At 71.8% G+C, this 55,314-nt stretch carries 57 protein-coding genes (1 of these 57 only partly in view); 12 read left to right on the plus strand and 45 right to left on the minus strand.

Features of this window, described 5'->3' with window-relative positions; translation table 11 throughout:
* Positions 1-142: 142 nt before the first annotated feature.
* Entirely contained in the window at positions 143-790 is a 648-nt protein-coding gene (rdgB, locus tag HNR25_RS06205; RefSeq protein ID WP_184633753.1) for an RdgB/HAM1 family non-canonical purine NTP pyrophosphatase, read from the minus strand.
* Positions 787-1,506 carry a ribonuclease PH gene (rph, locus tag HNR25_RS06210; RefSeq protein WP_184633754.1) on the minus strand — a complete coding sequence of 240 codons (720 nt, stop codon included), beginning with the start codon at positions 1,504-1,506 and terminating at the stop codon, positions 787-789. Before rph ends, rdgB begins: the two co-directional genes overlap by 4 nt.
* 202 nt (positions 1,507-1,708) lie before the next feature.
* Here rph and HNR25_RS06215 point away from each other — a divergent pair, with 202 nt between their 5' ends.
* The gene (locus HNR25_RS06215) at positions 1,709-2,470 is read left to right on the plus strand and encodes a hypothetical protein (RefSeq protein ID WP_184633755.1); all 762 of its coding nucleotides are present in this window, start codon (positions 1,709-1,711) and stop codon (positions 2,468-2,470) included.
* A 32-nt stretch (positions 2,471-2,502) separates the two neighbouring features.
* On the opposite strand, the gene HNR25_RS06220 is transcribed toward HNR25_RS06215, so the two are convergent.
* The 7 genes from HNR25_RS06220 to clpS form a co-directional block, all read right to left on the minus strand.
* Positions 2,503-3,273, minus strand: coding sequence for an MBL fold metallo-hydrolase (locus HNR25_RS06220; RefSeq protein ID WP_184633756.1), 771 nt, complete (start codon positions 3,271-3,273; stop codon positions 2,503-2,505).
* 225 nt (positions 3,274-3,498) lie between these two features.
* On the minus strand, positions 3,499-4,311 hold the full coding sequence (locus HNR25_RS06225) for a thioesterase family protein (protein WP_246463530.1): 813 nt from the start codon (positions 4,309-4,311) through the stop codon (positions 3,499-3,501).
* Positions 4,312-4,461: 150 nt separating this feature from the next.
* The gene (locus HNR25_RS06230) at positions 4,462-5,409 is read right to left on the minus strand and encodes a PLP-dependent cysteine synthase family protein (RefSeq protein WP_184633758.1); all 948 of its coding nucleotides are present in this window, start codon (positions 5,407-5,409) and stop codon (positions 4,462-4,464) included.
* An 8-nt stretch (positions 5,410-5,417) separates the two neighbouring features.
* A complete protein-coding gene (locus tag HNR25_RS06235) occupies positions 5,418-5,696 on the minus strand; it encodes a MoaD/ThiS family protein (protein WP_184633759.1) in 279 nt (92 codons plus the stop codon).
* A gap of 201 nt (positions 5,697-5,897) precedes the next feature.
* The gene (locus HNR25_RS06240; protein ID WP_184633760.1) at positions 5,898-6,320 is read right to left on the minus strand and encodes a M67 family metallopeptidase; all 423 of its coding nucleotides are present in this window, start codon (positions 6,318-6,320) and stop codon (positions 5,898-5,900) included.
* A 64-nt stretch (positions 6,321-6,384) separates the two neighbouring features.
* Positions 6,385-6,948, minus strand: coding sequence for a DUF2017 domain-containing protein (locus HNR25_RS06245; protein ID WP_184633761.1), 564 nt, complete (start codon positions 6,946-6,948; stop codon positions 6,385-6,387).
* Positions 6,949-6,974: 26 nt separating this feature from the next.
* Entirely contained in the window at positions 6,975-7,265 is a 291-nt protein-coding gene (clpS, locus tag HNR25_RS06250) for an ATP-dependent Clp protease adapter ClpS (RefSeq protein WP_184633762.1), read from the minus strand.
* Between the two features lie 193 nt (positions 7,266-7,458).
* On the opposite strand from clpS, the gene HNR25_RS06255 reads away from it, so the two are divergent.
* Both HNR25_RS06255 and HNR25_RS06260 read left to right on the plus strand, forming a co-directional pair.
* Positions 7,459-8,772, plus strand: coding sequence for a nicotinate phosphoribosyltransferase (locus HNR25_RS06255; RefSeq protein ID WP_184633763.1), 1,314 nt, complete (start codon positions 7,459-7,461; stop codon positions 8,770-8,772).
* Between the two features lie 120 nt (positions 8,773-8,892).
* Positions 8,893-9,468: an isochorismatase family protein gene (locus HNR25_RS06260; RefSeq protein ID WP_184633764.1), complete on the plus strand. Its 576-nt coding sequence runs from the start codon at positions 8,893-8,895 to the stop codon at positions 9,466-9,468.
* Between the two features lie 136 nt (positions 9,469-9,604).
* Here the strand turns inward: HNR25_RS06260 and HNR25_RS06265 are convergent, their stop codons facing one another.
* The 12 genes from HNR25_RS06265 to icmA all read right to left on the minus strand — a co-directional run bounded on the left by HNR25_RS06265 (position 9,605) and on the right by icmA (position 23,223).
* A complete protein-coding gene (locus HNR25_RS06265; RefSeq protein ID WP_184633765.1) occupies positions 9,605-10,393 on the minus strand; it encodes an FkbM family methyltransferase in 789 nt (262 codons plus the stop codon).
* Positions 10,394-10,538: 145 nt separating this feature from the next.
* Positions 10,539-11,549 (minus strand): tryptophan--tRNA ligase, encoded by a 1,011-nt coding sequence (locus HNR25_RS06270; RefSeq protein ID WP_184633766.1) that lies wholly within the window; start codon positions 11,547-11,549, stop codon positions 10,539-10,541.
* 71 nt (positions 11,550-11,620) lie between these two features.
* Positions 11,621-12,634 (minus strand): zinc metalloprotease, encoded by a 1,014-nt coding sequence (locus HNR25_RS06275; RefSeq protein WP_184633767.1) that lies wholly within the window; start codon positions 12,632-12,634, stop codon positions 11,621-11,623.
* A gap of 228 nt (positions 12,635-12,862) precedes the next feature.
* Positions 12,863-14,578: a DEAD/DEAH box helicase gene (locus HNR25_RS06280; RefSeq protein ID WP_184633768.1), complete on the minus strand. Its 1,716-nt coding sequence runs from the start codon at positions 14,576-14,578 to the stop codon at positions 12,863-12,865.
* Positions 14,579-14,715: 137 nt separating this feature from the next.
* Positions 14,716-14,877: a hypothetical protein gene (locus HNR25_RS06285; RefSeq protein ID WP_184633769.1), complete on the minus strand. Its 162-nt coding sequence runs from the start codon at positions 14,875-14,877 to the stop codon at positions 14,716-14,718.
* 7 nt (positions 14,878-14,884) lie between these two features.
* Positions 14,885-15,688 (minus strand): class E sortase, encoded by an 804-nt coding sequence (locus tag HNR25_RS06290; protein WP_184633770.1) that lies wholly within the window; start codon positions 15,686-15,688, stop codon positions 14,885-14,887.
* Between the two features lie 439 nt (positions 15,689-16,127).
* Positions 16,128-16,367, minus strand: a complete 240-nt coding sequence (locus HNR25_RS06295) for a DUF3039 domain-containing protein (RefSeq protein ID WP_184633771.1) — start codon at positions 16,365-16,367, stop codon at positions 16,128-16,130.
* A gap of 728 nt (positions 16,368-17,095) precedes the next feature.
* Entirely contained in the window at positions 17,096-17,683 is a 588-nt protein-coding gene (locus HNR25_RS06300) for a YqgE/AlgH family protein (RefSeq protein ID WP_184633772.1), read from the minus strand.
* Positions 17,684-17,738: 55 nt separating this feature from the next.
* Complete coding sequence (locus tag HNR25_RS06305; protein ID WP_184633773.1) at positions 17,739-19,181, minus strand: NAD-dependent malic enzyme; 1,443 nt, start codon at positions 19,179-19,181, stop codon at positions 17,739-17,741.
* Positions 19,182-19,463: 282 nt separating this feature from the next.
* On the minus strand, positions 19,464-20,189 hold the full coding sequence (locus HNR25_RS06310; RefSeq protein ID WP_184638905.1) for a cytidylate kinase-like family protein: 726 nt from the start codon (positions 20,187-20,189) through the stop codon (positions 19,464-19,466).
* Positions 20,190-20,414: 225 nt separating this feature from the next.
* A complete protein-coding gene (locus HNR25_RS06315) occupies positions 20,415-21,359 on the minus strand; it encodes a tetratricopeptide repeat protein (RefSeq protein ID WP_184633774.1) in 945 nt (314 codons plus the stop codon).
* Between the two features lie 133 nt (positions 21,360-21,492).
* A complete protein-coding gene (icmA, locus tag HNR25_RS06320; RefSeq protein WP_184633775.1) occupies positions 21,493-23,223 on the minus strand; it encodes a coenzyme B12-dependent isobutyryl-CoA mutase large subunit in 1,731 nt (576 codons plus the stop codon).
* Between the two features lie 299 nt (positions 23,224-23,522).
* Between icmA and HNR25_RS06325 the strand changes: the two genes are divergently transcribed.
* Together HNR25_RS06325 and HNR25_RS06330 are read left to right on the plus strand one after the other, a co-directional pair.
* Positions 23,523-24,749 (plus strand): hypothetical protein, encoded by a 1,227-nt coding sequence (locus HNR25_RS06325; RefSeq protein WP_184633776.1) that lies wholly within the window; start codon positions 23,523-23,525, stop codon positions 24,747-24,749.
* A 42-nt stretch (positions 24,750-24,791) separates the two neighbouring features.
* Positions 24,792-25,991, plus strand: coding sequence for a hypothetical protein (locus HNR25_RS06330; RefSeq protein WP_184633777.1), 1,200 nt, complete (start codon positions 24,792-24,794; stop codon positions 25,989-25,991).
* 88 nt (positions 25,992-26,079) lie between these two features.
* Here the strand turns inward: HNR25_RS06330 and HNR25_RS06335 are convergent, their stop codons facing one another.
* The gene (locus HNR25_RS06335; protein WP_312862388.1) at positions 26,080-26,655 is read right to left on the minus strand and encodes a MarR family winged helix-turn-helix transcriptional regulator; all 576 of its coding nucleotides are present in this window, start codon (positions 26,653-26,655) and stop codon (positions 26,080-26,082) included.
* A 221-nt stretch (positions 26,656-26,876) separates the two neighbouring features.
* On the opposite strand from HNR25_RS06335, the gene HNR25_RS06340 reads away from it, so the two are divergent.
* A complete protein-coding gene (locus tag HNR25_RS06340; protein ID WP_184633779.1) occupies positions 26,877-28,550 on the plus strand; it encodes a glycosyl hydrolase family 18 protein in 1,674 nt (557 codons plus the stop codon).
* A 74-nt stretch (positions 28,551-28,624) separates the two neighbouring features.
* Here HNR25_RS06340 and meaB read toward each other — a convergent pair whose 3' ends face one another.
* Complete coding sequence (gene meaB, locus HNR25_RS06345; protein ID WP_184633780.1) at positions 28,625-29,569, minus strand: methylmalonyl Co-A mutase-associated GTPase MeaB; 945 nt, start codon at positions 29,567-29,569, stop codon at positions 28,625-28,627.
* A 260-nt stretch (positions 29,570-29,829) separates the two neighbouring features.
* Between meaB and HNR25_RS06350 the strand changes: the two genes are divergently transcribed.
* On the plus strand, positions 29,830-30,378 hold the full coding sequence (locus HNR25_RS06350) for a PPOX class F420-dependent oxidoreductase (RefSeq protein WP_184633781.1): 549 nt from the start codon (positions 29,830-29,832) through the stop codon (positions 30,376-30,378).
* Here the strand turns inward: HNR25_RS06350 and HNR25_RS06355 are convergent.
* On the minus strand, positions 30,273-30,977 hold the full coding sequence (locus tag HNR25_RS06355) for a carbon-nitrogen hydrolase family protein (protein WP_184633782.1): 705 nt from the start codon (positions 30,975-30,977) through the stop codon (positions 30,273-30,275). The two genes, HNR25_RS06350 and HNR25_RS06355, sit on opposite strands and share 106 nt — an antisense overlap.
* Before the next feature lie 111 nt (positions 30,978-31,088).
* A complete protein-coding gene (locus tag HNR25_RS06360) occupies positions 31,089-32,282 on the minus strand; it encodes an acetyl-CoA C-acetyltransferase (RefSeq protein WP_184633783.1) in 1,194 nt (397 codons plus the stop codon).
* Between the two features lie 86 nt (positions 32,283-32,368).
* On the opposite strand from HNR25_RS06360, the gene mce reads away from it, so the two are divergent.
* Positions 32,369-32,812, plus strand: a complete 444-nt coding sequence (mce, locus tag HNR25_RS06365; protein ID WP_184633784.1) for a methylmalonyl-CoA epimerase — start codon at positions 32,369-32,371, stop codon at positions 32,810-32,812.
* Between the two features lie 579 nt (positions 32,813-33,391).
* Complete coding sequence (locus HNR25_RS06370) at positions 33,392-34,720, plus strand: DivIVA domain-containing protein (protein ID WP_184633785.1); 1,329 nt, start codon at positions 33,392-33,394, stop codon at positions 34,718-34,720.
* 120 nt (positions 34,721-34,840) lie between these two features.
* Here the strand turns inward: HNR25_RS06370 and HNR25_RS06375 are convergent, their stop codons facing one another.
* From HNR25_RS06375 to HNR25_RS06390, 4 genes are all read right to left on the minus strand, one after another.
* Positions 34,841-35,578 carry an alpha/beta hydrolase gene (locus HNR25_RS06375; protein ID WP_184633786.1) on the minus strand — a complete coding sequence of 246 codons (738 nt, stop codon included), beginning with the start codon at positions 35,576-35,578 and terminating at the stop codon, positions 34,841-34,843.
* Positions 35,579-35,640: 62 nt separating this feature from the next.
* Positions 35,641-35,958: an Rv1322 family protein gene (locus HNR25_RS06380; protein ID WP_184633787.1), complete on the minus strand. Its 318-nt coding sequence runs from the start codon at positions 35,956-35,958 to the stop codon at positions 35,641-35,643.
* 93 nt (positions 35,959-36,051) lie between these two features.
* The gene (locus HNR25_RS06385; RefSeq protein WP_184633788.1) at positions 36,052-37,242 is read right to left on the minus strand and encodes a 3-hydroxyacyl-CoA dehydrogenase; all 1,191 of its coding nucleotides are present in this window, start codon (positions 37,240-37,242) and stop codon (positions 36,052-36,054) included.
* 127 nt (positions 37,243-37,369) lie between these two features.
* On the minus strand, positions 37,370-37,756 hold the full coding sequence (locus HNR25_RS06390; protein WP_184633789.1) for an SCO5389 family protein: 387 nt from the start codon (positions 37,754-37,756) through the stop codon (positions 37,370-37,372).
* Positions 37,757-38,065: 309 nt separating this feature from the next.
* On the opposite strand from HNR25_RS06390, the gene nucS reads away from it, so the two are divergent.
* From nucS to HNR25_RS06405, 3 genes are all read left to right on the plus strand, one after another.
* On the plus strand, positions 38,066-38,743 hold the full coding sequence (gene nucS / locus HNR25_RS06395) for an endonuclease NucS (RefSeq protein WP_184633790.1): 678 nt from the start codon (positions 38,066-38,068) through the stop codon (positions 38,741-38,743).
* Between the two features lie 321 nt (positions 38,744-39,064).
* Complete coding sequence (locus tag HNR25_RS06400) at positions 39,065-40,588, plus strand: M20/M25/M40 family metallo-hydrolase (RefSeq protein WP_376767473.1); 1,524 nt, start codon at positions 39,065-39,067, stop codon at positions 40,586-40,588.
* Positions 40,589-40,783: 195 nt separating this feature from the next.
* The gene (locus HNR25_RS06405) at positions 40,784-41,401 is read left to right on the plus strand and encodes a cob(I)yrinic acid a,c-diamide adenosyltransferase (protein ID WP_184633791.1); all 618 of its coding nucleotides are present in this window, start codon (positions 40,784-40,786) and stop codon (positions 41,399-41,401) included.
* 108 nt (positions 41,402-41,509) lie between these two features.
* Here HNR25_RS06405 and HNR25_RS06410 read toward each other — a convergent pair whose 3' ends face one another.
* The 16 genes from HNR25_RS06410 to prfA form a co-directional block, all read right to left on the minus strand.
* Complete coding sequence (locus tag HNR25_RS06410; RefSeq protein WP_184633792.1) at positions 41,510-41,809, minus strand: MTH1187 family thiamine-binding protein; 300 nt, start codon at positions 41,807-41,809, stop codon at positions 41,510-41,512.
* Between the two features lie 67 nt (positions 41,810-41,876).
* On the minus strand, positions 41,877-42,362 hold the full coding sequence (locus tag HNR25_RS06415) for a DUF2550 domain-containing protein (protein WP_184633793.1): 486 nt from the start codon (positions 42,360-42,362) through the stop codon (positions 41,877-41,879).
* Between the two features lie 37 nt (positions 42,363-42,399).
* Positions 42,400-42,807, minus strand: a complete 408-nt coding sequence (locus tag HNR25_RS25710; protein WP_184633794.1) for a F0F1 ATP synthase subunit epsilon — start codon at positions 42,805-42,807, stop codon at positions 42,400-42,402.
* Positions 42,808-42,884: 77 nt separating this feature from the next.
* Entirely contained in the window at positions 42,885-44,327 is a 1,443-nt protein-coding gene (atpD, locus tag HNR25_RS06425) for a F0F1 ATP synthase subunit beta (protein WP_184633795.1), read from the minus strand.
* Between the two features lie 3 nt (positions 44,328-44,330).
* Positions 44,331-45,248: a F0F1 ATP synthase subunit gamma gene (locus HNR25_RS06430; protein ID WP_184633796.1), complete on the minus strand. Its 918-nt coding sequence runs from the start codon at positions 45,246-45,248 to the stop codon at positions 44,331-44,333.
* Between the two features lie 4 nt (positions 45,249-45,252).
* Positions 45,253-46,896 carry a F0F1 ATP synthase subunit alpha gene (gene atpA / locus HNR25_RS06435; protein ID WP_184633797.1) on the minus strand — a complete coding sequence of 548 codons (1,644 nt, stop codon included), beginning with the start codon at positions 46,894-46,896 and terminating at the stop codon, positions 45,253-45,255.
* 77 nt (positions 46,897-46,973) lie between these two features.
* Positions 46,974-47,783 carry a F0F1 ATP synthase subunit delta gene (locus tag HNR25_RS06440; protein WP_184633798.1) on the minus strand — a complete coding sequence of 270 codons (810 nt, stop codon included), beginning with the start codon at positions 47,781-47,783 and terminating at the stop codon, positions 46,974-46,976.
* Positions 47,783-48,322: a F0F1 ATP synthase subunit B gene (gene atpF, locus HNR25_RS06445; RefSeq protein ID WP_184633799.1), complete on the minus strand. Its 540-nt coding sequence runs from the start codon at positions 48,320-48,322 to the stop codon at positions 47,783-47,785. Before atpF ends, HNR25_RS06440 begins: the two co-directional genes overlap by 1 nt.
* A 32-nt stretch (positions 48,323-48,354) precedes the next feature.
* Entirely contained in the window at positions 48,355-48,567 is a 213-nt protein-coding gene (gene atpE / locus HNR25_RS06450) for an ATP synthase F0 subunit C (protein ID WP_184633800.1), read from the minus strand.
* 124 nt (positions 48,568-48,691) lie between these two features.
* Positions 48,692-49,540 carry a F0F1 ATP synthase subunit A gene (gene atpB, locus HNR25_RS06455; RefSeq protein WP_184638909.1) on the minus strand — a complete coding sequence of 283 codons (849 nt, stop codon included), beginning with the start codon at positions 49,538-49,540 and terminating at the stop codon, positions 48,692-48,694.
* 469 nt (positions 49,541-50,009) lie between these two features.
* A complete protein-coding gene (locus HNR25_RS06460) occupies positions 50,010-50,471 on the minus strand; it encodes a Cg1360 family ATP-synthase-associated protein (RefSeq protein WP_184633801.1) in 462 nt (153 codons plus the stop codon).
* A gap of 247 nt (positions 50,472-50,718) precedes the next feature.
* Positions 50,719-51,873, minus strand: a complete 1,155-nt coding sequence (locus HNR25_RS06465; protein WP_184633802.1) for an MraY family glycosyltransferase — start codon at positions 51,871-51,873, stop codon at positions 50,719-50,721.
* Positions 51,874-52,523: 650 nt separating this feature from the next.
* Positions 52,524-53,372, minus strand: coding sequence for an L-threonylcarbamoyladenylate synthase (locus tag HNR25_RS06470; protein ID WP_184633803.1), 849 nt, complete (start codon positions 53,370-53,372; stop codon positions 52,524-52,526).
* Positions 53,373-53,460: 88 nt separating this feature from the next.
* Complete coding sequence (gene prmC / locus HNR25_RS06475) at positions 53,461-54,318, minus strand: peptide chain release factor N(5)-glutamine methyltransferase (protein ID WP_184633804.1); 858 nt, start codon at positions 54,316-54,318, stop codon at positions 53,461-53,463.
* A 29-nt stretch (positions 54,319-54,347) separates the two neighbouring features.
* Positions 54,348-54,986 (minus strand): RRXRR domain-containing protein, encoded by a 639-nt coding sequence (locus HNR25_RS06480; protein WP_246463531.1) that lies wholly within the window; start codon positions 54,984-54,986, stop codon positions 54,348-54,350.
* Between the two features lie 316 nt (positions 54,987-55,302).
* A protein-coding gene (gene prfA / locus HNR25_RS06485) for a peptide chain release factor 1 (RefSeq protein WP_184633806.1) crosses the window boundary here: on the minus strand, positions 55,303-55,314 show its 3' end. The gene runs 1,056 nt beyond the window's last position; 12 of the gene's 1,068 nt are visible here — the last part of the coding sequence; its start codon lies beyond the right edge, outside the window — the gene reads right to left on this strand; it ends in the stop codon at positions 55,303-55,305.

The raw sequence follows: 55,314 nt of genomic DNA on the forward strand, positions 1-55,314 counted from the left end.
CGACGCCGGTTCCGCCTGCTCGCAGGACTGTGTCCCCGTCGGCCTCATATGTTAACCACAGATCGATCCCCGATGCAATACGGGGAGACGTTCCCCCGGGACCGGCCCCGCCGGCGGACCGGCGAAGCCGCCCGGTCCCGGGTCACAGCAGCTCGCCCAGCCTCCGGGCGAGCTTGCGGAAGGCGATCCCGCGGTGGCTGATGGCGTTCTTGTCTTCGGCGCTCATCTCGGCCGTGGTCCGCGCCTGTCCGTCGGGGACGAAGATCGGGTCATAGCCGAAACCGCCGGTCCCGCGGCGTCGGCGCAGCAGACTGCCGCGCAGCACGCCTTCGGCGGCCTCCTCGGTCTCCTCCCCGGGCCGGGGCGCGGTGCCGCGCGGCACGGCGAGCACGGCTGCGGCCACGAACTCGGCTCCGCGACGCTCGTCCGGGGTGTCGGCGAGCTGGTCCAGCACGAGGTCGAGGTTGGCCGCGTCCATGTCGCCGGACGCCGAGCCGAAGCGCCCGGACCAGCGCGCCGACAGCACCCCCGGCATCCCGTTGAGTGCGTCGACGCGCAACCCGGAGTCGTCGGCGATCGCCGGCAGCCCGGTATGGCGCGCGATCGCGCGCGCCTTGAGCCCCGCGTTGCCCGCGAACGTCGCTTCGGTCTCCGCGACCTCGGGGGCGTCGGGGTAGTCCGCCAGCCCGGCCACGTCGGCGTCCAGCCCCGCCCCGGCCAGGATCTCCCGCATCTCCGGCAGCTTCTTGGCGTTCCGGGTGGCCAGCACCACCGTGATGCGGTCGCTCATCCGGACAGCGCCTTCTTCTGGTGCTCGGTCAGCTCCGTGCAGCCGGAGACGGCCAGATCCAGCAGGCTGTCGAGCCGGGCGCGGTCGAACGGTGCGCCCTCGGCCGTGCCCTGCACCTCGACGAAGTCGCCCGACCCGGTGACCACGACGTTCATGTCGGTCTGGGCGACGGAGTCCTCCAGGTAGTTCAGGTCCAGGCGCGCCTGGTCCTGCACGATGCCCACGCTGATCGCCGACACCGAGTCCCTGAGCGGGTTGTTCTTCAGGTTGCGCTTCTTGCGCAGGTGCTTGAACGCATCGGACAGCGCCGTGTAGGCGCCGGTGATCGCCGCGGTGCGGGTGCCGCCGTCGGCCTGGAGCACGTCGCAGTCCAGTGTCACGGTGTGCTCGCCCATCGCCTTGAAATCGACGACGGCGCGCAGGGACCGCCCTACCAGGCGGGAGATCTCGTGGGTGCGGCCGCCGATCTTGCCCTTGACCGACTCCCGGGGGCCGCGGGTGTCGGTGGATCGGGGCAGCATCGCGTACTCGGCGGTGACCCAGCCCTCTCCGGTGCCGCGCCGCCAGCGCGGAACGCCGTCCTCGACGGTGGCCGCGCACAGCACGCGGGTGTCGCCGAACTCGATGAGGGCGGAGCCTTCCGCATGCCGCAGCCAGTTGCGGGTGATCGTTACGGGTCGCAGTTGGTTCGGAGCGCGTCCGTCGGGTCGTGCCATGCGCGAAAGCCTATCTGCGCGACAGCTTGAGGCGCGCCGCCGGACAGGCACGCGCGCCGCCGGCGCCACGAGGTATCCCTTGGCTTACGGTCACGCCGCACGCCCCCGGTTCGTGTCCGGAAGGTGACACCATGGGTGGTGCCGACGCGGTCGCGGATCGCGGGCGGCCTGAGCACCGCCGGATGTAGAGGGTCAGCACGCGATGAGATTCGTTCCGATAGAGGGATCGCGGACGCGGCTGGCCGTCGTCGCGGCCGTCGCCGCACTCACCGCCGGCGGGTGCGCGTCCGGTCCCGACGGCTCCTCCGATGCGGGATCGCCCTCGCCACACACGTCGGCGACGCCCTCCCCCGGATGGTCCGCCGTCGGCGGCGAGCCCGTTACCGGCCCCGCCCCCTCGCCCGACGCCGCCGAAGACGGCGAGGCCCGGGACCGCGGCGTCGATCCGCTGCCGCTGCCCGCCTCGTGCGACGCGACGGGCATCGAGGCGCACATGTCCGAGGCCGTCGACCGGCTGGAGCGCCCGGAGTTCACCGAGGTGCGCACCGAGAACCGGCTGGAGTGCTCCTGGGCCGGCTTCGACGCCAGCAACGGCAGCGAGGTCGTGATGGTGACCTTCACACCCGGCACGAGCGTTGTGGACTATCCCGGCCATGTGCCGGTGCGCGCCCGGCGCGACGACTCCTTCTTCACTACGGAGGCGCTGTCGGCGATGGGCGGGCTCGCGAAGTGGGACGCCGGCGAGATGTTCACCGGGGTGAATCTGCACCTGCCGGGCATGCTGGTGTCCACGACGAGCAATACCGAGCGGATCGAGACCCGCGCTCTGCTGGACGGAGCCACCGCGACCGCCCGGGAGATCCTCGCGGAGGCGCCGTTCCAGGAGGGCACCTCGGCGGCGCCGGCGAGTCCGGCCGCCGGTTCCGCACTTCCGGAGGGCGACGGCGGCGCCCCCTCCCGGTAGGACCCGGCGGGGGCGCCATAGGGACCGCCGGATCAGACCGGGTTCAGGGCGGTGTCGCCGATCTCGTAGACACCGCCGGAGCGGGCGAGGTCGATGGGCCCGTCGTAGGTGCTGCGCGCCTCGGCGACGGTGCACTCGTCGTCGTTCCAGGGCACCAGATGGGTCAGGAGCAGCCGCTGGGCCGCCGCGCGCGCCGCGTGCTCGCCCGCTTCACTGCCGGTGAGGTGCATGTCCTTGGGGTGCTCCCGGTGATCGTGGAAGGACGCCTCGCACAGGAACAGGTCGGTGCGGTCGGCGAGGGAGACCAGCTCGTCGCACGCGCCGGTGTCGCCGCTGTAGGCGAGGCTGCCGCCCCGGTGCTCCAGGCGGATCCCGAAGGCGTCGACCGGGTGGTTCACGCGGTCCAGGCGTGCGGTCATCGGACCGACGGAGATCTCACCGGGGGCGAGCTCGCGGAAGTCGAAGGTCTCGCGCATGCCGGGGTCGGAATCCAGGCCGTAGACCTCGGCCATCCGGTCGGCCACCCCCGGCGGACCGTACACCGGCAGGGGCGGTTTCGGACCGTCCGGCGCGAAGGTCCGGGCGACCCAGTAGGAGCAGAGGTCGAAGCAGTGGTCGGCGTGCAGATGGCTGAGATAGACGGCGTCGATCCCGTAGATGTCGGCGTAGCGCTGCAGCACGCCGAGCGCCCCGTTCCCCATGTCCAGCAAGAGCCGGAACCCCTCGGCCTCCACCAGATAGCAGGAAGCGGGGCTGGCCGGACCGGGGAAGCTTCCCGAAGAGCCGATGATGGTGAGTCGCACGGTGCATAGCCTTTTCACTGGGGTGCCTCCGCGGAGACGCACACGTGAAGCCGGTGTATCGCGTGGTGGGCCCCTGCGTGTTCTCCGTGTTACGGGTCTACCCCAACGACCGCACCAGCGGTACCGAATGTGGCTCGCGTCTCACGCGTGTTGAATCACATGTGAGTTGTTCACACATACCAACACACCTGTTTTTCCAGGTCAGATCGGTACAAACCGGAAGGTCTACCAATCCGACCGCGCAAGTTGGCGGCTCTGCGCCACCAGGGTTCCCTTCACATCCCACAGGTCCACGGTCTCGTCGAACCAGCCGTCGTTGACGGCGTCGGCACGCGCGCGGAACATCAGCGGGCCCGGTTGGGGCACCGCGCGCATGTGCCAGGTGAGTTCGACCGTGGGGGCCCAGCGCCAGGAGCCGAAGACGGTGACCACGGGCGGCAGGGCGTCGACGGCCAGCGGAAGGAACAGGGCGGGGTCGTCGCAGGCGGGGCCGCCGTCCTCCTCGCTGACGTGCAGGTAGCCGGCCAGGTCGGGCGCGGGCTCGGCTGCGCGGCCCCGCAGCCGCTGCCAGGACTCCTCGGTGTAGTACTGGGCGACCCGGCGGATGAAGGAGGGGGCCTCCTCGGCCCCGGCGCGCGGGTCGTAGACGCGGCACCGGGCCATGGGCGGCAGCTGCGGCGCGGCGACGGCGTACTCGGGAACCGCACCGGAGTCGATCTCGGCGGTGGCGAGGGTACCGGTCACACACGGCTTTCCCGCTTGGCGCAGCGTGACGCGCACGGTGGCGACGGTGCGTCCGGCCTTGAGGACCTCGGTCTCGACCGCGGCCGGACCGGCCCCGGCGGGGCGCAGGAAATTGAACGACGAGGAGACCGCGTGCGGGTGCGGGGAGGCCTCCAGCGCGGCGCGCTGCATGACGGCCATCATGTAGCCGCCGTTCATGGCCTGGCCGATGAGGTATCCGGCGTCGAGATCGGCGGTGTAGCCGCCTTCGGCGGAGGACGCGGTGACGGCGGTGGCGGTGTCGAATCGGGTCATGGGACCCATTGAACCGAACGCCGTTCTATTCGTGCCACCCGCCCCCGGTCTGCGCTCGCGACGACGGCGGCGGGGGATGCGGATACGGCTGCGGGCGGGCACCGGTCGCGCTCCGGATGCCCGCCCGCTCACCTGCCCGGCGCTCCGGGCCTAGGCCCAGAGTTGGCCGTCGATACGCTGCTCCGCCTCTTCGAGCGTCCCCTCGTAGGCGCCGGTGGAGAGGTACTTCCAGCCGGCGTCGGCGATGACGAATGCGATGTCGGCCTCCTCTCCGGCCTTGGCCGCCTTGGCGGCCATACCCATCGCGGCGTGCAGCGCACCGCCGGTGGAGATGCCCGCGAAGATGCCCTCGTTCTCCAGCAGCTCGCGAGTGCGCTTCAGCGCGGCGTCGGAGGGCACCGAGAAGCGGGTGGTGAGCACCGACTCGTCGTAGAGCTCGGGAACGAACCCCTCGTCGAGGTTGCGCAGCCCGTAGACCAGTTCGCCGTAGCGGGGCTCGGCGGCCACGATCTTGGTCCCGGGCCGCTGTTCGCGCAGGTACCGGCCGACCCCCATGAGGGTGCCGGTGGTGCCCAGACCGGCTACGAAGTGCGTGATCCCGGGAAGGTCGGCCAGCAGCTCGGGCCCGGTCGCCTCGTAGTGGGCACGGGCGTTGGCCGGGTTGCCGTACTGGTAGAGCATCGCCCAGTCGGGGTGCTCGGCGGCCATGGCTTTGGCGACCCGCACCGCCTCGTTGGAGCCGCCCTGGGCCGGGGAGTAGTGGATCTCGGCTCCCCACATCTCCAGCAGCTGGCGGCGTTCGGCCGAGGTGTTCTCCGGCATCACGCAGACCATCCGGTAGCCGCGCAGCTTGGCGACCATGGCGAGGGAGATGCCGGTGTTTCCGGAGGTCGGCTCCAGGATGGTGCAGCCCGGCGTGAGCACCCCGTCCTTTTCGCCCTGCTGGACCATGGCGAACGCGACGCGGTCCTTGATCGAGCCGGTGGGGTTGCGGTCCTCCAGCTTGGCCCACAGCCGCACGTCCGGCGACGGAGAGAGCCGGGGCAGCCCCACCAGCGGGGTGCCGCCCAGCGAGTCCAGGAGGGAGTCGAATCGCATGGCGGCGGTCAGCGCATACCGCCCGCGACCGCGGGCAGGATCGTGACGGTGTCGCCGTCGGCCACCGGGGCGTCCATCCCTCCGAGGAAGCGGACGTCCTCGTCGTTGAGGTAGACGTTGATGAAGCGGCGCAACTTGCCGTCGGCGACGATTCGCTCCTGCAGCCCGGGGTGGCGCTTGTCGAGGTCGGTGATGAGCTCGCCGAGGGAGGATCCCTCGCCCTCGACGGCCTTGGCGTCGCCGGTCAGGTTGCGCAGGATCGTGGGGATGCGGACCTCGATGGCCATGAGCGTTTCTCCGTAGCGTGTGGACGTCTGCGTCTGTGTGCTGTCGCGGGCGTGCGGACGCCGGCCGCGCCGCCCGTGGGCGCGCACTCTGTTGCTCTGGTTTCCAACAGGCCGGGCCTGGCGCTGATTCCGCACCGGAGCCGCGGGTTGCGCCCGGGGCGGGCGCGGGGACCGGTCCGACCGGCCGCGCCGCGGGCCGCCCTAGGCGGCGGGCTCGTCCTCGACGACCTCGACCGGCTCCTCGGTCACCTCGCCGTCCACGATGCGGTAGGAGCGGAACTCCTCGGTCTCGGGGTCGCGGGTGGAGACGAGTACGTAGTGGGCATGGGGCTCGGACGCGTAGGAGATGTCGGTGCGCGAAGGGTAGGCCTCGGTGGCGGTGTGGGAGTGGTACACGACCACGGGCTCCTCGTCGCGGTCGTCCATCTCGCGCCAGACCGTGAGCTGCTCCTTGGAGTCGAACCGGTAGAACGTCGGAGAGCGCTCGGCGTTGGCCATCTCGACGAACCGCTCGGGCCGGTCGGACCCCTCCGGGCCGGCGACGATGCCGCACGCCTCATCGGGGTGGTCGCGGCGCGAATGAGCGACGATCCGGTCGTAGATCGTGCGGTTGATCCTCAGCATGGGTCTCAGCGTAGCCGAGGAAATTTCCCTACCCACCCACTGGGTATGTCTTGTCGCCCCGGGTTCACTTCCCTCCTTCCGCGGCGTCGGACAGCGCCTCCACCAGGCTCTCCTGCAGCATGCCGAGCCAGTCGTACAGGTGCATGGCCGCGGCGTCGGTCTCGGGGACCGCGTCCTCACCGCGCAGGTAGGCGTCGTGGGTCTCCTCGTCGATCCCCAGCCGGGTCCCCAGGGCGAGCCGGACGTCGTTGAGGGACTTCATCCAGGCGTGGGCGCCGCCGGCGTCGAGGTCGACCCGCCCGCCGCCGTCGGCGGGCAGCGCGTCCAGGATCCGGCGGGCGTTCTCGCGCTTGTGCAGGCGCAGGCCGTCCTCGGTGTAGCGCCGGAAGTCGCCGGCGGCGCCGGCGTCGTCGCCGTAGGCGTCGGGGAAGAGCCGGGCGAGCACGGGATCGTCGGGCTTTTCGGCGTTGGCGCCGATGCCGACGATGCGCTCGAATTCGTCCTTCTCCGGCGGCGCTTCCACCAGGTCCAGGACGAGTCCGCCCATAGCGCGCAGAATATCGGCCTCGTCGGAGTCGAGGTCGATCACCACGCCGCCGCCGGCGGCGGCTCGGAATCCGAATGCCATCCAGGTCGCCTTTCCGCGGCCGCCCGTCACGTGTCCTGCTGCAGTGTGGCCCATAGGCCGTATTCGTGCAGGGTCGCGACGTCGCGCTCCATCTCTTCCCTGCTGCCGCTGGAGACCACGGCGCGGCCCTTGTGGTGGACGTCCAGCATGAGCTTGTGCGCCGTACCCCGGGGGTAGCCGAACACGGCCTGGAAGACGTAGGTGACATAGGACATCAGGTTGACCGGGTCGTTCCACACGATCGTCACCCACGGGAGGTCCGGCGCCGCACGCTCCTCGGTCTCGGGGCGCTCCAGACCGGCCGGGGCCGTACTCATGGGGTTCACCTGCCTCTGGTCACCGTCGTTCGGCTGTAGCTGCGCGGGGGCGGCCGCTGCGCGGCTGTCCGGGCCGCCGCGTTCCGCATCCGCTGCCCTCCATGGTGCCACTGTTGGAAGGCGGTTCTCGTGGGCAGAGTCATAGCAGGCGCCCTATTTTGATACTGATAGTCACAAACTAGGCTGATGCGCTATGACCCACGATGCGAGCAGCGCGCTCCTCACCGACAGGTACGAGTTGACGATGCTGCAAGGGGCACTGCAGAGCGGGGCCGCGGACCGGCGGTGCGTGTTCGAGATGTTCGCCCGCAGGCTCCCCGAGAATCGCGGCTACGGCGTCGTCGCCGGCACCGACCGGTTCCTGGAAGCGCTCCAGCGCTTCCGGTTCGACACCGCGGCGCTGGACTACCTCGCCGACACCGGCGGATTCGACGACGCCACGCTGCAGTGGCTGGCCGACTACCGCTTCACCGGCGACATCTGGGGCTACGGCGAGGGCGAGTGCTACTTCCCCGGATCGCCGATCCTCGCCGTCGAGGGCACCTTCGCCGAATCGGTGCTGCTGGAGACCGTCGCGCTGTCGGTCTACAACCACGACAGCGCCATCGCCTCGGCGGCCTCGCGCATGGCGCTGGCCGCCGGAGACCGTCCCATCATCGAAATGGGTTCGCGCCGCACCCACGAGATGTCGGCGGTGGCGGCGGCCCGCGCCTCCTACCTCACCGGGTTCGCCACGACGTCCAATCTGGAGGCGGGACGCCGGTACGGCATCCCCACGGCGGGCACCAGCGCACACTCGTTCGTACTGGTGCATGACACCGAGCAGGGGGCCTTCGAGGCGCAGCTGCGCGCCCTGGGCGAGGGCACCACGCTGCTGGTGGACACCTTCGACGTGGAGGAGGCGGTGCACACCGCCGTCGAACTGGGCGGCCCCGGGCTCGGCGGTGTGCGCGTCGACTCCGGCGACCTCGGCCGCACCGCTTACCGGGTGCGCCGCCAGCTGGACGCGCTCGGCGCACCCGACACCCGCGTCATCGTCACCGGCGACCTCGACGAGCACGCCATCCAAGCCCTGGCCGTCGCCCCCGTCGACGGCTACGGGGTCGGCACCGCGCTGGTGACCGGTTCCGGTTCGCCCACCGCGTCGCTGGTCTACAAGCTCGTCGCCCGATCCGCGCACGGCGGCGGCGAGGAACTGGTTCCGGTGGCCAAACGCTCGGTGGGCAAGCCCAGCAAGGGCGGGCGCAAGTGGGCCTCGCGCCGCACGGACGAGAACGGCGTCGCCACCGCCGAGTTCGTCCACGAGAAGCCGCCCCAGGACGAGCCGCGCCTGCGTCCGCTACAGCAGCGGCTGGTATCCGGCGGCGAGGTCGTGGGCCGCGAACCGATCGGGCAGGCGCGCGAGCGCCACGCCCGCTCCATCGCCGAGCTCCCCGAGACCGTCCGCCGCATGCACCGGGCCGAGCCCGTGATCCCGACCCTCTTCGAACAGCCCGCCCAGGTCTGAGTTCCGGGCCGGCGGGGCAGGCAAGGACACAGACGGATTCGGGCGGGCCGGCGCTACGGACCGGACACATCCGGCGCCGGGATCCGGCGGCGCCGCCCACCCGGCGGAAGGAGGACCGCTATGCGGGCATTGATCGTCGTCGACGTGCAGAACGACTTCTGCGAGGACGGAAGCCTGGCCGTGTCGGGCGGCGCCGCGGTGGCCGAGGCGGCGTCCGGACACATCGCCGACAACCGCGCCTCCTACGGAAGGATCGCCGCCACCCGCGACCACCACATCGATCCCGGCCCCCACTTCTCCGACGACCCCGACTTCGTGAACAGCTGGCCGCGGCACTGCGTCGCGGGCACGCACGGCGCCGAGTTCCATCCCGGCTTCGCGACCGGCGACGTCGGCGCCGTGTTCCGCAAGGGGCAGTACAGCTCGGGCTACAGCGGGTTCGAAGGCGAAACCGACGACGGCCGCACCCTGGAGGAGTGGCTGCGCGGCAACGGCGCCACCGCCGTCGACATCGTGGGCATCGCCACCGACCACTGCGTGCGGGCGACCGCGCAGGACGCCGCCGACCGCGGATTCGACACCCGCGTCCTGCTGGGGCTGACGGCCGGCGTCTCCCGCGCGAGCGTCGACGCCGCGCGGACCGGCATGGCCGCACACGGCGTACGGCTGGAGGGCGAACCCGTCGTAGCGGAATGAGGGGCTGTCGGGCGTCGGGGCGCGCGCGCCGCGCCGACGGACGCCCGCCGGTCTCTGAACGCCCGTCTCTGAACGCCCGTCTCTGAACACCCGGGCCGCGGGACCGCCGCCTGCGGTCCGGCGGCCCGGACGGCGGTCAGTCCCGCCGTACAGCGGTGAACAGGTAGTTGCGGTGCCCCTCGCGCACCCGGTCGGCGCTGCGCCATGCGCCGGCCACCCGTGCGCGCATGCTGTAGCCCAACTGCGCCAGCCGTTCGACCAGGTCGTCCGCGCGCGCACCGTACTTCGCCAGGTGGCGGTCCTCGATCTCCAGCAGCAGCGCCGGCCGGTGCCTGCGCAGTGTCGCCGCAGCACCGTCCAGCACCGCCAGCTCGGCGCCCTCGACGTCGGCCTTGACGAAGTCGACGCGCCGCTCGCCCGATTCGCCGACCAGCGTGTCGAGCGTGCTCACCCGCGTCTCGACGGTGCGCTCGGCGCCGAATTCGGCGTTGGGCCCCCGCCCGTGCGCCCCGGTCGTCAGGAAGGCGCGGCCGTGCACGGGCAGGCCGCGGCGCATCGGCAGGCTCAGCGTGCCGGCGCCCTCCTCGGCGCCGACGGCGCGGCGCAGGACGCGGACGTTGCGGGCCCCCAGCGTGCGCGCCGCCGAACGCAGGAACCGGGCCGGTCCGGGCAGCGGCTCCACGGCCCAGACCCGGCCACCGGGGCCGGCGAGACCGGCCAGGGCGAGGGTGTAGAGCCCGTATTCGGCGCCGATGTCCAGGCACACGTCGCCCGGCCGGACGATCTCGGCCAGACCGGCGACCTCGCGTTCGAGGAAGAACGCGTGCGGTGACAGACCGCGCAGCGCGGCGGCGACCGCCCGCACTCCGGGCGCACCGCCGGGTGCGGCACCGGACCGCAGCCGGGGGTGGGAATCAGAGGTCATGCGTCCTCACAGCAGCCGGGGGTCGGGGCGGTCTCCGCTCCGGAGACCGCCATGCTAGACCCGCTCGAACCCTCCAGTGCGCCGGACACCCCGGCCGCCCGCCGGGGCGGCCGGGAGTCGCCCGCGGCTCCGGTCCGGACTCCGCTCAGTCGATGCCGATCGCGCGGCGGACCTCGGCGAGGGTCGCTGCGGCGCGGCGGCGGGCGCGCCGGGCGCCGGTTTCCAGGATGTCGTCGAGTTCGCTTCCCGGCTCCATCAGCTCGCTGTAGCGCTCGCGCATCGGGCCGAACCGGGTGTCGATCTCGTCGAAGAGCTCGTTCTTGAGGTCGCCCCAGCCCATGCCGCCGGCCTCCAGGCGCTTGCGGACGTCGTCGGTGCGTTCGGGGGCGGCGAGGTAGGCCAGCAGCCGGAACGGAACGGAGCCGTCGGGGTCCTTGGGCTCCTCCACCGGGGTGGAGTCGGTGGGGATGCGCCGGACCAGCTTCTTGAGCTTGTTCTCCGGCATGAACAGCGGGATGTGGTTCTCGTAGGACTTGCTCATCTTCCGCCCGTCGACGCCGGGCAGGATGCTGCCGTCGCCCTCGGGGTAGGCGCCCTCGGGGACCGGGAAGCTGTAGTGCTCGCCGTAGAGGCGGTTGAACGCCTGGGCGATGTCGGCGGTGTACTCGATGTGCTGCGTCTGGTCGCGGCCGACGGGCACCACGTCGGTCTCCATGATGAGGATGTCGGCGGCCATGAGCACGGGGTAGTTGAACAGCCCCATGTTGATCCCGGAGTCGAGCTCGGAGCTGCCCGCCGCCTCGTTGCGGTCGCGCGCGGCCTTGTAGGCGTGCGCCCGGTTCATCAGCCCCTTGGGAGTGACCGTCGACAGGATGGTGGCCAGCTCGAAGACCTCGGGCACCGACGACTGGCGGTAGAGCACGGTGCGTTCGGGATCGAGCCCGCAGGCGAGCCAGGTGGCGGCGACCGACCGGATGTCCGCACGCAGTTTCTCCGGTTCCTTGACGGAATTCAGCGAATGGTAGTCCGCGAGGAAGTACAGGCTGTCGTTGGACTCGGCTGCGGTCAGCGCGGGCCGGATCGCGCCGTAGTAGTTGCCGAGGTGGGGCATGCCCGAGGTCTGGATGCCCGTGAGGTAGGTCTTGGTCGCTGCCATGCCGCCGAGTTTATCGGGGCGCAGGCGGGCACCGGCGTTCTCCCGCCGCCGGCGGCGGGACGGCGGCGCGGTCAGGGCCGGGGCTGTCGGCCCGCTTGCTGCTGCGGGTCGCGGAACGCCGTCCAGTGCTCGGACATGCGCTGGGCCTGTCCCGCGGTGAAACGGTCCAGGCAGGGGTCGTCGCTGTAGTTCATGAAGTTGTGCACGGGATCGGCGCCTTCGCGGTGGGGGCAGGTGTCGCGGCCTTCGGGGCAGCCGGAGGACTGCTCGGCCTCGTAGGGGGTGTCGTCGACGTAGTCGCCCGGATCGGTGCACCCGTTCTGGAACGTGTGGAAGAGGCCGAGCCAGTGCCCGGTCTCGTGCACGGCGGTGTAGCCCAGGTCGAAGCCCGCGTGGCCGCCGCCGGGGACGGTGCGCCGGTCGACCACCACGCCGTCGGCGGCGGGATCCTCCGGATACTCCTGGGGGAAGGCGGCCCGCCCCAGGACTCCGTCGCTCAGCGGGGCGATGTAGAGGTTGAGCGTCTCGGCGCCGCCCTGGCGCAGGCCGCTTTTGATCCGGTCCTCGTGGGCGCCGAAGTCCTCGAACCACGCGTCGTCGCCGGTACGGGTGAGGTCGGCGAGCCGGAATCCGAACCCGGTGTCGGCGCCGGAGTAGCCGCCGCCGTAGGCCGTGTCCAGCACGTCGATCTGCTCGCGCACGGTGCTGTCGGCGACGTCGCCCGTACCGTCTTCGGCGTGCACGATGTGCACTGCGACCGGCACGGTCGCATCCTGCCGGACCTGTCCGGGGCGCGTGCCCTGGCGTGCGCGCAGGGCGGCGCGCAGCTCGCGGTCGTACTCGGCGGCCTGTTCGGCGGTGAGGTGGCCGTCGTCGTCGCGGTGGTGCCCGCCGCCCGGCACGGGGCCGTCCTCGATCGGGCAGTCGGCGTGGCGAGCAGCGGGGGCGGCCGCCGCGGCGGGCGCAGCGGCAAGGGCACCGCCCGCCAGCGCTCCGGCACCGACGGCCAGGGCACCGCACAGGCACAGCACAGTGCCCGATTTGCCGCTGATGGCGTCACTCAGGGTCTTTCCACCGTAGTCCATACACACGGACGGTAGTGAATCGATAACGCACAATGTCGGGCGGCATGCCCAGCTTGCACAGTGTTTGCCGGTACTTGCGCGGCCGTCGCCCTGCACGGACCGGCCCCGCCGCGGCGGGCGGCACGGGTGCAGCAGACCGCCGCACCACACCCGGCTCCCGTCCGCCGTCCGCTCCGCTGCTCCGTGCTGCGGAGCCGCGGGCGCCCGCGCCCCGCCGGAGAAAACGACCTAGCGCTGCCCCGTGGCCCAGGCGCGGATCTTGGCGATGCGCTCACGGATCTGATCCTGGCTCGCCTGGGCGATGGGCGGGCCCCCGCAGACCCGGCGCAGCTCGCTGTGGATCACGCCGTGCGGCTGTCCGGTGCGGTGGTGCCAGGCCCCCACCAGCGAATTCAGCTCCTTGCGCAGGTCGGCGAGGACCTCGTGGGCGGGCGGACCGCTCTCCTGCTCCTCGGGGGCCTTGTGCTCGCCGGCCTTCTGCTCGGATTTGCGCTTGCGCAGCAGCTGGCTGACCTGCTCGGGCTCCAGGAGGCCGGGCAGGCCCAGGAAGTCCTCCTCCTCGGGCGAGTCCGGCGTGCCGCCGCCGAACTCCGAACCGTCGTAGAGCGCCCGGTCGAACTCGGCCGAGGCCTCCATGGTCTCGAAGGGCAGCTCGTCGCCGGCGTCGGGGGTGTCCCGCTTCTTCCGGGACTCCTCGACCAAGTCCTCTTCGAGGTCGCCGTCCTCGCGCAGAGGGCGGTCGAGCGCGTGGTCGCGCTCGCGCTCCAGCTCCCCGGCGTACTCCAGCAGGGTCGGCACCGAGGGCAGGAACACCGACGCCAGCTCGCCCCGCCGGCGGGTCCGCACGAAGCGCCCCACCACCTGGGCGAAGAACAGCGCCGTGCTGGTGGTGGTGGCGTAGACGCCCACCATCAGCCGCGGCACGTCGACTCCTTCGGAGACCATGCGCACCGCGACCATCCACCGGTCGTCGGAGTCGGCGAAGCGCTTGATCTTCTTGCTGGCGGTGGGGTCGTCGGAGAGCACCACGGTGGCGCCGCGCCCGGTGATCTGCCGCAGGATGCGGGCGTAGGCCCGCGCGTTCTCGTGGTCGGTGGCGATCACCAGGCCGCCGGCGTCCGGGTGGCTGTTGCGGACCTCGGTGAGCCTGCGGTCGGCGGCCGCCAGCACCTTCTTGATCCAGTCGCCCTTGGGATCCAGCGCCGCGCGCCACGCCTGGGCCAGCGCGTCCTGGGTGAGCGGTTCGCCCAGGTGCGCGGCCAGCTCGTCGCCGGCGGTGGTGCGCCAGCGCATCTCGCCGGAATAGGCCATGAACATCACCGGGCGCACGACGCCGTCGGCAAGCGCCGGCGCGTAACCGTAGCTGTAGTCCCAGGCGCAGCGCCGCACGCCGTTGGTGTCCTGCACGTACTCGACGAACGGGATCGGGTTGACGTCGGAGCGGAACGGCGTGCCCGTCAGCGCGAGCCGCCGCGCGGCGGGCTCGAACGCCTCGCGTACCGCCTCGCCCCAGGAGAGCGCGTCGCCGGCGTGGTGGATCTCGTCGAAGATCACCAGGGTGCGGCGGGATTCGGTGCGGTTGCGGTGGAGCATGGGGTGCGCCGCGATCTGCGCGTAGGTGACGGCCGCGCCGGTGTACTGCTTGCCCAGCGCACCCTGCCCGTTCTTGAACTCCGGATCGATCGCGATGCCGAACGCGGCCGCCGCCTCGGCCCATTGCTTCTTGAGGTGCTCGGTGGGACAGACGATGGTGACCGACCGCACGGCGTGGCGGGCCAGCAGCTCGGCGGCGAGGGTCAGCGCGAACGTGGTCTTGCCGGCGCCGGGAGTGGCCACCGCCAGGAAGTCGCGCGGCTCGCGGCGGAAGTACTCCCCGTAGGCCTCGCGCTGCCACTGCCGCAGTCCGCTCAGCCGGTCCTCGGTGTTGGTGTCGACAAGCGTCATGCTGAATTACCCCAGTTGCTCACGGGGACGAGGGTATCCCGCGCCGCCCCGGCGCATGCGGCGTGTCCACGGGTGCGTTCGTCACTCCGCGGCGCGCCGCGGGCGGAACCGCGGCGGTCGCCCCCGGCCACCCGGCCCTAGGGTGCCTCGACTGCGCCGTCGTTGAACGGCATATAGGGGTCGATCGCCGGGAAGACGTAGTACCACAGCCCTGCCGCGATCCCCGCGACCAGTACCGCCGCCAGCAGCAGGCGCACCGGCCAGGGGCCCGGCAGTACACGCCAGATCAGACCGTACATCGGCTGATCACTCCCCCTCTTGCCGGCGGTCCGGAGCCATGTCGGCGATGCTGTCGGGCATGCCGTCCTCCTTGGGGCGGGTGTCGGTCAGCTCGGCGTGGACGATCAGCCGGTGCGTGTTGTCGAGCTTGGGTGCGCAGGTCGTCAGTGTCAGCAGGCTGCGCTGCGGGTCGTCGTTGTTCTCGGAATCGAACGGGTCGGGGTCGACCACGTCGACCTCGTCGGGGGTGACCGTGCGCTCTTCGACGACTTCGTAGGTGTAGAAGTTGTCGCCGTCTTCGAGTACGAGCTCGTCGCCGTCCTCAAGCACGTCGAGGTCCCAGAAGATACCGGGGTTGCGGTGCCCGGCCACGGCGTAGTTGCCCTGCTCGCCGGCTGCGGTGGCGTCGCCGCCGGAGACGTCGCCGTCGCGGTAGTGGCCCGGGCTGTAGCGGATGTCCTCCTGGGATACGCCGTTGACGACGACCCACTTCAGATCCAGCTCGGGAACGTAGAGGCGGCTGTCGGCGGCGCCGGGCATGGCGCCGGCGTCGGGGCCCCCCTCCTCTTGCTGCTGCGACCAGCTCTCCTCCAGTCCTTGGGAGAGCTGCTGCTGCTCCTGGTCGGTCTCCAGCTGCTTGCCGTAGACCTCGTAGGCGGCGAAGAAGAGCATCAGCAGGCCGGCGGTGAACAGCAGCTCGCCGACGATGCGCACGACCCCGCGGGCGACGTCGCCGCCGCCGGTGCGCCGCTGCGGGGGCTTCCTGCGGCGTCCCCGGGCGCGGCCCCGGCGCTCGGTGCGGTGCGCATGCCGTTCTCTGGTGGAGACCATGTGACCTGCCGTCGGTTTCCGTCGCCGCCTGGGCACCCGCTCACGGTGAGCGGCGTCGCCGTGGCACGTGGGCGCGGGTGCGGCGGTCGGGGTGGTGGAGTCGGGTGGCCTCGGAGCGCATTCGGTACGCATTGGGCGTTCTTCGCCACGGGGCCCGAATGCGGCGATCGGCCCACAGTGGAGGGTACCGCTTCTGCGCGCCGGGGGCGGCGAACCCCGCCGAATCCGACGGAACCCGCATCACCGGGGATGCGCCGCCGCCGGCGCACGTTCGGCACGCGGGAAACACCGAGGGCGCGGGGCCTCGCGCCGCCGCGCCCGTCCGCTCCGAGCGGCCCCCGTGCCGGCCGCCGGCCGCAGCGCGCCTCCGGCCCCGGCGCAGCACAGCGCGCGGCCGCCGACCCGTGTACCCGGCCGGGACTCCTGCGGAACCGCGAGGTCAGCCCTTCATCATCTCCTCGTAGATCTCCTTGCACTCGGGGCAGACCGGGAACTTCTTCGGGTCGCGGTTGGGCACCCACACTTTGCCGCACAGGGCGATCACCGGATTGCCGGTTATGGCACTCTCGGTGATCTTGTCCTTCTGCACGTAATGCGCGAACCGCTCTCGGTCGCCGTCGTCGTGCGAAACATCCGGCTGAGTCTCGCTGTCCGGAAGCACCTTGTTGACAACGTCCATCAGGCTTTCTGCGGCGGGCCCCCCGGTCTTCAGACCGAGGAGAGCGCCGCTCCCTCCTCTCGGTTGGTATAGCCGCAACCGCCTCCCCGTCGGGGGAGGCGGACGTGGCGGTAGTGGATGTCTTTCACGATGCGGCGGGCCGTACGGACGGAGAAGCTGCCGTCGGGCCGCACTGCGGCCCGACCGGTGCGGGTCCCGGCGTTCCCGCCTGCGGGCGCGACGGCGCGGACGCGACCGCCCGGGGCGACGGCGAGGAACGTCCGCAGCGGCACCTCGGCCCGGGCCGGGATGTTCGCCGGTCGTGCGGACCCGGCCTGGAGGACGCCGGCAGTGCGGTCCTTCGGCCGGACGGTGCGGAGACCACGGCGGTGCACGACCGCGCGTACCTTCCGGGCCCCGGCGGGCGGGTACGGCTGGAGCGGAGGGCGGTGCCGGTCGAGCACGACCGCGTAGGGCTCGGACCGGGCGGGGGTCCCGCGGCCCTGCTCCCCGGCCCCGGAGGGGTCGGGGGCGGCGGCCCCGGGCCGCTGAGGAGGCACGGCCCGGCGGGTCTGCGGTCCTGTGTGGAACGTAGCCAACGGGGTCACCTCCCTAACCTGCCGGCCGGTGCCGGCAACGGCGGGCCACGGCCGATCGGGCCGAAAGCCCCCGCCTCCAAGCGGGGAACCCGTCACCGGACCCGCGCACCTCCTCCATGCTCGTTCCACGGTATCCGGCGGAGCCGACGCTCAGTTCAGAGTCGGGTCGTCGGGATAGGTCGATACCAAGGCGAGATCCCCGCCCTGGCGGCGCAGCACCCGCGGCCACAGCGACTCGGGGGCGGGGGAGAACACGTCCTCGGCCACCGCGGGCACGACATACCACGCGTCCTCGTCGATCTCACCGGCCAGCTGGCCCGCGTCCCACCCGGCGTAACCGGCGAACACGCGGAAGCGGCCGAGCGCACCGCCGAGGATCTCGGGCGGCGCGTCGAGGTCGACGACCCCCATCCCGTCGACCCGGGATTCCTCGTTCGGGGTGCCGTCGAGGGGGCGCCACCCCGGTGGGGCGTGGCCGCCGCCGGGCATGCCCAGCGCCAATCCGGACCCGGTCCCCACCGGGCCGCCGGAGAACATCACCGCGGGCTCGGTGGCCACTCCGCTCCAGTTCTCCAGGACCTCGTCCACCGCCACCTCCATGGGGCGGTTGACGATCACGCCGAGCGTGCCCTCGCCCGGATCGTCGTCGATGACGAACACCACCGCCCGGCGGAAATCGGGATCCTCCAGCACGGGGGTCGCCACCAGGAGGCTCCCGGTCAGAGTCGGCTCGTCCATGCTCCACGTCTACCCGCATCGCCCGGCGGAATCCAGTCCCGCGGCGCCCCCGGAGTCACCGCTGCGGCCGTGCGCGGCCGCCGCCGGCCGGACGCTCGGCGCGCCGGGCCTGCTCGCGCAGCGCCGCTTCGCGCACGGACGCGGCGACCTGCTGGGCCAGATCGGGCTGGAAGACGCTGGGGATGATGTAGTGCGGGCCCAACTCCTCGTCGGTGACGACGTCGGCGAGCGCCTTGGCCGCGGCCACCATCATGTCGGCGTCGACATGGTCGCTCTGGGCGTCGAGCAGGCCGCGGAAGACGCCGGGGAACACCAGCACGTTGTTGATCTGGTTGGGGTAGTCGCTGCGCCCGGTGGCCACCACGGAGGCGTGCAGGTGGGCGACCTCGGGGTCGACCTCGGGGTCGGGGTTGGCGAGCGCGAAGATGATGGAGTCGTCGTTCATCTCGGCGACGTCGGGGCCCTCCAGGACGTTGGGCGCCGAGACGCCGATGAACACGTCGGCTCCGCGCACCGCTCCGCGCAGGTCGCCGGTGTAGCCGTCGGGATTGGTGTTCTCGGCGATCCAGGCGAGGTTGGGGTCGAGGTCGCCGCGGCCGGAGTGCACCGCGCCGTGCACGTCGCAGACGACGATGTGCTCGGCGCCGGCGTGCATGAGCAGTTTGAGGATCGCGGTGCCCGCCGCTCCGGCTCCCGACATCGCGATGCGGACCCCGCCGAGGTCCTTTCCGAGCACCCGCAGCGCGTTGCGCAGCGCCGCCAGCACGACGATGGCGGTGCCGTGCTGGTCGTCGTGGAAGACGGGAATGTCCAGCAGGTCGCGCAGCCGCTCCTCGACCTCGAAGCAGCGGGGCGCGGAGATGTCCTCCAGGTTGATGCCGCCGAAGCCGGGGGCCATCAGCTGCACGGTGCGCACGATCTCGTCGACGTCCTGGGTGTCCAGGGCGATCGGCCAGGCGTCGATGTCGGCGAAGCGTTTGAACAGGGCCGATTTGCCCTCCATCACCGGCATGGCCGCCTGCGGGCCGATGTTGCCCAGTCCCAGCACCGCCGACCCGTCGGTGACCACGGCGACGCTGTTGCGCTTGACGGTGAGGCGGCGCGCGTCGTCGGGGTTGGCCGCGATGGCCTGGGAGACCCGGGCGACGCCGGGGGTGTAGGCCATGGACAGTTCGTCGCGGTTGCGCAGCGGCACCTTGGACTTCATCTCGATCTTGCCGCCGAGGTGCAGCAGGAAGGTGCGGTCGCTGACCTTGTGCACCGTGACGCCCTCGATCGCGCCCAGCGCGTCGACGATGGCCTGGGCGTGGTCGGTGTCGCGGGCGGCGCAGGTGACGTCGATCCGCAGCCGCTCGTGGCCCGCGGAGGCGACGTCCAGGGCGGTGATGACGCCACCCACGTGCTCGGCGGCGGTGGTGAGGCTGCCTACCGCGGCGCCGTGTCCGTCGAGCTCCAGGCGAACCGTGATGGAGTAGGAAACGCTGGGAAGGGTGGCCACGAAATGCTCCTTGGAATTCACGGATGTGCCGCGGGGCTGCCACAGGCCCGCAAAAGCCGGCGCGCGGGGTACGGCGGAGGCCGGGCGGCGCGATCATGCTGATTGGCGCCAGTGCCGCGGGCGGCCGCCGGGTGGCTGGCAGCGGAACGCGCTGACGGGCGGACGACGGCACCGGGGGTGCACTCCTCATAGTGCCATCGGCGCGCGTCCTGCGGCGCAGGTCCCGGGTGAGAATGCGGACACCCGCGCGGGCGCGGCGCGGGCCGCCCGGCCGCGGACGGGTCAGCGGTCGCGGGCGCGCTCGCGGGCCATCCGCTCGACGACGTCGACGCAGGCTTCCAGGGGCAGCGCGGTGGTGTCCAGCACCGCGTGGTACAGCGACGAGGAGGCCGGATCGGCCCTGTAGAACCGGCGGACGTAGGCCGCGCGGGCGCGGTCGTTGTCGCGCAGGTCGCGCATGGTGGGCGGGTTCCACGGCTCCGCGCCGCCGGCCCGGCCGCTCTCGCCGACCTCGCCGGCGCCCGGTGCGCTCTCGGGACCGGTCGCCTGTTCACGCAGTCGGGCGGACTGCGACAGGCGCCGCTCGGGCGGCCCGTCGAGGCGGACGTGCAGCACCCCGGGGGTGTCGGCCAGCACCAGCGCGCCGGCGCGCCCGAGGATCACGCCGCCGGACCGGGCCACCTCGCGGATGGTCTGCTCGGTGCGCTCGACGAACTCCCGGTCGAACAGGAGCCGCCCGCTGCCCTCGGCGGCGTGCACGTAACTCATGTCGACGCTGCCGGGCGTGACGGCGGGCATCCGCGCGACGCCGGCGAGCAGGCGCTGCAGGCCGGTGGGTGCGCGGTCGTCGTGTTCGAGCACGTCCTGCAGGGAGCACCCGATCTCGCGGGCGACCGCCGTGGGAACGGCGCGGTCGACGAAGGCGACGCCGAGCCGCTCGGCGACCGCCGGGCCGATCACGCTGCCGCCGGCCCCGAAGGCCGCCGATACCGTCACCACGTACGCCATAGCACTCACCGCCACGGTCGGACCCGGTGCCCGCCGTTTCGGGCACCCGTGCCCCCGTGGTACCCGGCGCGGGTCGCTCGGCCACCTCGCGGCGGCGGTCCCTCCCGCTGAGTGTCCCAGCGCGGGGCGCGGCCCGCGGCGGCGGACGGTGTGTCGGACCGGCCCGCCGCCGCGGAGGCGCCGGCGCAGCGCAGCGGTACCGCGCGGCCTCGGCGCCCGGTCGGCTCAGAACAGCGCGGAGGTGAGGGCGCGGCGGCCCTTGGCCACACGCGGGTCACCGCTCGGCAAGAGCTCGAACAGCGACAGCAGGTGCCCGCGCGCCTGGTCGCGGGAGTCGCCGCCGGTGCGCCGCACGGTGCCGACCAGACGCTCGAAGGCGTCCTCGACCTTGCCGCCGTACATGTCGATGTCGGCGACGTCGATCTGGGCCTGGACGTCGTCGGGGTCGTCGGCGGCGGCCTTGCGGCGCTCGTTCGCGTCACCGAGCTTGCTGACGCGCCCGTAGAGGCGGATGTGGGCGAGCTTGAGCTTGGCTTCCTCGTCGCTCGGGTCGGCCTCGACCGCCTTGGTGTAGACGGCCTCGGCGGCTTCGAAGTCGCCGCGCTGGAGGGCCTCCTGGGCCTCGGTGTCGGCGGCGCTCTGCTCGCCGGCCTCGCCCTCCTCTTCACCGGCCTCCTGGCGCTCGCCCAGGCCGCTGTACTCCTGGGGCAGCACGCCCTGCTCGCGCAGACCGTCGAAGATCTGGCCGAGCCACTCGCGCAACTGGTCGTAGTCGGCGGGACCGCTCGGTCCGGGCACGACCTGGCCGCCGATCACCATGGCGATCGTGGGTACCGCCTGTACCCGCATGGCCTGGGCGATCTGCGGGCTCGCCTGGACGTCGACCTTGGCTACGGCCCACTGGCCGCCGGCCTCGACGGCCAGCCGGTCCAGGGCGCGCTCGGTCTGGTCCGACTGCTCGGAACGCTGCTGGAGCACCGCCAGGACGATGGGTGCGTTCATCGAGCGTTCGAGGACTTCCTGTTGGAAGTTCTCCTCGGTGATATCGATGGCATACGGGTTGGCGTTGCCGGACGACTCGTCGGCCTGCCGCTTGGCCTCGCGATCCAAGGCCGCCTTGCGAGCTCCGAGGTCGACCGCGCTCTGCATGGAGTTGTCCGAAGGCTGCATGCTTCCATCCTGCCGCATACAGCGGCGCGACGGTGAATGTTGCGCGGCCCGGGCCGCCTGCGGCCACCGCCCGGGGCGCCGCGCCGGCCCGCGCAGGGTCCGGCGCGCCGTCCCGAGCGGGCGCCGGGCGCTGTCACAGGCGCGGTTCCTCGGTGTAGGTGCCGAACTCCTCGCCCATGGCCCTGCAGATCTCGCCGAGGGTGGCTTCGGCGCGCACGGCGTCGAGGATGACCGGGATCAGGTTGGGGCGGGCGGGGTCGCGCACCGCGGAGAGGAGTTCGGCCAGGGTCCGGTCGACGGCGGCCCGGTCGCGCCCCTCGCGGCGCCCGGCCAGGGTCTGCTTCTGCTCGCGCTCGATCTCGTGGCTGATGCGCAGGGTCTCGACCTCGCCGGTGACCGACTGAGTGTGGCGATTGACACCGACGATGCGCTTCTCGTCCTTCTCCAGGGCCTGCTGGTACTGGAACGCCGACTCGGCGATCTCGGAGGTGAACCACCCGTCGTCGATGCCGGCGAGGATCCCCGAGGTGATGGGCCCGATCCCGTGCTCGGCGTCGGCGCCGCCGCCCATGCGCTCGATGCGCTCGAAGATGCGCTCGGCTTCGGCTTCCATGCGGTCGGTCAGCGCCTCGATGTAGTAGGAGCCGCCCAGCGGGTCGGCGACGTTGACCACCCCGGTCTCCTCCCGCAGGACCTGCTGGGTGCGCAGCGCGATCTCGGCGGACTGCTCGGTGGGCAGCGCCAGGGTCTCGTCCAGGGCGTTGGTGTGCAGCGAGTTCGTGCCCCCGAGCACGGCCGACAGCGCCTCGACCGCGGTGCGCACCACGTTGTTGTAGGGCTGCTGGGCGGTCAGCGAGACACCCGCCGTCTGGGTGTGGAAACGCAGCCACTGGGCGCGCTCCTCGGTGGCGCCGAAGCGGTCGCGCATCCAGCGCGCCCAGATCCTTCGGGCGGCGCGGAATTTGGCGATTTCCTCGAAGAAGTCGACGTGGGCGTCGAAGAAGAACGACAGGCCGGGCGCGAAGCGGTTGACGTCCAGCCCGCGCGACAGCCCCAGTTCGACGTAGCCGAAACCGTCGGCCAGGGTGAACGCCAGCTCTTGGGCGGCCGTGGCACCGGCCTCGCGGATGTGGTAGCCCGACACCGACAGGGGTTTGAACGCGGGGATGCGTTCGCCGCAGTACTCCATCAGGTCGCCGATGAGGCGCAGGTGCGGCTCGGGCGGGTAGAGCCACTCCTTCTGGGCGATGTACTCCTTGAAGATGTCGGTCTGCAGAGTGCCGTCGAGTACGGAGGTGTCGGCGCCCTGGCGCTCGGCGGCGACCAGGTACATGCAGAAGACGGGGACGGCCGGGCCGCTGATGGTCATGGACGTGGTGACGTCGGTCAGCGGGATGCCGTCGAAGAGGACCTCCATATCGGCCGCGGAGTCCACGGCCACGCCGCAGTGGCCGACCTCGCCCAGAGCGATGGAGTCGTCGGAGTCGTAGCCCATGAGCGTGGGCATGTCGAAGGCCACCGACAGTCCGCCGCCGCCGTTCTCCAGGATCATCCGGTAGCGCTCGTTGGTCTGGCGCGCGTTGCCGAACCCGGCGAACTGGCGGATGGTCCAGGGGCGCCCGCGGTAGCCGGTGGCGTAGAGCCCGCGGGTGAAGGGGAACTCGCCCGGCCACCCGATCCGCTCGAAGCCGGGGGCCTCGGTGTCCTCCGGGGGCCCGTAGACGGGATCGACCGGTTCGCCCGAGAGCGTGGTCCGGGCCTCGGGGGCGCCGCCGCCCCGACCGCCGGAGCCGGGTGTGCGCGCCGCGTCGTAACGCGCCTGCCAGCGGGCGCGGCCCGCGGCGATGTCTTCAGGGTTGGCCATACTCCAATAGTAGGACGTCCAACTAAAAATGCATAGGTCGCCGCTGAGGCGTCCCGATTCATCCGGATCCGGCGCGCGGATAGTGCGGCGTGAGGCCCGCACAGCAGAAAAGGCCACGCGCCGGATGAAATCCCCGGCGTCGACCGCCGCCCCGGGCCATCCGCCGCCTCGCCGGACGGGCTACCGCCGAACACCGGAACCGATACCCGCCGGAAAAGCGGGGACGGCGGCCGCGCGGTTGACGCCGCCGATCCGGCGGTGAAGCATGTGCGGCCGATCCCCCACCCGGAAAGATCCCCATGACCGATGACCGAATCGCCGACGCCGATCCCGCCGAGGCGCGTGTCGACCTCGATTCCCTCCCCCGCCGCGCCCGCGCCATGCTGGAGCTGCTGGCGGTCCTGGGCCCATCGGACGTCCCCCGATCGATGCTGATCGAGGAACCCTCCGTGCACCTCTACATGGACGCGCCCCCGAGCAGCCCCCGCTCGATCCTCGGCAGGGTCGCGCAGTTCCGGTTCATCCGAAGCGACGGCAACGAGGCGGACCGGGCCCTGCGCCGACTCGCGAAGAAGGGGCCGGTGTCCCAGGCGAGCGCGGAGACCGTCGGCGCGACGGCGCCCGCCCGACGGGCGGCGCTGAAAGCGATGCCGGAGCGAGCGCGCGAACGCGCCGTACTCGCCCTCGCCCCTGCCCTCGACGACCAGTGGACCGCCTCCCTGGATGACGACTTCGAGGCACCGGAGGCGCCGGAGGTCGACGGGCCGATGCTGGCCCGCGCCGAGAACCTCATCGGCCTGGGGCGCGAGACGCTGCTGGCGGACTGGTCCGACGTCCTGGAAACCTACGGTTACCGGCCGGCCCACTCAAGCGACCGCACCTTCGACGAGGCCCTCGGCTTCTGGCGCGGCTTGGAATCCGACCTCGAACGCCTGCACGGCCCCGGTAGCGGCGTCCACGCCCGCGAGGAGCTGCAGCGCCCGCTGAGCAGCGGCGGAGGGCACCACGCCGAGGAGGCGATCGAGCTCTACACCGCGGACATCGCGACCTACCGCCGCGTCCACGGTCCCGAGCACGAGAACGTCTTCCTGGTCCGTGCCGGGCACGGCGCTGCCGTAGCCGCCGCAGGCCGGCACGACGAGGCCGCGGCCGAACTCGCATCGGCGCTCGCCGAGGCCGAAGCGGCCCACGGATCGGTGTCGCGCTCCGCCGGCCCTGTGCACATCGCGCTGGCAAAGGCCCACAGCGCCGCTGACCTCGGCGACGACGCGGTCGCGCAGCTCGAAGGCACGCTCGCCGCGTTCGCGCGTCCCGACGCCGAGAAGTCGGCAGACGTTCTCCGCATGCGCGCGGACATGGCCCGCGAACTCGAAGAGCTGGGCAGCGCCGACTCCGCAGCCGAAGCGTGCCGGAACCTGCGCACCGACGTGCGCGCGTCCCAGCGCCGCTTGAGCACCACCCGCGGCGCCCTTCTCGACCGGGTCGAGGCGATCCTCTCCCGTGTCGACGACACGACCGCCGCGTAACCGCAACGGCCGTCCCGACCGCATATCCCTGGAAAGGCACCTGTGACCCACGAGCGACCCGCCCCGGAACCCGCCGCGCCCTCCCGGCGCGCCCGCGCGCTGCTGGACATCGCGGCGCTGCTGGGCACGGGGGGATTCCCCGAGGACCTGCTGACCGCCTCCGGCGGCATCTTCGCTTACCTGGACGCCGCACCCGGTCAGCCGCGGATCCCCGGATTGGCCGGCCGGCTGCGCGACCGGCTGCGCAAGCGGACCGACGCCGGAGCGGTGCATGCGGCGCTGGCCGAGCTGCGCACGCTGGGATACGTGGCCGGCGACGGCTCCGGGACGGTCTTCGTCCACGAGTCGGCGCGGCGGAACATGCCCGCCGCGCCGGACGGCGAGGCCTTCGCCCGTGCCGTCGCCGCCGCCGCCGAGGCGCTGCACGACCACTGGCCGGACGCGCCCCCCGCCGACGAGCGCGCCGAGGCCGACCTGACGATGCTGGCCTGCACCGCGGCCCTGTCCGAGGCGGCGGGCGACACCCTGCTGGAGCAGAACACCGACCTGCTCTTCGCGGCCGGCCACCGGATGCGCGAGTCCCCGCAGTACTCGGCCGAGCAGGAGGCGGAGTTCTGGCAGCGGCTGCAGGACGATTGCGAGCGCGTGTCGGGCGCCGATTCCGAAGACGCGTTCGGGGTCCGGGAGCAGCTCGGCGGTGCGCTGCTGGCCCGCGGCGAGCAGTGGGCCGAGACCGCGGCACGGCATTACGACCTTCTCCTCGCCGACCGCAGCTCTGCCGTGGCGCCGGGGGACGAAGAGCTGCTGGCCACCCGGGCCAACCGCGGCGAGGCCCTGGCCCGGGCCGGGCGCGCCGAGGAGGCCGTGGCCGACCTGGAGGCGGCCCTCGCCGAGGCCGCGGACCACGGTGTGCCGCCGTGGCCGTGGACCGCCCACCTGCGCAGCCGCCTCGCCCTCGCCCACCGGCTGGCGGGCCGCCTCGACACCGCCCTGGCGCTGCGCATGGAGGAGGTCGAAACCGCGGAGCAACGCTGCGGCCGGACATCCGGCCAGGCGCTGTACGCCCGTCTGGACCTGGCCTGCGAGCTCCGCGACACCGATCTCACCGAGGACGCCGCCGAAGCTTTCCGGGAACTGCGCGAGGACTGCGGCCGGCTGCCCGCCCCCCTCGATCCCCTCCCGCGGCGCGTGTCCGAGGAGGCCCGGAGGGCGCTGGAGGGACTGGAGCACGCCGCGGGGTGAATCCGGCGATCAGCGGTTCAGGGCCCTGCCGGGTGCGGTGCCGCGCGCGGATCCGGGTGCGGCCGCCGCGCCCGGCGGGCGCCGGAGGCTACTCGTCCGCGCCGGTGCCGCCCGGGTCCCGGTCCGGGTGCTCGCCGCGGTGCAGGTCGCCGCGCTGTGCGGCGGGGAAGTCGCCGAACTCCACCCGGAGCTCGGCGAACAGGGAGTGGATCTGCCAAGCCTGTTCGTCGGAGTAGCAGTCCAGCCCGAAGTCCATGGCGACCAGGTCCTGTGTGGCCTGCTCGACGACCTCGCGGCCGCTGCCGGTGATCTCGGCCAGGGTGCCGCGGCCGTCGCTGGGGTTGGGCTTGCGGCGCACGAACCCCTGGCGCTCCAGCCGGTCGATGGTGTTGGTGACGCTGGTCGGGTGCACCATCAGCCGCTCGCCGATCTTGCCGAGCGGAAGCTCGCCGGTCGCGCTGAAGGTGAGCAGGACCAGCGCCTCGTAGCGCGCGAAGGTCAGCTCGTAGGGCTTCAGCGTGGTGTCGAGTTGGCCGATGAGGATCTGCTGGGCGCGCATGATCGAGGTGACGGCCGCCATCGAGGGGTTGGCTCCCCAATGGCGCGTCCAGTTGTCGTGCGCGCGCTCGATGGGATCGAAAGGAAGATTCAGCGGGTTGCCCACCCGGACACTGTATCGAGCCGCCGATGCCCCCATACCCGCAGAAACCGCTCGGCGGGCGACAGTTCGCAAGCCGAACCGCCCCGAAGCCGGTCGCACGGGCGCTTGTGCGCGCCGCGGCCGCTGCGGCGATCGGAGCACGATCGGGTCCCCCCCTTGAACTCGACAGTACTGATAGTAAAGTTTCCTAAAAATTATCCCCCGTCAGGACGGAGCGCGCCACCATGGCCACCCCCCGCCACCGACCTCCCGCACGGACCGCCGCCGCGGCCGCGATCCTCGTCGCCGTTCCCCTGGTGTCCGCGACCCAGGCGTCCACGGCCGCAGCCGACACCACCGCGCCGGGGACGCTCACCGTGACCCAGATCGAGAACGCCCGCTGGCCCGGCGGCTACCAGGCCGAGATCACCGTCGCCAACGGCACCGGCTCCCCGGTGAGCGACTGGACCGTCGACTTCTCCCTGCCCGACGGTGCACAGGTCGAGCACCTGTGGAACGCGTCCCTCGACGAGGACGGCGACGGCTACACCGCCACCCCGCCAGCATGGGGCGCCGCGATCCCCGCCGGCCAGAGCTACACCTTCGGCTACAACGGGGAACTCTCCGGACGCAGCACCGATTTCACCGCATGCACCGTCGACGGCGCGCCGTGCTCCGGCAACGAGTACCGCCAGGTCGGCTACTTCACCCAATGGGGCGCCGCCGACCGCGGCTATCTGGTCGAGGACCTGGTCGACAGCGGCCAAGCCGAGCGCCTCACCCACCTCAACTACGCCTTCGCCAACCTGGACGAGAACGGGCGCTGCTTCATGTCCGACGAGGACGGCGAAGGCGACGCCCACGCGGACTACGGCCGGACCTACCCCGCCGCCGAATCCGTCGACGGGGTCGCCGACTCCGCCGATCAGCGGCTGCGCGGCAGCTTCAACCAGCTCCGCGAGCTCAAAGAGCGCTTCCCCGACCTGCGCGTGAGCATCGCCATCGGCGGCTGGGCCTGGTCCGACCACTTCTCGGACGCGGCACTGCCCGAGAACCGCGAAGCCGCCGTGGAGTCCTGCGTGGACATGTTCCTGCGCGGCGACCTGCCCGAGCTCAACGGCGCCGGCGGCCGCGGCGCCGCGGCCGGCCTGTTCGACGGCATCGACCTCGACTGGGAGTGGCCCGCCACCCCGGGCGAGCCCGGCAACGTGGTCCGCCCGGAGGACAAGGAGAACTTCACCGCGCTGGTGCGGGAGTTCCGCGACCAGCTCGACGCGCTGGAGCGGGAGAAGGGCCGCGAGTTCGACCTGACCGCCTTCGTTCCCGCGAGCACCGGCGCCGTCGAGGCCGGCTACGAGGTCGGCAAGCTCGCCGACGAGTTCGACTTCATGAACGTGCAGGGCTACGACTTCGCCGGCGCGTGGAACCCCGCCTCCGGCCACCAGTCCAACGTCCGCGTCCCCGAAGGGGACCCCGCAGACGCCCCGCGCAGCTACGAGACCGTCGTCCAGACCTACCTGGACCGCGGCGCCGATCCCGAGGACCTGGTCATGGGCCTCCCGTTCTACGGCCGAGGCTGGACCGGCGTGCAGCCCGGACCGCGGGGCGACGGCCTCTGGGCCCAGGCCGACGGCGCCGCCTCCGGCGAGTGGGAGCCCGGGTTCAACGACTACAGCGTCCTCAAGGACTACGCCGGAACCGACGGTTTCGAGCTCTACCGCGACGACCGCGCGGGAACGGCCTGGCTCTACGACGGCACCGAATTCTGGAACTTCGACGACCCGACCGCCATCGCGCAGAAGGCCGCCTGGGCACGCGAAGCCGGACTCTCCGGCGTCATGAGCTGGTCGCTGGACGGCGACGACGCCCAGGGCAGTCTCACCCGAGCGTTCGACGGCGAACTGAACGGCCGCGGCTGACCCGCGCACCCGCTGCGCAGGGGCCGTCCGGGACGCACCGCGCCACCGGCCGGCCCCTGCCCGGGCCCGGACGGTCAGCTCTGCAGAGCGGCCAGGACCGTGTCGGCGGCCGCGTAGGGATCGGCGCCGGCGGCCACCTCGTCGGCGAGCGTGTCCAGCGCCGCGTGGCCGCGGACGTCGGCCAGCCGCCGGGTCAGCTCCTCCATGGCGATGCCCTCGATCTCGCGACGGGCGCGGTCGCGGCGGCGCGCGTGCAGCCCGCCTGAGGCCCGCAGGTGCTCGACGTGCTCGTCGAGTCGGGCGAGGAGGTCGGCGACCCCCTCGCCCGCGGCCGCGGTCATGCTCACCACTGGCGGCTTCCATTCGTCCGGCTCCCGGTCGACCTGGGCGACCATCTGGCGCAGGTCCCGCACGGCGGCCCGCGCTCCGTCGCGGTCGGCCTTGTTCACGGCGAGGACGTCAGCGACCTCCAGCACGCCGGCCTTGCCCGCCTGCACGCCGTCGCCCATTCCCGGCGCCGACAGCACGACGGTGGTGTCGGCGTGGGCGGCGATGTCGACCTCGGCCTGGCCCACCCCGACCGTCTCGACCAGCACCGCCCCGAATCCGGCGGCGTCGAGGACCCGCAGCGCGTGCGGCGCCGCCCACGACAACCCGCCGAGGTGGCCGCGGGTGGCCATCGATCTGATGTAGACGCCGGGGTCGGTGGCGTGCTCCTGCATCCGGACCCGGTCACCCAGCAGAGCGCCGCCGGTGAACGGCGAGGAGGGGTCGACGGCCAGCACGGCGACGCGGTCCCCGCGCTCTCGCAGAGCCGTGACCAGGGAACTGGTGGACGTGGACTTGCCGACGCCGGGCGCGCCGGTCAATCCGACGATCCGGGCGCGGCCGGTGTGGGCCGCCAGCCCCGAGACGATCTCCCGCAGCTCGGGCGCCGCATCCTCGACCAGAGAGATCGCCCGGGCGACCGCTCTCCGGTCCCCGTTCAGCACCCGCTGCACCAGGCCGCCGACGTCCATCGGGCTCCTTCCGCGCTCACCGAAGCCATTCGGGCATCCGAGTATCGCAATCCCGGGTTCCCGGGCGCACGCGCCCCTGCCCCCGGACGGCGAACGGCCGACCGCCGCGCCCGCCGAAATCCGCCGGGGCATACCGGCGGGCTCGGTACCCTCCGCCCGGAGCGGCGCAGGCGAGCGCGGGCGGGCCCGCGTCCGGACCGGCGCGCACCGACCGCGTCCGGGACCGGACGGCCCCGCCATGGCGGGGAGCGACGCCGAAGATGTCCTTCACCGACGAAGAGGCCGCGTATCTGCGCGAAAACCCGATGGGTCGCCTGGCGACCGTCGCACCGGACGGCTCGCCCGACGTCGTCCCGGTCGCCGTGGAGTTCGACGGCGCGTACCTGTGGGTGGGCGGTGGCTCCGCCGTCACCCGTACCCGCAAGTTCCGCAACGTCGCGGCCGGCGGTGAAAAAGTCGCCCTGGTCGTGGACGACACGGTGTCGTTCGCTCCCTTCACCGCCCGCGGTATCCGGATCTACGGCGCGGCTGAGCAGCCGTTCGAGCGCGTGGGGATGGTCGGACCCGGCGTCTACATGCGCATCGCGCCGACCGTGTCCTGGAGTTGGAACATGGCGGGCGAGCCCGTCGGCGAGACCTGGTACGCGACCCGGCGCGCCCATCACGGCCGGCACGGCCGGCCCCGCCGACGGGAGCGGACGGATCAGTCCAGCACCATGCCGACGACGGCGCCCGGCTCGCCTCCGGCTTGGGCGGCGAGGGCGCCGCCGGGGCGCCACACCCCCGAGCGGCCGAGAGTGCGGCTGTAGCCGCCGCCGGTCGGTCCGGCGAAGCTGGCGACCGCGACCCACATGCCGTGCTCCGCGGCGGCGCTCGCGGCCCGCTGCTGCTGGACCTGCGCGTCGTGGGCGTGCTCCAGGGTGGCGGCGATGTAGATGTCGGCACCCAGATCAGCGGTACCCGCGGCGTGCGCGGCGACGCCGAGGTCCTTGCAGACCGCCAAGCCGAGGCGGCGGCCGTCGACGTCGAGGACGGCGGGCCCGGCGCCGGGAGCGAACCGCTCCGGCTCGGCCCCGCCCAGCCACGTCTTGTCGTAGACGTGGGCGGCTCCGCCGCCGTCGACGGCGAGCACGGCGATGTGCACGGCACCGTCCCCGCCCCGGACGGGGGCGCCCGCAAGCGCGGTCGCGCCCGCCCGGGCACACGCCTGCACGATCGGCTCCAGCCGCGCGTCGTCGCAAGCGAGGGCGGGCGCGTCCAGTTCGTAGCCCGTCAGCGACAGCTCGGGGAAGACCACGACACGGGCTCCGGCGGTACGCACCGCCTCGGCGTGCGCGCGAGCGTTGGCCGCCGCGTCGCGCGCCCGGCACACGGGCTGGGCGAGTGCGATCGCCAGAGGTGCGCGCACGGGTACCGTCCGTTCTCCGCTCGCGAGGCCGGCTGCCGGGCTCCGGGTGCGGGCGCCGGGTGCGGGCGCCGGGCGGGGTCCGCCCCGCAACCGGCGCCCCTGCGGCGCGGCTCAGGCTCCGGGAACCTTCAGCAGCAGGGCGTCGCCCTGGCCGCCGCCCCCGCAGAGGGCGGCCGCTCCCAGCCCGCCGCCCCTGCGGCGGAGTTCGTAGACGGTGTGCAGGGCCAGCCTGGCGCCGGACATGCCGATCGGGTGGCCCAGGGCGATGGCGCCGCCGTCGGGGTTGACGGTTTCGGTGTCCTCGGGCAGGCCGAGGTCGCGCATCGACTGCAGGGCGACGCTGGCGAAGGCCTCGTTGATCTCGATCAGGTCGAGGTCGGAGGCTGCGGTGCCGGTCTTGCCCAGCGCGTGGCGGATGGCGTTGGAGGGCTGGGACTGCAGCGCGTTGTCGGGGCCGGCGACGTTGCCGTGCGCGCCGACCTCGGCGAGGATCCCGCAGCCCAGTTCCTCGGCCTTGGCCCGGCTCATCACGACCAGGGCGCAGGCGCCGTCGGAGATCTGCGAGGAGGTGCCGGCCGTGATGGTGCCGCCCTCGTCGAAGGCCGGGCGCAGGCGCCCCAGGCTCTCGGCGCTGGTTTCGGCCCGCACGCCTTCGTCTTCGGCGAACAGGCGGTCCTCGCCCTTGCGCTGGGGGATGCGCACCGGGGCGATCTCGTCTTCGAAGCGCCCGTCCTCGATGGCGGCGGCGGCCCGCTGGTGGGAGCGGGCGGCGAAGGCGTCCTGCTGTTCGCGGCCGATGCCCAGGCGTGCGTTGTGCCGCTCGGTCGAGGCGCCCATGGAGTCGCCGTCGAAGGCGTCGGTCAGCCCGTCGTGGGCGGTGGCGTCGAGGACCTCCACGGAGCCGTACTTGTAGCCCTGGCGCGCCTTGGGCAGCAGGTGGGGGGCATTGGTCATGGACTCCATGCCGCCGGCGACGACCACGTCGAACTCGCCCGCGCTGATGAGCTGGTCGGCCAGCGCGACGGCGTCCAGGCCCGACAGGCAGACCTTGTTGATCGTCAGCGAGGGCACGCTCATCGGGACGCCGGCCTGCACGGCGGCTTGGCGCGAGGGGATCTGGCCCTGGCCGGCCTGCAGGACCTGGCCCAGGACGACGTAGTCGACCCGGTCGCCGGGCACCCCGGCCCGCTGCAGGGCCGCCTCGATCGCGAAAGCCCCCAGCTGGACGGCTGAGAACCCGGACAGCGATCCGAGCAGGCGGCCGATCGGGGTCCGCGCCCCGCTGACGATGACGGATCCGGGCATTTGACGAGCCTCCGTTGCGTTCCTGTCCGACCTCGTCTGCCACGATACATACACGTCGTTCGGCGGATTCTGGAGAGGTGGAGCCCGTGCTGACCCGGATCGACCATATCGGCATCGCCTGTTTCGACCTGGATGCGACCGCGGACCTGTACCGCCGGGTGCACGGTTTCGAGGTCGCCCATGAGGAGGTCAACGAGGAGCAGGGCGTGCGCGAGGCAATGCTGCGCGTCAACGGCACCGACGACGGCCATGCGACCTACCTGCAGCTTCTGGAGCCGGTCCGCGAGGACTCCGCTGTAGCGAAGTTCCTGGCGCGGCACGGCGAAGGGGTGCACCACGTCGCCTTCGGCACCGGCGACGTCGCCGGTGCGTCCGCGGAGATCGGCGGCGCGGGGGTGCGGGTGCTGGACGCGGCCCCCCGCCCGGGGTCGATGGGCTCGTCCATCGCCTTCCTGCACCCCAAGGACTGCGGCGGGGTGCTGACCGAGCTGGTGCAGGCCGCCGGCCCCGAGGAGGACGAGCGGGGGTGAAGCGCCGGGACCGGCGGGTGCCCGGTCCGGCCCCTCTGCCGCTCCCGCTCCTGCCGCGAAGGGCGCGTGCGGGCGCCGCCGGTTATGCTGAAGGCGGCGCCGCGGGCCGCACGCGGCCGCCGGCGGCGCCGCCGGTACGCGGCACCGCGTGCGGCTGCCCGCTGCGGCGGATCCGTCACCGCGGAGTCCTCGCACGTCCGGTCCCCGTTCACGCGGCCGCCCCCGATCGAAATGCCGCGAACCCTCCTCCGCGGGGCGTTGAGCTTGATAAAGTCTGCTAGCTGCCGGAACTTCCGGTACGACCTGTCCCCCGCCCGTCACGGCCTACGGAGTCGGGCAAGCCGCGCACAGCGTCCACGTCCGTCGGCAAAGCCCATTCGCTCCCTTCCCTACCAAAGGAGCGAACTCGCCCACGGAGGGGCACTTCTCGGAGTACCCTCGCCGGGAACAACTCGCGAAACCGCTGGATCGTGGCGAGAGGAGCGGCCGCACGCGCCGACGCCGGGCCGCACACACCCCCGACTCGACACGAACACCCCCGTAAGTAGCCGTCTCGTCACTCGTTCAGGATTCCGCCACATGTCGTCGTCCGATATTGAAGCCCAGCTGACCAATTTCTTCGAGGAAGGCAACCAGGCCACCGAGTTCGACGTGGTCCTGCGCGGTTACGACCGGTCGCAGGTGCAAAGCTACGTCGACCAATTGAAAACCGAGCTCCAGCAGGCGCGGGAAGAATCCGAGCAGAGCCGCAACGACCTCTCCGAGGCCAAGGACCAGCTGCAAGAGCAGGAGCGCCCCACCTATTCCGGGCTGGGCGCCCGCATCGAGCAGCTGCTGCGCCTGGCCGAGGAGCAGGCGACCGAGCTGGTTCAGGGCGCCCGCGCCGAGGCCAACGACATCAAGTCCGAGGCCAAGATCGAGGCCGCCGAGATGCGCTCGGCCGCCGAGAACGAGGCCAACGACCTGCGCACGACGGCCCAGCGCGAGGCCGACGAGATGCGCTCCTCCGCCGAGAACGAGGCCGAGGAGATCCGCACGACCGCCCAGCGCGAGTCGGAGGAGCTGACCTCCACCACCGAGCGCGAGGTGCAGAAGAAGCGGTCGGCCGTCGACCACGAGATCGCCGAGAAGCGCGCCACGTTCGAGGGCGAGATCGCCAAGCTGCGCACCACCACCGAACGCGAGTGCGCCCAGGCGCGCGCTTCGGCCAAGCGCGAGCGGGACGAAACCCTGCAGACCGCCAAGCGCCAGTCCGACGAGATGCGGGCCCAGGCCCAGCGCACGCTGGAGGAAAGCGAAGCCAAGCGCGCGCAGGAAGAGGCCGAGTTCGAGATCCAGCTGGCCAGCCGCCGCGAGGAGGCTGAGCGCCAGGACGCCGAGCGCCTGGCCGCCGCGCAGGCCGCGACGCAGAAGCTGGTCTCCGAGGCCGAGGAGCGGGCCGCTAGCGCCGAACAGCGGGCCACCAAGGCCAGCAACCAGTCGGAGCAGACCCGGCGCGACGCCGAGCAGCACGCCAAGCAGCTCGTCAACAACGCCAAGAAGAACGCCGAACAGGTCAGTGCCGAGGCCAAGTCCAAGGCCGACCACCTGGTCAGCGACGCCAAGGCCGAGGCCGACCGCATCATGGGCGTCGCCCAGCAAGAGGTCGAGGAGATGAGCCGCCAGCGCGACAGCATCCAGTCGCACCTGGACCAGCTGCGCCAGCTCCTCGGCGGCGGCGGTGGGGACCCCTCGGCGGCCGCCGCACCCGCGGCGCCCGCGCCCGCGCAGGTGGCCTCCTCCGAGCCGGCCGCGGCGATCGAGTCGCAGAACGACGATCAGCAGTCCGCGGGCGAGAAGTCCGAGAAGCAACCGGTCACCGCCGCGTCCGGCAGCAAGGCCGACGACGAGGACTGGTGGCAGGAGTAGTCACCGCCCGCCGGACCGCTTCCGGGCGGAGGCGGCCCTGACACCGCGAATGGCCCCGGCCTCCCGGATCGCTCCGGGAGGCCGGGGCCTGCCTGTGTCGGGTGTCCGGTCCGCGGGGCGTCAGCCGGCGGAGGCCGCGCGCTCGTACGGGCCGTCCCACTCCACGGGCAGGGGCGCCGCGTCGGGCGCGACGTGCTCGACGACCGTGTTCAGCACGGTGCGCACGTAGGGCTCGCCCACCCACAGGTGCTTGGCGCCGTCCACTCCGATCACCTCGGCCTGGCGTACGCGCGCGAAGCGCTCGCGGGCCTCCTCCGGCCGCAGGTAGTCGTCGAACTCCGGCACCAGGGCCACCAGCGGTGTGCCGGCGTCGTTCCACACGTCCAGGTCGGAGTCGGCGGCCCGGTGCAGCGGCGGCGACAGCAGGATCGCGCCCTCGACCTCGGGATCGCAGCCCCACTTCAGCGCCAGCTCGGTGCCGAACGACCAGCCGAGCAGCCAGGGCCGGGGCAGTTCTTCGAATTCGGCGTACTCGATCGCGGCGGCCACGTCGTAGCGCTCGGTCTCGCCCTCGCCGAATTCGCCCTGGCTTTTGCCGTGGTGCGACTCGGTGCCGCGGGTGTTGAAGCGCAGCACCGCCACGTCGGCCAGCGCCGGCAGCCGGTAGGAGGCCTTGCGCAGCACGTGGCTGTCCATCATGCCTTCGGCCGTGGGCAGCGGGTGCAGGCACACGAGCGTGGCCGCGGGCCGGCGCCCCTCGGGCAGGGCCAGTTCGCCGACGAGCTCCAGGCCGTCGGCGGTGTGCAGGGTGACAGGGCGGCGCTCGGCGGGCAGCACCGTTGTGGCGCGGATCTGCATCGGTCCTCGGTTCGCAGAAGGGGCGGGCTCAGCTCCGGCGGGCGGGCCGGCGGGCCGCGGAGTCAGCGCCGCGGATAGCGCACGCCGCGATCGGCCCGGCGCTCCCAGCACGAGCTGTGCCAGTGGCGGCGGTCCCGACCGTCGCCGAACGGCCGCCATGCCACCACATGCGGCATGGACGGCGGGATCTCCTGGTAGCAGCCGGGGCAGCGGTAGGCCTTGGTCGCGGCGGATCCGGTGATCCGGCGGACGGCCCACTCGCCGTCGGGGCCGTTCTCCCGGCGCTCGGCTCCGGTGACGCGGTTGAACACGGCGTCCTCGCCGCCGGTCGGGCGGCGTCCTCCTTGGCGGCGGCGGGGCGTATTGCGGCGCGGACTCACCCTTCCAGGGTAGAGGCAGCCGCGAACCGCACCCGTCCCCGGCCCGGTCCACGCCGGGCCCGCAGGCGGCGCCGCCCGGCGGCGGGGCGGTCTTCAGCGCAGGCTGTCCTGCCCGGTGACTTCCATCGCCAGCAGCACCGGGGCTGCGGCGGCGGTGGTGAGGCGGGCCGGGGTCGGCGCTTCCAGCACCGCGCCGAACCACGGGATGCCGCGTTCCTCGAACAGCTCCACCGGGCCCTTGGGGTAGCCGCAGCCGAACCGCATGGCGGTGTCCACGTCGGCGGCCGAGGCGTAGCCGTCGCCGACCATCCGCAGCGCGTCGTTGACGTGCGGGACGAGCAGCATCGCCGCCAGGTCGAAGCCGAAGCTCTCCGAACGCACGGCCTGGGCGAGCGGCCCGGTCGGCGGCTCTTCGGCGGGGTCGGAGGGGCCGCTGTAGTCGTAGAAGCCGCGCCCGGCCTTGCGGCCCAGGCGCCCGGCGGCGACCATGCGCCGCAGCAGGGGAGTCGCCGCGTACCGCTGGATGCGGAACTCGTCCCACAGCACGTCCATGACCGCCAGGCACACGTCCACGCCGACGAGGTCGGCGAGTGTCAGCGGCCCCATCGGCAGGTCCGCGTCCTCGGTGACGGCGGCGTCGATCTCCTCGCGCGAGGCGATCTTGCGTTCGTAGGCCGAGATCGCGTCGTTGATGAACGGCACGAGCAGAGCGTTGGCGGCGAAACCCGCCCGGTCGGCGACGGTGACCGGGGTTTTGCCGATGCGCTTGGCCACCTCGGTGGCGATGTCGACGGTGGACTGGGAGGAGCTGATGGTGCTGACCACCTCGGTCAGTTTCATCACCGGAGCGGGGTTGAAGAAGTGCAGGCCCACGACCTTGTCGGGACGCCCGGTCAGCGCGGCGACCTCGGTGACCGACAGCGAGGAGGTGTTGGTCGCCAGGATCGTGCCCGGCGGACAGATGCGGTCGAGATCGGTGAAGACGTCGCGCTTGAAGTCCATGCGTTCGGGGACGGCCTCGACCACGAAGTCGGCGTCGCGCAGATCTTCGCGGTCGGTGGTGAAGGCGATGCGGTCGAGGATGCCGCTGCGCTCCTCGGATCCGAGCTTGCCCTTATCCACCGCTTTCGCCAGCGATCTGCGCACGTGATCGCGGCCGCGCTCCATGGCGGTGCCGTCGATCTCCACCCCCGACACCTGGAATCCGGCCCGGGCGAACACCTCGGCGATGCCGGCGCCCATGGTGCCCAGACCGACCACTCCGACCTTGTCAAATTCCTCCATGCGACCACCCTACGCGGTCGCCCGCGGGCGCTCGCGCACGGACGCCGCCGCAGAACCGGCACCGCGGCGCCGGTTCTGCGCGGAACCGGCGCCGCGGATTCCGCACTCCGCGGACCGCGGGCGCCGGTCAGCAGTCGACGAGCTCGGGCGACTGGTTGAGCAGTTGGGCGCGCGGCGAAGTGAACTCCTCGCGGGCGGCGTCGGCGCCGGGCTTGAACAGCGCGACGCGGTGGCAGTTCTGGAAGGCCAGCCGCATGCCGAAGTGGCGCTCCACGGCGTCGCGCATGGCGTCGCTGGCCAGCAGCCGCAGCAGCTGACCGCGCTCGGTCTCGCCGGGCGGGGGCACCTCGTTGGCTTCGTATTCGGCGTCGCCGGCCGCGGCCCGCTCGGCCAGCCCGCTGACCACGCTCCAGGCGTAGGGCAGCGATTCGCGGATGCAGGCGATGAAGTCGGTGTTGTCGACGGGGCCCTGCTCGGCCTTGCTCTGAAGTTCCGGCGAAACCGTCAGCGACATGGACGTCCCTCTCTCGTTGGCGACCGGGGCGAGACGCGAACGCCGCGGGCTGGGCCGTGCGGCGCCGGCGCTCTCGCACACCGGTGGCGACGTTAGTGATCCGTGCGCTCAGCGTCACGGGGCCGGGGAGCCACACCTGGCTACCCCCGGCGCTATACGAAAATAGTTTTCATTACCGTTAGCCGCCACCGGTTCGAGGGAATCGGCGGCACCGATGTCCGCGCGCCGGACGGCGCGCGCTCCACCGGCGCAGGGCGCCCGCGCCGTCCGGCCCGCACCGCCCCGCGCGCGTGGTTAGGATCGTGCAGCGTGAGACTCGTGATCGCCCGCTGCAGCGTCGACTACGTCGGACGCCTGACCGCCCACCTGCCCATGGCCCCGCGGCTGCTGCTGTTCAAGGCCGACGGCTCGGTCTCGGTGCACGCCGACGACCGCGCGTTCAAACCGCTGAACTGGATGAACCCGCCGTGCTCGGTCAGGGAGTCCACCGACGACGCGGGCACCGGGATCTGGACCGTCACCCACGACAAGTCCGGCGAGAAGCTGGTGCTGCGCATCGAGGAGATCCAGCACGACAGCAGCCACACGCTGGGCGCCGATCCCGGGCTGCAGAAGGACGGCGTCGAGGCCCACCTGCAGGAGTTGCTGGCCGAGCACATCACCACGCTGGGCGACGGCTACACCCTGATCCGCCGCGAGTACCCCACCGCGATCGGCCCCGTCGACATCCTCTGCCGCGACGGCGCGGGCGCCACCGTGGCCGTCGAGCTCAAACGGCGCGGCGACATCGACGGCGTCGAGCAGCTCACCCGGTACCTGGAACTGCTCAACCGCGACCCCTCCCTCAGCCCGGTCACGGGCGTCTTCGCCGCCCAGGAGATCAAGCCGCAGGCCCGCGTACTGGCTTCGGACCGCGGCATCGGGTGCGTGACCCTCGACTACGACGCACTGCGCGGCATCGAGCCCGACACCCCGCGCCTGTTCTGAGCCGCCTCCGGGATCCGGGAGTCCGCTGAACCGGCCCCCTCAGGGGCACGGCGACGGGTCCGGATGCGCGCAGCGCGTGCGCCCGCTTGCCGCCGAACACACCCCGCGCCGTCCAGCGGGGCCCCGCCCCCGGTGCTCGGCGAACCGTCTATGACACCACACAACTCCGGCACGGCGGAAGATCTCTGGCTGGATGCGGCAATCCCGGGCGTATCACCTTGCTCTCGGGTGTACGGCAGTGACAGAGTTCCCGATACTTCGCACGAATCGCGCCCGTCTCATCACCCCGAGTAGACGGGGGCACGCAGCAGGAGGACGCCAGTGCCCACACGCCAACGATCCCCCGAAACCCGGCGGCACCTTCCGCCGAGCGCCAAGCGCCTCGCCTCCGCGGGCGCCTCGGTCGCCCTGGTGCTGGGCCTGGGGCTCGCCCCCGGGACCGCGAACGCCGACGCAGCCGTACTGCCGACTCTGGTCACCACCGACGGCATCCGCGAGCACGTCGAGAACCTCAGCACCATCGCCGAGTACAACGGCGGCAACCGCGCCACCAACACCCCCGGGTACGACGTCGCCGCCGACTACGTCGCCGACCAGCTCAAGCGCGCGGGATACCGCCCCAAGCGCGAGAAATACGACTACGAGATGTGGGACGAGCACTCCGAGCCCGTCCTCACGCAGCTCTCCCCCGAGCACCGCGAATTCACGCCCGAAGACGACTTCGCCACCATGTCCTACTCGACCGCGGGCGACGTCACCGGGGCGGGGGTCGCCGTCGACTACGACAGCCAGGACAGCGGCTGCACCGCCGACGACTTCGCCGGCTTCCCCGACGGCGCCGTCGCCGTCGTCAAGCGGGGCAGCTGCACGTTCACGTCCAAGACCGCCAACGCCGCCGACGCCGGCGCCGCCGGGATCGTCATCGCCAACAACCAGGAGGGCGCGCTGCTCGGCACGGTCGGCGAGGAGTCGGCCATCCCGACGGTGGGTTCCACCGCCGAGACCGGCGACGCGCTCGCGGCGGCCGGCGACGGGCTGGAGCTGCGCGTGCGGGTCGACGCCTCGGTCACCGAGGAGACGTCCTACAACGTCGTCGCCGAGACCAAGGGCGGCGCGCGCGACAACGTCGTCATGGTGGGCGCCCACCTCGACAGCGTGCCCGAGGGCCCCGGAATGAACGACAACGCCAGCGGGACCGCGACCGTCCTGGAGACGGCTCAGCAGCTGGCCAAGCTGGGCGGACCGAACAACCGGGTGCGTTTCGCCTTCTGGGGCACCGAGGAGCAGGGGCTGATCGGCTCCACGAAATACGTCGAAGGGCTGAAGGAGAAGGAGCGCGAGCGCATCGCGCTCTACCTCAACTTCGACATGCTCGGTTCGCCCAACTACGGCCGCTTCGTCTACGACGGCCGCGGTGAGCTGGACGGATCGCTGCCGCCGCCCTCGGGGTCGGGCGCCATCCAGAAGACGTTCGAGGACTACTTCGAGCAGGAGGGGCTGGCCGCCGAGCCGACCGAGTTCAGCGGCCGCTCCGACTACAGCGCCTTCATGGAGGCCGGCATCGCCTCCGGCGGCCTGTTCAGCGGCGGCGACGGCACCAAGACCGAGGACCAGGCCGACGACTACGGCGGCACCGCCGGCGAGGACTTCGACCCGAACTACCACACCCCCGCCGACGACATCGACAACGTCAACTGGCGGGCGATCGACGAACTGTCCGGCGGCGTGGCCCACGCCGTGGAGACCTACTCCGAAAGCACCCTCCCGGTGAACGGCGTGGCTCCCCGGACCTTCCGGGACCGGGAGTTCCGGCCCGACCAGGTCGGAGACCTCTGGCTGCGGTAACCGACCGCCGCACGCATCGGGACGCGCCCGCGGGCGGGGAGCCGGATCCCCGCCCGCGGGCGCTCCTGCGGCCGATCGGCGCCCCGGTGAAGCCCCCGGACCCCACCGGGATCGGCCGCCCCGGAAGGGCCCCTCACCAGGGTGCGGGACCCGCGCGCCCCGGGGCCGCCGGGCGCCGCCGCCTAGAGTGGGCCCATGACCAAACCGGACTCGGACACCCCAGTCGTGCTGTCGAAGATCTACACGCGCGTCGGCGACGACGGAACCACCGCCCTGGGCGACATGAGCCGCACCGCCAAGACCGATACGCGCCTGATCGCCTACGCCGACGTCGAAGAGGCCAACGCCGCCATCGGGACCGCGCTCGCGATGGGCGGCGACGCCGTCTCCGACGACGTGCGCGCCGTACTCACCCGGATCCAGAACGAGCTGTTCGACCTGGGCGCCGACCTGTCCTGCCCGGTCGCACCGGCCGACGAGGAGGAGCAGGCCGAGTACCCGCCGCTGCGTGTCGAAAAGGCCTACGTCGACCGCCTTGAGCAGGAATGCGACCGCTACAACGCCGACCTGCCGACGCTGCGGAGCTTCCTGCTGCCGGGCGGATCACCCGCCGTCGCACTGATGCACCAGGCGCGCGTGGTCGCGCGCCGCGCGGAACGCGGCGCCTGGGCGGCGCTGGAGGAGTACGGCGACGGCGTGAACCCGCTGACGGCGCGCTACCTCAACCGGCTCTCCGATCTGCTGTTCATCCTGTGCCGAGTGCTGGGCCAGGACGGCTCGGAGGTGCTGTGGAAGCCGGGAGGCCACCGCTGAGGACGCCGGGCGGGCCCTAGTGCGGTGCGGCGGGGGACCGGTCCCCCGCCGCACCGCACGTCTCGAAAGGCCGGGCACGGTGCCCGGAGGCCCGGAGGCCCGGCGCCGTCAGGCCCCGCCGAGCTCGCGCTCGACCGCCTCGACCTTTCCGGTGAGGCCGTCGTCGACGCCTTCGCGGATGTCGGCTTTGAGAGTGAGGCTGACCCGTGACGCCCCCTCCCCCGCGGCGTCGACGGCGCGCTTGACGACGTCCATCACGTCGTCCCACTCGCCTTCGACGCTGGTGAACATCGCGTCTGTGCTGTTGGGCAGCCCGCTTTCGCGCACCACGCGTACCGCGCGGGCCACCGCCGGGGCGACGGAGTCGTCGCCGGATCCCATCGGACTCACGGAGAATGCAACGATCATGCCGCCACCCTAGGCGGGCGGCCGCGGATTCGTCCCGCGCCGTGCCCGGCACCGGCTCTGAGCGGATTCACGACTGCCAGTGCGTCCCCGGCGGCATCGACTCCAGCCACGAGAGGAACCCGGTCAGCGCGCCGTCGCTCATCGCCAGCTCGTAGACCGGCTCGGTGGGGTCGGAACCGTCGGCGCCGACCCACCCGACCTCGATGACCACCAGGTCCAGCGTCAATTCACGCAGATCTCCGGGCGTGGGCCGGCGCCGTCCCAGAACGACGAGGCCGCGGCGCGACAGCTCGGCTGCCGGCCGCGGCCACAGTGAGAAGACTCGGTACCAGCGCAGTTCCTCGCTCCCGTAGCGGGCGAGCCCCATACGCCAGGGAACATGCCGGGTTCCGCCCCCGGACCGCAGGTAGCACTCGACGGCGCCCCCGCTGCGCTCCAGGAAGTAGCGGCGGCCCGTGACGGCGAGCAGCGCTGCAACGGTCACGATGAGGAGCGCGATGAACAGCCATTCCGCCGCTCTGAACCACGGCTGGCCGAATATCAGCTCCTCCACCGGCGCACTCTCCCCGCTCAGCGCCTTCCGGCGCCGTTCATGCGCTCGCTCCGGCGGCCTGCAGGCGGCTGCGCGCCCGCGCCGCCCGGGCTTGGGCGTCCTCGTCCTCCACCAGGCTGCCTTCGGGCTCGGCGCCGCGCAGCGCGGCCTTCGCGCGCTCGACGTCCACGTCCTCGGCCAGTTCGGCGGTTTCGGCCATGATGGACACCCGGTCGCCCAGGGTCACCACCATGAACCCGCCGTGGACCGCCGCCCGCACCTCACCGGTCTCGCGGGCGCCCTGCACCCGGACCACGGACCCCGGCGCCAGCAGCGCCAGGATCGGCTGGTGCCCCGGCTGCACACCGACCTCACCGTCGACGGTCTTAGCGATGACCATATCGCCTTCGCCGGCCCACAGCTCCTGCTCCGGCGAGACGATCTCGACGAAAAGCTTCTTCGACACTGCCACAAACTCCTCTGCTAGTGGGCGGTCGCACGGGGCGCGGCCGGCCGGGTAGCCGGCCGCGCCCCGCTGAACGTCTAGCCCTGCAGCGTCTTGGCCTTCTCGACGGCCATCTCGATGTTGCCGACGTCGAGGAACGCCTGCTCGGGCAGGTGGTCGTACTCGCCGTCGCAGACCGCCTTGAACGAGGCGATGGTCTCCTCCAGCGGGACGAACACGCCCTCGTTGCCGGTGAACTTCTCCGCGACGAACATGTTCTGGGACAGGAACCGCTCCAGGCGGCGCGCCCGCTCGACGATGATCTTGTCCTCTTCGGACAGCTCGTCGATACCCAGAATCGCGATCTGGTCCTGCAGGTCGTTGTTGCGCTGCAGAATCCCGATGACCCGCTGCGCGACGTCGTAGTGCTCCTGGCCCACGTACTGCGGGTCGAGGATGCGCGAGGTCGACGCCAGCGGGTCCACCGCCGGGTAGATGCCCTTCTGCGAAATCGGCCGCGAGAGCTCGGTGGTGGCGTCCAGGTGGGCGAACGTGGTCGCCGGCGCCGGGTCGGTGTAGTCGTCCGCGGGGACGTAGATCGCCTGCATGGAGGTGATCGAATTGCCCCGCGTCGAGGTGATCCGCTCCTGGAGCTGGCCCATCTCGTCGGCCAGGTTGGGCTGGTAGCCCACTGCCGAGGGCATACGGCCCAGCAGGGTGGAGACCTCCTGGCCGGCCTGGGTGAAGCGGAAGATGTTGTCGATGAACAGCAGCACGTCCTGGTTCTGCACATCGCGGAAGTACTCCGCCATGGTCAGACCGGACAGCGCCACGCGCAGACGCGTGCCGGGCGGCTCGTCCATCTGGCCGAACACGAGGGCCGTGTCGGGCAGGACGCCCATCTCGCCCATCTCCAGGAAGAGGTCGGTGCCCTCACGGGTGCGCTCGCCGACGCCGGCGAACACCGACACACCGCCGAAGTTGCGGGCGATACGGGTGATCATCTCCTGGATGAGCACGGTCTTGCCGACACCGGCGCCGCCGAACAGGCCGATCTTGCCGCCCCGCACGTAGGGGGTCAGCAGGTCGAGGACCTTGACACCGGTCACCAGCATCTCGGTCTTGGACTCGAGCTGGTCGAACTGCGGAGCCTGGCGGTGGATCGGCCAGCGCTCCTTGCCTTCGAAGTCGGACTCGGGCACGTCCAGGGGCTGGCCCAGGACGTTGAACACGTGGCCCTTGACGTCGTCGCCCACCGGCACGCTGATGGGGCTGCCGGTGTCGCGGACCTCGGCCCCCCGGACCAGGCCGTCCTGGGGCTTCAGGCTGATCGTGCGCACCAGGTTGTCACCCAGGTGCTGGGCGACCTCCATGGTCACCGTCCTGGACTCGCCGCCCAGGACGACGTCGGTCTCCAGGGCGTGGTTCAGGGGAGGCAGGGCGCCGACCGGGAACTCCACGTCGACGACCGGGCCGGTGACCCGGGCGATCCGCCCGGTGGCCGTGCCAGGCGCGGCCGTCCCTTCAGCAGTCGCAGTCAATTCTTACTCACTTCCCGCGCTGGCACCAGCGAGCGCGTCGGCACCGCCGACGATCTCACTGATCTCGTTGGTGATCTCCGCCTGGCGGGCTTGGTTGGCCTGGCGGGTCAGGGTCTGGACAAGCTCCTCGGCGTTGTCGGTGGCCGCCTTCATCGCGTTGCGGCGCGAGGCCTGCTGCGAGGCGGCCGACTCCAGGAGCGCGAAATAGATCCGGTTCGCCACGTACTGGGGCAGCAGCTGGTTCAGCGCCTCCTCGGCGGAGGGCTCGAAGTCGTACAGCGGCTGGGCGCCCTGCTCGGCCTCCAGCACCTTCGGCTCGACCTCCTCCACCTCCAGCGGCAGGACACGATGGGAGGCCGCGTGCTGGGTGAGCATCGAGACGAACTTGGTGGTGACGATGTGGATCTCGTCCACTCCGCCCTCGGTTTCGGTGTCCCGGGTGAAGCGCTCCATGAGCACGTCGGCGATCTCCTTGGCGTCCTGATACGTCGGACGCTCGGTGATGTCCTCCCAGGTCCGCTCCATGGGACGCTTCCGGAACTCGTTGAAGGTGACGCCTTTGCGGCCCACCACGTACTGCAGGACCTCTTTGCCCTGGTTCTGCAGCAGGGTGTGCAGCCGCTCGGACTCCTTGATCGCGTTGGCGGTGAAGGCGCCGGCGAGCCCTTTGTCGCTGGTGATGACCAGGACGGCGGCCCGTGTCGGGTTCTCCGACTCCTCCAGCAGCGGGTGGTCCGAGACCCGCTGGGCCACGGCGGAGACCGAGCGGGTGATCTCCCGCGCGTAGGGCTCGGCCGCCTGCATCACCCGCTGTGCCTTGGTGATGCGGGTGGTGGCGATGAGCTCCATGGCGCGGGTGATCTTCGCCATCGACTTCGTCGATCGGATCCGCCGGCGGTAGACGCGAAGCTGTGCTCCCATTGGGCTACTTCCCGCTGCTCTTGGCGACCTTGATGGTCTCCTGGCCGACCTCGGACTCGTCGAGCGCCTCGGCCTCTTCCTCCGAGCCCAGCACGGTGCCGGCCGAGGTCTGGAAGGTCTTCTTGAACTCGGCGACGGCGTCCTTGACGGCGGCCTCGGTCTCGGGCTCGAACTTCCCGCTCTCGCGGATGTTGTCGAGGACCTTGGGGTGCTCGCGCGAGAGGTGGTCGAGGAAGTCGCTCTCGAAGCGGCTCACGTCCTCGACCGGGACGTCGTCCAGCTGGCCGTTGGTGCCCGCCCAGATGGAGACGACCTCCTTCTCCATCGGGAGCGGCGCGTACTGGCCCTGCTTGAGTACCTCCATGAGGCGCTCGCCGCGCTCCAGCTGCGCCTTGGACACCGCGTCCAAGTCCGAACCGAAGGCGGCGAAGGCCTCCAGCTCGCGGAACTGGGCCAGGCCCAGTCGCAGCGAACCGGTGGCGTTCTTCATCGCCTTGGTCTGGGCCGAACCGCCCACACGCGAGACCGATACGCCGACGTTGATCGCCGGGCGCTGGCCCTGGTTGAACAGGTCGGACTCCAGGAACACCTGGCCGTCGGTGATGGAGATCACGTTGGTGGGGATGTAGGCCGAGACGTCGTTGGCCTTGGTCTCGATGATCGGCAGGCCGGTCATCGACCCCGCGCCCATCTCGTCGGAGAGCTTGGCGCAGCGCTCCAGCAGGCGCGAGTGGAGGTAGAAGACGTCGCCGGGGTAGGCCTCGCGGCCCGGCGGACGGCGCAGCAGCAGGGATACGGACCGGTAGGCCTCGGCCTGCTTGGTGAGGTCGTCGAAGACGATCAGCACGTGCTTGCCGTCGTACATCCAGTGCTGGCCGATGGCCGAACCGGTGTAGGGGGCGAGGTACTTGAAGCCGGCCGGGTCGGAGGCGGGGGCCGCGACGATGGTGGTGTAGTCCATCGCACCGGCTTCCTCCAGTGCCCCCCGCACACCGGCGATGGTCGAGCCCTTCTGGCCGACGGCGACGTAGATGCAGCGCACCTGCTTGTCCGGGTCGCCCGACTCCCAGTTGCTCTTCTGGTTGATGATCGTGTCGACGCCGATCGCGGTCTTGCCGGTCTGGCGGTCGCCGATGATCAGCTGCCGCTGGCCGCGGCCGACCGGGGTCATCGAGTCGATGGCCTTGAGGCCGGTCTGCATCGGCTCCCCGACCGGCTGGCGCTCCATGACCGAGGGGGCCTGGACCTCCAGGTCGCGGCGCTCGGTCGTCTCGATCTCGCCCTGGCCGTCGATCGGGTTGCCCAGCGGGTCCACGACGCGGCCCAGGTAGTTGTCGCCCACCGGCACCGAGAGCACCCGGCCAGTGCGGCGCACCGACTGGCCTTCCTCGATCTGGGAGAACTCGCCGAGGACGATGGCACCGATCTCGCCGATCTCCAGGTTCTGGGCCAGGCCCAGAGTGCCGTCTTCGAATTGAAGCAGCTCGTTCGCCATCGCCGAGGGAAGGCCGCCGACGCGCGCGATCCCGTCACCGGTGTAGGTGACGGTGCCGATCTCCTCGCGCGCGGCGGCGTCGGGCTCGTACGACTGGACGAAGCGCTGCAGCGCGTTCCGGATCTCATCCGGCCGGATCGTCAGCTCCGCCATCTCACGTATGTCCTTGCTCTCGTATGGCGCCGCGTTCCCCGGCGCCGGTGCATTCTGCTTGGGGGTGGATCATCGCCTCAGCCGGCTAGGCGCCGCCGAACGTCGCTGATCCGCCCGGCGACCGTGCCGTCGATGACTTCGTCGCCGATGCGGACGGACACGCCGCCCACGATCGAGGGGTCGACGTCGATGTTCAGGTGGATCGGCCGCCCGTAGACCCGGGAAAGGCTGGCGCGCAGCCGCTCCTGCCGGTCCTCGCTCAGTGCGACCGCGGTGCGGACCAGCGCCACGTAGCGCTGCGCACGCTCGGCCACGAGCCGCCCGAAGTACTCCAAGCCGTCTTCCAGGGTACGACCCCGCGGATGCGTCACCGCCTGGGTGACCAACGCGGTCGTCGCCGGATCGGCCTTGTCCGCCAGCAGCTCCTCCACGACCGCGGTCTTGCGGACGTCGGGGACCGTCTCGTCGGTGAGCGCCGCACGCAGCTCGGTCTGGCCGGCGAGCACCCGGGTGAACCGGAAGAGCTCGTCCTCCAGGCCGGTGAGCCGCTGCTCGGTCTCGGCGCGGGCGATCGTCGCGAAGACGGCCGCCCGCTCGACCGCGTCGACCAGGTCGCGCGGACGCGACCACCGGGCCCCGACGACGTCGCCGACCACCATGACGGTCGACGGCGACGCTCGGGACTCCAGCAGCTCGCCGATCAGGCCGGACTTGGCTTCGGCCGTGTTGGCCGGGTCGGCCAGCCACCGCCGGAGCCCGTGCTCGCGTCCGAGCAGGGCCACGACCTCGAAGAGCTCGCGGCCCAGCGCCGCGGTGTCGGCGGACTCCAGCACGGTGCCGAGTCGCTGAGTCACCTCGTCCAGGGAGGCGCGGCTGATGCCCCGCATCAGCGCGCCTCGGCCTGCGAGGCGTTCTCGCTCTGCTCCAGCTCGTCCAGGAACCGGTCGATGACGCGGTTCTGGGCGGCGCTGTCGCCGAGCTGCTCGCCGACGATGCGCTCGGCCAGATCGGTCGACAGTGTGCCGATCTCGTTGCGCAGCTGAGCGAACGCGTGCTGGCGGTCGGCCTCGATCTGGGCGTGGGCGGCGTCGAGGACCCGCTGCGCCTCGGTCTGGGCCTCTTCGCGCGCCTCGGCGATGATCGAGGCGCGCTGCTCCTTGGCCTGTTCCAGCTCCCGGGCGTATTCGCGGTGCGCCTCGTCCAGCTTCTCGCGGTACTGCTGGCGGACTTCCTCCGCCTCCGCTTCAGCCTTGCGGGCGCGCTCGATGCCACCCTCGATCTGGTTCGCCCGCTCGTCGAGTGCGGACGTCAGTCGCGGCCACATCCGGTACACGACCAGGGCGAACAGGATGAAGGCGATCGCACCGAAAGTGAATTCGTCCCAGTGGATCTGCAGGATGCTCTCCTGCTCGGCTGCCAGATTCATGGCTGGCATCTCCTCCGCGTTGCTGGCCGTTTCTAACCCTGGATGAGCGCGAGGACGAAGCCGAGAATGGCCAGCGCCTCGACGACGGCGAAGCCGAAGATCATCTGGGTCTGCAGTACGCCGCGGGCCTCGGGCTGGCGGGCGATGGCCTGCACGCCCATGCCGAAGATGAGGCCGACGCCGATGCCGGGGCCGATGGCGGCGAGGCCGTAACCGATGGTCGCGAGGCTACCGGTGATTTCCATTGAATTCCCTTACTCGAAACACGCCGACGGATTCAGGTGCCGCCGGTCTGGCGTTGCCCTTTTGCGGACGTTGCCCTTTTGCGGACTGGGGTGACAGCTTGCGCGCACGTTGCCGGGGCTTCCCCTAGTGCGCGCCTTCGACCGCCTGACCGATGTAGACGGAGGAGAGCAGAACGAACACATAAGCCTGGACGGCCATGATGAACAGCTCGAAGACGGTGAAGACGAGGAACCCGATCAGGGCCAGCGCGGAGTAGCCCACCGAGACCGCGCCCAGAGCGCCGCCCATCTCGGTCAGCGGGTTGAACATGTAGAACCCGGCCGCGGCGAAGACCGCCAGCAGCAGGTGGCCGGCGAACATGACCGCGAAGAGCCGCAGTGCGTGGGTGAACGGGCGGATGACGAAGTTGGACAGCGCCTCGATGGGCGTGACCAGGATCAGCAGCGGTTTGGGGACGCCGCCGGGGACCAGGTGGGCCTTGAAGTGCCCGACCGTCCCGTTGCGGCGGATACCGGCGCCGTTCCACATCAGGTAGACGAACAGCGCGAGCATGACCGGGATCGCCAGGCTGGTGGTCACCGGCAGCTGCAGCCCGGGGATGGGGATGAGGCCCATGATGTTCATCGAGAAGATGAAGATGAACAGGGTCACCATGAGGGGCAGGTACTTGTCGCCCTCCTTGCCCATGGTGTTCCGGGTGATCTGGTTCCGGATGAACTCCACCAGCATCTCCGCCAGGCTCTGCCCGCGACCGGGCACGACCTTGGCGTTGCGCGTGGTGAAGTACCAGAATCCCGCCGAGATCAGCAGGGCCAGGATCAGGACTACGAAGTACTTGGTGATGCCCGCGGTGCCGGGGATGCCGAGATCCAGGTAGGGCTCGGGGAAGAACAGGCTGACCCCCGGAGGGTCGAAACCGCATCCGTGGGTGTTGAAGATGTGGCAGCCTTCTTCGGACGCGGCACTGTGCAGCCCGGCGGACACGTCGTTTTGTTGGTTCACCGCTCCTCGCTCGCTACACGGCCAGGGGTTCCCTCAGCGATGAAGTGGGCGTAGCTCAGGCGAACCCATTCGTCGTGACGCAACTCAATCCTCGATGTATTGGGCGGTACCGTGCCGCTCGCGTGGAGAGGCCGGCGACCGGACTGGACACTCAGGACCGGAAAAAACGGGCGTCGATCAGACCGATCGCGCCGCACCGGCCGGGAAGCGCACGGACCGGCGGTCACACTGCGGTCGGCCCCGGCACCCGGTTCGCCGACCGCCCCGCGCCGCCCCGCAGGAGTGCGTCTCCCAGCAGGCAGGTGAAGAACATCGCGCCGTCGGTGCTCGGCGTTCCGGGGGAATCGCCGACGCCCGCACGGTCCTTCGTCTCGCTCCGGAAGATAGCAGCAGGTGAATCTTGTTCGCACATCACCCCATACGGGTGGTTTCACCGGATTCACCGTCCGCCCCCCACACCCGAGCCGGCCGGAGAGTCCTCGGTGCCCGCGTCCCCGGTGCCGTCGGAAACGGGCTCCACGGTGAGCCGACGCACCCGCAGACCGGCGGTCGCCTGGCCGGCGAGCCAGGTGACCACGCAGGCCAGAGCGGTCAGCGCGAACGCGTTGTGGTGGAACGCCGTGGTGCCGCCGAAGAGCACGAGAGCCACCGCCAGGACGCCGATCTTGGTCGTGTAGACCAGGAAGGCGACAGGCAGCAGCAGATGGGGATGGCGCTGCCCAGTACGGGCGATGACGAACGCGGAGACGGCGAAGAACGCGAGGACGACTACCGCCGCCAGAGCGGCGCCGATCAGTCCTGCCACACCCGCCGCGACCGAGGATGCGACTGCCGCCGCTACCGCGACGGCGGCCGTGGGAATCGCGGCGCCGCGGAGGATCCGGGCGTCGTGTTCCTGCATGTAAGAGACTCCGGTGGCTGTGCTGTGGGGTGCTTGCTCGTGAAAGCTATCACAAGGATTCGGACCCCTGAGCACGGGTGGCCCCTCCGGTCACCCCTGCCGCTCGCGCGGAGTCGAGATCACCGACTGTCGTCGCAGGTCGCCGTATATGTCGCCGCAGCTTGGGAGCCGCGGGTCATGTGCCGTTGGGCTGGATTCGACCTCCCGTTCCGATCGGCGTCGCCGGCGTACGCACCATCTCCGCCCGCTACCCCGGCGGACCCGGCGCCGCGGACTCCGCTTTCGCCGCTGCGGCGGAGGAACGCGCGGCAGCGCTGCGGCGGCGCAGCCGCGGCAGGGTGATAAGCCCCACTGCGCAGGCGGCCACCAGCAGCGTGACGGCCAGCACCACGAACGGGGTGTCGAAGACCGACAGCGAAACCGAAGCGAACGCGATGATCGCGGCCCACAGGTACATCAGCAGCACCGCGCGGGCATGGGAGTGGCCCAACTCCAGCAGGCGGTGGTGCAGGTGCTTCTTGTCGGGGGCGAACGGCGACTTGCCCGCCATCGTGCGGCGCACCACCGCCAGGACCAGGTCGGCCAGCGGAAGCGCGATGACCAGCAGCGGCAGGAACACCGGCATGAACAGCGCGACGCCGTGCACGCTCGTGCGGCCGTCGGGGTAGAACTGTCCGGTCACCGTGATGGTGATCGACGTCAGCAGCAGCCCGAGCAGCATCGCGCCGGTATCGCCCATGAAGACGCGGGCGGGGTTGAAGTTGTGCAGCAGGAACCCGATGCACACCCCGGCCAGGATGATCGCGATCATGGCCGGGTAGGACTGGCGCTCGAAGCCCTGGTCGACGGCGGCCACGTAGTAGTAGGCGAAGAACGCGAACGAGGAGATCGCGACGATCCCCGCGGCCAGGCCGTCGAGTCCGTCGGCGAAGTTCACCGCGTTGATCGTCACCACGATCAGCAGGATCGAGACCAGAGCTCCCAGCCACGGCCCCAGCGAGAGCTGGGTACCCGGAACCGGCAGCCAGAGCATCTGCACCCCGGACCACACCATGATCCCCGCCGCCAGGGTCTGCCCGGCCAGCTTGGGGACGGGACCCATCCCCCACCGGTCGTCGATGATGCCGATGACGATGATCAGGGCACCGGCCAGCAGCAGACCCCGCCAGGTGTTGTAGACGAAGACGTCCTGCAGGTGCGGCAGCCGATAGGAGATCAGCATCGCCGCGGCGAACCCGCCGTAGATGGCGATCCCGCCCATCCGCGGGATGGGCTCGCTGTGCACGTCGCGGTCGCGCACCGGGGGCACAGCGCCCAAGGCGATCGCCGCTCGCCGCACGAAGGGCGTCAGCAGATGGGTGACCGCCAAGGCGATGACGAAGGTGAGCGCGTACTCACGCACGGCGTGTCAGGTGCCTTCCTCGGATTGCGCGCCGACGGTGGGGAGCCGGCGGGGGCGGTCGGCGTTTCGGCGCTGGGCTGTCGGCTTCTGCTGCTGTGGCGGCCGCCGGACGACCGCGGTGCAGACGAAACTAGCACTACTCGCCGCCGGAACGCGGCACCACGACACGGCCACGGAGCGTGACGCCCCTGGGGTGCAGCGCGGGATGCGGCGGACCCGTTCCCCCTGCCGGCCGGCCGCGGCGGGGCCCCGGGCCGCACCGCCGCACCCGGCGCGGGCACCGCCGGCGTTCCGGGCGGCCGAGCGCGGAAGCCACCGCCGGCCCCCGCACCGGGTGCGGGACACAACCCCCTGTACAGCAGGGCGTCCGCAGGGGTGCGGGGGCGGCAGGGCCGATCCCGCGTGGCGACCGGGCGACCGGGGCGATCTGCCGCGCGCGGCGGCGCGCCGCGTCGCGCCGGGGTCCGCACAGCTGATCCGGCGGCGCGCGGGCACCGGGCCGGACGCGGGCGCGCGGACCCGTCCGGTGGACGCGTTGCGTAACGCGCCCCGCTGTCGGTGCCCGGCCAGTCTTTGCGCTTTCTTAGCGCCCGCGGCGACGCGGTCCCGGCGGCACGCGGCGGATGCCGGTCCGCGCCGTCCGGAACCGGTCAGGACCGGTCGTCGCGCTCGGAATCGGCGGCCGGGACCGCTTCCCCGGATACGGGGGCACCCGACGCCGAACCGGTCGCTGGAGCCTCCTCAGTGCCTTCTGTGTCCTTTTCCGCGAATTCATCCGGAGCCGGGGCCGCCTCCGCGCCACCGGAGGGCTCTGCGCCGCCGGAAGGCTCGGCGCCCTCGTGCGCGTCCCGCTGCGGAACGCCGATCACCGTTCCGCAGACGGCACGCAGGCGCTGGATCGAAACGGCACCCTCGCGCAGGACGCGCGGGACGGCGTAGGTCAGGTCGACGATGGTCGACGGCGTATCGTCGTCGCACGCCCCGCCGTCCAGGTAGACGGCGACGTCGTCCGCCAACTGCTTGCGGGCCTCCTCGACCGTCGTGGCGGCGGCGCGGCCCGAGACGTTGGCACTGCTGACCGCCATGGGGCCGACCTCTTTCAGCAGCTCCAGGGCCACCGGATGCATCGGCATGCGCACCGCCACAGTGCCCTTGGTGTCGCCCAGGTCCCACGACAGGCTCGGCGCCGCGGAGCAGACGACGGTCAGCGGGCCCGGCCAGAACTCCTCGATGAGGTCCTGGCCGTAGTTGCCCATGTCCTCGATCAAGGCCTGCGCGGCCCGCACCGAGCCGACGAGGACGGGCGGCGGCATGTCGCGGCCCCGACCCTTGGCGCCGAGCAGCGCCGACACGGCCGCCGGGCTGAAGGCGTCGGCCCCGATGCCGTAGACGGTGTCGGTGGGCAGTACCACCAGTTCGCCCCGGCGGACGCTGGACGCCGCGTCGGCGATGCCGTCCGCACGCCCTTGCCCGTCAGCGCAGTCGTAACTGCGACTCACCCAGGTCACCCCATCTCTCGTCGGCGCCCGGCCGGGCGCGTCGGCCTGCCTGTACGGTGATCGGGCGGTCGGCCGCCCGCCACCGCCCTCATTCCTCGGCTCTGCGCATGACCACGAACCGGTCGCGGTGCGCGAGGTCCTTGCGGTTGCGGACGTCGCGCCAGCCGCTCCCCTCGGGGAACAGCCGCGGGATGTCGATGCCTTGCCCGTCGCCGTGCTCGATCGCCATGGCGCCGCCCGGGCGCAGCAGCCTGCGTCCCACCGCCTCCAGCTCGCGGATCGCGTCCAGGCCGTCGTCGCCGGCCCACAGCGCGCGGTCCGGGTCGTGGTTGGAGACCTCGGGCGGGATCCCCGCGGCCTCGGCCGTGGGCACGTACGGCGGGTTGGAGATCACCAGGTCCATCCGGCCGTCGAACTCGGCCAGCGCCGAACGCATGTCGGCACGGTGGGCGGTGACCCGGTCGGAACGGCCGCCGGCGTCGATGTTGCGCCGCGCCCAGCCCAGCGCGTCGGCGTCGACCTCGACCGCGTGGACCCGCGAACGCGGGACCTCCTGGGCGAGAGAGATGGCGATGGCGCCCGACCCGGTCCCCAAGTCGGCCACCACGGGGTCGGCGACGTCCATGGCACGCAGCGTGTCGATCGCCCAGCCGACCATGATCTCGGTCTCGGGGCGGGGGACGAAGACACCGGGCCCCACCTGGAGCTCCAGGTACCGGAAGTAGGCCAGGCCGGTGATGTGCTGCAGCGGTTCGCGCGCGGCGCGGCGGGCGACGCACTCCCAGTAGCGGGCGTCGAAATCGGCGTCGGCGACCTCGTGCAGCCCTCCTCGACGGACGCCGTGCACGAACGCCGCGAGCTCCTCGGCGTCGGTGCGTGGCGAGGGGACGCCCGACTCGGCCAGCCGCAGCGTGGCCCGGGCGACCTCGTCGAGCAGGAAGTTCATCGAGGTTCTGCGGCGGAACCCCCGGCCCTTCAGGCCGGGGAGGAAGCCGCTCCCTCCTTTCGGGTGGTATAGCCGTAGCCGTCCGCTCGCTGGAGCGGGCGGACGCGGCGATGGTGGACTCCTTGGGCGGTTCCGCGGGCGGTGGTGACGTTGAAGTATCCCCGAGCGCGTACGGCCACCCGGCCGGTGCAGGTGCCCTCGTTCTCGCCCGCGGGCGCGACCGCGCGGACGAGGTCGCCGGTCTGGTACCCGAAGAACGCCTTCTTCCGAGGCACGGCCGGCCGGGGGAACCCGTGACGGTCGGGGCGGGTGCGGGCGTGGGTGCCGCGGCCGGTGCAGGCGGCCGCCAGCACCCGGGTAACGGTATCGGTGACGGTATCGACCGTGCCCACGGCGAGCGCGTCGAGGGTGTGGGTCTTGGGCAGGTGGTTGCGGGCGCGGTTGTACTTGGTGCGTCCACCCGAGGCGATCCGGGTGGGCAGGCGGGACTCCAGCGCGCGCCACAGCGCCCACCGCACGGATTGGGCCGCGGCGGTATCGCGCAGTGGTGCCTCGGCCCGGGCGAGGATGCGTGCGGCGCCTTTGGCCAGGAGCTTGCGGGCCCGGGCGGGCGGGCACGGCTGCAACGGGCGGTGGTGCTTGTCGAGTACGAATACGTGCGGGTGCACCTCACGGTGCCTCTCCCCGGCCCCGGGGGGGCCGGGGGTGGCGCCCCCGGCGCCAGGTGAAGCGCCGGGGGGCTCCTCTCGCACATGTCCCGCACCCGGTGCGCTGCGGCGCTCGACGCCCGTTTCGTGCCCGCTCCGGGGCGTGTCTGCTGCGTCGGGTGCCAGAGCAGGCCGCTGAGGAGGCACGGCCCGGCGGGTCTGCGGTCCTGTGCGGAACGTAGCCAACGGGGTCACCTCCCTTGATGTTGGCTGGTGCTGGTAAAGGCGGCCCTCAACCACAGGGGCCGAAAGCCCGGGGCTTCAGCCCGGGATCCCTTTACGACTCGGC

The organism is Streptomonospora salina, assembly GCF_014204715.1.
In the GTDB taxonomy this organism is placed as follows: Bacteria; Actinomycetota; Actinomycetes; order Streptosporangiales; family Streptosporangiaceae; genus Streptomonospora; species Streptomonospora salina.

What these genes read in the sequence shown, in the direction of transcription:
- rdgB (WP_184633753.1), bottom strand. Translation starts at nt 790, where the DNA reads ATGAGCGACCGCATCACGGTGGTGCTGGCCACCCGGAACGCCAAGAAG.
- rph (WP_184633754.1), bottom strand. Translation starts at nt 1,506, where the DNA reads ATGGCACGACCCGACGGACGCGCTCCGAACCAACTGCGACCCGTAACG.
- HNR25_RS06215 (WP_184633755.1), top strand. Translation starts at nt 1,709, where the DNA reads ATGAGATTCGTTCCGATAGAGGGATCGCGGACGCGGCTGGCCGTCGTC.
- HNR25_RS06225 (WP_246463530.1), bottom strand. Translation starts at nt 4,311, where the DNA reads ATGACCCGATTCGACACCGCCACCGCCGTCACCGCGTCCTCCGCCGAA.
- HNR25_RS06230 (WP_184633758.1), bottom strand. Translation starts at nt 5,409, where the DNA reads ATGCGATTCGACTCCCTCCTGGACTCGCTGGGCGGCACCCCGCTGGTG.
- HNR25_RS06235 (WP_184633759.1), bottom strand. Translation starts at nt 5,696, where the DNA reads ATGGCCATCGAGGTCCGCATCCCCACGATCCTGCGCAACCTGACCGGC.
- HNR25_RS06240 (WP_184633760.1), bottom strand. Translation starts at nt 6,320, where the DNA reads ATGCTGAGGATCAACCGCACGATCTACGACCGGATCGTCGCTCATTCG.
- HNR25_RS06245 (WP_184633761.1), bottom strand. Translation starts at nt 6,948, where the DNA reads ATGGCATTCGGATTCCGAGCCGCCGCCGGCGGCGGCGTGGTGATCGAC.
- clpS (WP_184633762.1), bottom strand. Translation starts at nt 7,265, where the DNA reads ATGAGTACGGCCCCGGCCGGTCTGGAGCGCCCCGAGACCGAGGAGCGT.
- HNR25_RS06255 (WP_184633763.1), top strand. Translation starts at nt 7,459, where the DNA reads ATGACCCACGATGCGAGCAGCGCGCTCCTCACCGACAGGTACGAGTTG.
- HNR25_RS06260 (WP_184633764.1), top strand. Translation starts at nt 8,893, where the DNA reads ATGCGGGCATTGATCGTCGTCGACGTGCAGAACGACTTCTGCGAGGAC.
- HNR25_RS06265 (WP_184633765.1), bottom strand. Translation starts at nt 10,393, where the DNA reads ATGACCTCTGATTCCCACCCCCGGCTGCGGTCCGGTGCCGCACCCGGC.
- HNR25_RS06270 (WP_184633766.1), bottom strand. Translation starts at nt 11,549, where the DNA reads ATGGCAGCGACCAAGACCTACCTCACGGGCATCCAGACCTCGGGCATG.
- HNR25_RS06275 (WP_184633767.1), bottom strand. Translation starts at nt 12,634, where the DNA reads ATGGACTACGGTGGAAAGACCCTGAGTGACGCCATCAGCGGCAAATCG.
- HNR25_RS06280 (WP_184633768.1), bottom strand. Translation starts at nt 14,578, where the DNA reads ATGACGCTTGTCGACACCAACACCGAGGACCGGCTGAGCGGACTGCGG.
- HNR25_RS06285 (WP_184633769.1), bottom strand. Translation starts at nt 14,877, where the DNA reads ATGTACGGTCTGATCTGGCGTGTACTGCCGGGCCCCTGGCCGGTGCGC.
- HNR25_RS06290 (WP_184633770.1), bottom strand. Translation starts at nt 15,688, where the DNA reads ATGGTCTCCACCAGAGAACGGCATGCGCACCGCACCGAGCGCCGGGGC.
- HNR25_RS06295 (WP_184633771.1), bottom strand. Translation starts at nt 16,367, where the DNA reads ATGGACGTTGTCAACAAGGTGCTTCCGGACAGCGAGACTCAGCCGGAT.
- HNR25_RS06300 (WP_184633772.1), bottom strand. Translation starts at nt 17,683, where the DNA reads ATGGACGAGCCGACTCTGACCGGGAGCCTCCTGGTGGCGACCCCCGTG.
- HNR25_RS06310 (WP_184638905.1), bottom strand. Translation starts at nt 20,189, where the DNA reads ATGGCGTACGTGGTGACGGTATCGGCGGCCTTCGGGGCCGGCGGCAGC.
- HNR25_RS06315 (WP_184633774.1), bottom strand. Translation starts at nt 21,359, where the DNA reads ATGCAGCCTTCGGACAACTCCATGCAGAGCGCGGTCGACCTCGGAGCT.
- icmA (WP_184633775.1), bottom strand. Translation starts at nt 23,223, where the DNA reads ATGGCCAACCCTGAAGACATCGCCGCGGGCCGCGCCCGCTGGCAGGCG.
- HNR25_RS06325 (WP_184633776.1), top strand. Translation starts at nt 23,523, where the DNA reads ATGACCGATGACCGAATCGCCGACGCCGATCCCGCCGAGGCGCGTGTC.
- HNR25_RS06340 (WP_184633779.1), top strand. Translation starts at nt 26,877, where the DNA reads ATGGCCACCCCCCGCCACCGACCTCCCGCACGGACCGCCGCCGCGGCC.
- meaB (WP_184633780.1), bottom strand. Translation starts at nt 29,569, where the DNA reads ATGGACGTCGGCGGCCTGGTGCAGCGGGTGCTGAACGGGGACCGGAGA.
- HNR25_RS06350 (WP_184633781.1), top strand. Translation starts at nt 29,830, where the DNA reads ATGTCCTTCACCGACGAAGAGGCCGCGTATCTGCGCGAAAACCCGATG.
- HNR25_RS06360 (WP_184633783.1), bottom strand. Translation starts at nt 32,282, where the DNA reads ATGCCCGGATCCGTCATCGTCAGCGGGGCGCGGACCCCGATCGGCCGC.
- HNR25_RS06370 (WP_184633785.1), top strand. Translation starts at nt 33,392, where the DNA reads ATGTCGTCGTCCGATATTGAAGCCCAGCTGACCAATTTCTTCGAGGAA.
- HNR25_RS06375 (WP_184633786.1), bottom strand. Translation starts at nt 35,578, where the DNA reads ATGCAGATCCGCGCCACAACGGTGCTGCCCGCCGAGCGCCGCCCTGTC.
- HNR25_RS06385 (WP_184633788.1), bottom strand. Translation starts at nt 37,242, where the DNA reads ATGGAGGAATTTGACAAGGTCGGAGTGGTCGGTCTGGGCACCATGGGC.
- HNR25_RS06390 (WP_184633789.1), bottom strand. Translation starts at nt 37,756, where the DNA reads ATGTCGCTGACGGTTTCGCCGGAACTTCAGAGCAAGGCCGAGCAGGGC.
- HNR25_RS06405 (WP_184633791.1), top strand. Translation starts at nt 40,784, where the DNA reads ATGACCAAACCGGACTCGGACACCCCAGTCGTGCTGTCGAAGATCTAC.
- HNR25_RS06410 (WP_184633792.1), bottom strand. Translation starts at nt 41,809, where the DNA reads ATGATCGTTGCATTCTCCGTGAGTCCGATGGGATCCGGCGACGACTCC.
- HNR25_RS06430 (WP_184633796.1), bottom strand. Translation starts at nt 45,248, where the DNA reads ATGGGAGCACAGCTTCGCGTCTACCGCCGGCGGATCCGATCGACGAAG.
- atpA (WP_184633797.1), bottom strand. Translation starts at nt 46,896, where the DNA reads ATGGCGGAGCTGACGATCCGGCCGGATGAGATCCGGAACGCGCTGCAG.
- HNR25_RS06440 (WP_184633798.1), bottom strand. Translation starts at nt 47,783, where the DNA reads ATGCGGGGCATCAGCCGCGCCTCCCTGGACGAGGTGACTCAGCGACTC.
- atpF (WP_184633799.1), bottom strand. Translation starts at nt 48,322, where the DNA reads ATGAATCTGGCAGCCGAGCAGGAGAGCATCCTGCAGATCCACTGGGAC.
- atpE (WP_184633800.1), bottom strand. Translation starts at nt 48,567, where the DNA reads ATGGAAATCACCGGTAGCCTCGCGACCATCGGTTACGGCCTCGCCGCC.
- HNR25_RS06460 (WP_184633801.1), bottom strand. Translation starts at nt 50,471, where the DNA reads ATGCAGGAACACGACGCCCGGATCCTCCGCGGCGCCGCGATTCCCACG.
- prmC (WP_184633804.1), bottom strand. Translation starts at nt 54,318, where the DNA reads ATGAACTTCCTGCTCGACGAGGTCGCCCGGGCCACGCTGCGGCTGGCC.